The organism is Caballeronia sp. SL1002, from assembly GCF_057814995.1.
The window spans coordinates 805,097-862,767 of record NZ_JBYMUW010000003.1; the positions used below are offsets into that span (position 1 = coordinate 805,097).

Consider the following 57,671-nt stretch of genomic DNA (forward strand, 5'->3'; position numbering starts at 1 on the left):
TACATCAGATTGTCGATGCCGATCATGTCCTGCTCGATCACCTGTGTGACCGTGGTCGCGAGCGTATCGGCGGACGCGCCCGGATAGGTTGCGCTGATGCGGATAGACGGCGGCGCAACGCTCGGGTATTGCTCGACCGGCAGCGAGCGCAAGGCAATCGCACCGATCATCATGATGACGATGGCGATGACCCACGCGAGAACTGGCCGATGAATGAAGAAGCGGGAGAGCATGAGGTCAGTCTCCCTTCGCCAGTGCGGTCGTATTCGCCGCCGCGGGCTCGACGGGCGCGACCCGTATGCCAGCGCTGAGCGCTTGCAAATTGTCGATGGGAATGCGCTCGCCCGCGCGCAATCCGCCAGAGACGACCCAGTCGCTGCCGTAGGCGTCGCCGGTGGTGACCTTGCGGCTTTCGACCACGTTCTGCGCATTGACGACGAGCACCGTCGAAACGCCGCCCGAGCCGCGGCTGACGAGCGTTTGAGGGACGAGAACGGCATCGCGTTCGCCTTCGTTCAGGCGCGCGGTGACGTACATGCCGGGCAACAACTGGTGTTCCGGGTTGGGAATCAGGGCGCGCAGGGTGATCGAGCCGGTGGTCGGATCGACGGTTACGTCGGAAAAGAGCAGCTTGCCCGGATGCGGATACGGCGCGCCGTCCTCGGTCTGCACTTCGACTTCGCTGGTGCTGGTTTGCAGCGTGCCCGCCGCGACGGCCTTCGTGAGCCGCAGCGCGTCCGCGCTCGAACGCGTGACGTCGAGATACAGCGTGTCCATTGACTGGATCGTGGCAAGCGCCGTGGTCTGGTCCGACGTCACGAGCGCACCCGCCGTGACCGTCGACTTGCCGATTTTCCCGGCGATCGGCGCGACGATGCGCGTGCGCGCGAGGTTCACGCGCGCGGTTTCGAGCGCGCCACGATCCGTCACGATATCCGCGCGTGCTTCGTCGGCGGCGGCGAGGTAGTTCTCTACATCCTGCTCGCTCACGCCTTTGATCGTCAGCAGTTCCTTGTAGCGTTGCGCGGTGACGTCCGCGGCTTTCGACGTGGCGATCGCCTTCTGCAGCGTGCCGAGCGCGGTATCGTAGGCGGCCTGATAGCTGGCCGCATCGAGTTGATATAACGGCTGTCCTTGCTTGACCGTCGAGCCTTCGACAAAGAGCCGCTTCTGCACGATGCCATCCACTTGCGGGCGCACGTCGGCCATTTCGGTCGAGGAGAGGCGGCCGGATAGATCGTCCAACATCGGGATGCGCTGCGTGCGCAAGGTGTTCACCGTGACTTGTGGCGGCGGTGCGTTGGCGGATGGCGGCGCGGCGGACGCGGATTGATCGCGGCATCCACCTAGCGCGAACGTGAGGACGATGAAGGCGACGAGGCGGTTTATCTTTGGTTCTTGGCCAGGCATTGGGGAGCGGTTCGATGGCGGCGCGCATGATGTGCCGAAGGCTCCAACGATAAGGGTTTGCCCGTATAACATCAACTAAGTTGTTGATTCATATAGGCATTCACATATTGTGTCTAGATTGACACGAAGCGGCGGCAGGTTCTGTAAGAAAATCCGGGGAGGCGCCCGCACGCATCGCAACGAAGTGCGCGGGCCGGAACTCATCGTGACGGCAGACCGAATTGAACGACACCCATCTTCTTCTCGTCGAAGACGATCCCGACATCAGCGCCTCGCTCGCGGATTTTTTGCGCGGCAAGGGCTACGCCGTGCAGATAGCAGAAAGTGCGGAAACGGCGCATGAGACACTCGCGCGTGGGGCATTCGACCTGATCCTGCTCGATGTGATGCTGCCCGGCGAGGACGGATTGAGTTTCTGCCGGCACGTGCGCGCATCGGGCGGCCCGCCGATCATCATGCTCACCGCGCTATCCGAAGCCACCGACAAGGTGATCGGTCTCGAACTCGGCGCGGACGACTACGTCACCAAGCCCTTCGATTTGCGCGAACTGCTGGCGCGCATCCGCGTCGCGCTGAGACGCGGCCAATCGAATGAAGCCGGCGCGAAGCAAGAGAAGGACAAGACGCCGCCTACCGAACTCGTGATGAAGTTTTCCGGCTTCACGTTCTATCCGTACCGGCGTTTCTTGCGCTCGCCTGCCGGCTTGCGCGTGCCCTTGACGGGCGCGGAAACCGATCTGCTGCTGGTGTTATGTCAGCATGCGCGGCGCGTGTTGTCGCGCGAGGAACTCATCGGCCTGACGCGCGGCCAGAACTTTCCGATTGCCGCGCGCTCCGTCGATTTGCTCGTGAGCCGCCTGCGTCGCAAGCTCGCCGGCGACGATCCGCTCGACGACCCCATCCGCACCATGCGCGCGGATGGCTACGCGTTTCAGCCCGACGTGACGATCGTCTGATGCGGCACTTTTTCGCCACCACGCTCGGCCAGATTCTCGCCATCGTCGCGTGTTCCTCGGCCGCGACGTTCATGCTGTTCATCGCATTACTGTTTTATCCGGGCGCACCGCCGAGTCCACCATGGCCGTGGCAATCGACGTATCGCATCGAAGGGCTGGTCAACGTTCTCAGGGATCTGCCGCGCGCGGAACGCGCGAGCGCGCTCGCCGCCGTGCAGCGCCCGAACCTGGCCGTCCGGTTGATCGACCGGCCGGTGCTCTGTTACGCGAGCACCTTCGATACCCACGACCTCGAAGCCGCGCTGAAGGAGGAATTGTCCGGCGCGCAGGGACTGACGGTGCGTTCATGCGATCCGAAAAATCCCGCCCATGATATGCAGGTGATCGTTCCGCTCGGCGACGCGACGCTTGAAATACGCACGGATCGCGTCGGCTCCGAGCCGCCTCGCTTCACGTTTCCGTTCTTCGGCGCACTTTTGTTTCTGTGCGTGGGCGTGGCGGCATTGTCCGCGTGGGCGGTGTCGCGCGTCATTCGTCCGTTGCGGCGCCTGTCCGAGAAAGCCGATGCCTTCGGCCGCGACATTGCGATCGCGCCGATCGAAGAAGAGGGACCGCTCGAAATCCGGCGCGCGGCACACGCGTTCAATCTGATGCAGGAGCGCATTACGCGGTCAATGCAAAGCCGCACGCGGATGCTCGCCGCGATCAGCCACGATTTGCGTACGCCGTTGACCCGCATGCGGTTGCAAGCCGATAACGAGGGCAAGGAAATCGACCGCGCCAAGCTGTCGCGCGACATCGAGTTGATGCAAACAATGGTCGCGTCGGCGCTCACGTTTTTGACGAGCAACGCGAGTGCGGAGAAAAAAGACTGGCTCGACCTCGGCGCACTGCTCGACATGCTTTGCGATGAATACGCGGAATCGGGCGTCGCGATCTGCTATGAGGGGCCGGCCCAGATCCCGTTTCTATGCCGTCCGGAAGGCATCCAGCGCGTGTTTTCCAATCTGATGGAAAATGCCATTCATTTCGGCAAGGTGATCGTGGTGACGGCGACCGTCGGAGACGAAAGCATCTGCGTCGATGTCGCGGACGATGGTCCCGGAATACCGCCCGATCGTTTAGGCGACGTGATCGAGCCGTTTGTGCGGCTGGATCACGCCCGCACGAAGCGGCCGGGAAGCGTGGGGCTCGGGCTGTCGATCGTCGATGACATCGTGCGCGGGCATAACGGAACGTTAACCTTGTTCAATCGACGCGAAGCTGGACTGACTGCGCGAGTCACCCTGCCGGTGTCGGCGGATTAGGCAGTTCACGATACCTCCACAGCTCGCGAGCTTCCCGAGTGCATCCCATATCCGTGCGGGACGACTGGTGCCCGCTCTCATGCAGCATAAACATACGACAGGCGAAGGCGAGTTCAGCTAGCGGCCACTAATTGGCTTCCTCCGGCGTAGACATTCAGGCATCTCGACGATACGGCTCGCGAACGCGTCATTCGGTCCTGAAGTACGGCGTTGCTGCAATCGCAACCGTATCCCACGCTACGATCTTTAGTGTGCTCAAAGTCGACCTGAGCCGTGATCGGCGTGCGATGGCATTAACCATTTCCTCAACCGAAATGCGGCTATTCTCAACTTGCACATGGCATTGCGCTGGCAGAATTCGATCACTGCAGTGACAAATCAAAAAGCTCACGGGCGCACGGCGGCGATCTCTGCACCGCTTTCTCGGCTTAGTGAGCGCCATGACGGAGACAAGAGAAATGAAATACCGGACCGCGATGTGCGTCTGTGCTGCAGTTCTTGGCGCTTCGTCCGCCTGGGCGCAAGACATAGAAGAAGATGCGCCGCCCCCGAAGCCACTCGGCGTCAGTTCAGTGACCCTGTATGGCTTGATGGACCAAGGCGTCGAATTCGTCAACAATGTCGCCAACGGAAAGAACAAGACCACCAATGGATGGCGCACGGGCGACGGAACGGCTACCTCATACTTCGGCATCAGAGGAAGCGAGGACCTGGGAGATGGAGTCAAGGCGATTTTCGATCTGCAAGGCGGATTCAGTCCCACCACCGGCGCTTCAAGGCAGGGTGGCCGCATGTTTGGACGGCAATCTTACGTGGGTATCGACGGGAAATACGGTCGCTTGACGTTTGGCCGCCAGTACACGATGCGCTTCTACGGCGTCTCTTTCATCAATCCGTTTGGGACCGGCGCGCAAGGGCTCACAACACTCGATAATGGGATCGCCAATGCACGCGCCGACAACTCCGTCAGCTATCGCTATTTTTTGGGCGGCTTCGAAGGCGGTGTCAACTACAGCTTCGGCCGCGATGCCGTCGCGGGCAACAGCAGTGTCGCCACGAATTGTCCGGGTCAGACCTCACCTTCGAATCAGTGCCGGGAATATTCCGCGCTGCTCAAATACGAGGGACATACCTGGGGTCTGGCGACTTCGTATGAGCGCAACTATGGCGGGACGTCTGCGACGTGGGGCGGACTAACATCGCCGGATCTCACGGACAGCCGGTTCACGTTGGGCGGCTACTTCATGATCAGCAAGGCGAAGTTCGGCGTGGGCTGGATCCGGCGAGTGGACGAGGGTCTCGCCACGCCGCGAAGCAACCTGCTGTGGTTCACGGGCACCGTGCCGGTGACGCCGTTCTTCCACGTCGACGGAATGTTGGCGCAACTCAAATACGAGCATTCCTCAAACAAGGCGCTGATCGAGGTCTTGCGCGGCGAATACCTGCTTTCCAAGCGTACGTTGCTCTATGTGACCGGTGAGCACATCCACAATTCAGGCAATCTGGCGCTCGCGGCGACCACGCTTTCTCCAGTGCCGACGCCTCCCGCAGGTGGTTCGCAGATCTCCGTCATTGCAGGCATCCGCCACACGTTCTGAGCGGGGCCGCGAGTCACGGGGAAGCGCAGGCTTCTCCGTGCTCGCCTATGGAGCCAGTTTCGCGGCGGCGCTGGCCGCCGACATATCGGCCACTGCGCTGAACGCTTGTTTGCGTTTCAGGCTTCCCACGCCGAGATCCATGTCCTGCAGATATCCAATGTCTTCCTCGGTGAGCGACAGATCCCTCGAATACGGTCGATGCGTCTGATTGAAGTCCCAGATCGCCTGGGCGGATGCTAGGTCGAAGTTCTTTTGGGCGCGCTTGCGTGCGTCGAAGAAAGCGTCATGCGACGCGGGCGACATCAGGTAGTCGTAGAGCGCGCCGTAAGCGGCCATGACGGAAGTTAATCCTTCGTGCTTCGCGCCGAGCGCCGAATCCGAGGCGTACGCCGATTGAAACACGCAGTTCGGCAGCGCCTGCCAGAGATTCCCATCGCCGACGACCTTCGGACCCGCATCGTCGTTGAGATGGGAGATGCTGGCGCAGCAGGCGTCCGCCGCACCGTTGGCGACCGCGTCGAAGCACTGGTCGTTGCTTCCATGATCGACGAAGTCGATGGTCGAAGCGTCGATGTCCTTTTCCTTCATCAATTGCAGCATGAGGGTATGCAGCAAGCCCAGCTTCGGCCCGACCGCGACAGTCTTTCCTTTCAGATCGGCGAGTGTTTTCGCGCCTTCGGGCCTGGCGAAAATCGTGAGCGCGCACTTCTTCATGCCAGCACCGATGATCTTCACCGGCGCCCCCTGCTCAATGCGCGCAAGCACGAGGTTGTAGCCGGACACCATGCACACATCGGCTTCACCGCGCGCGATGGCATCGAACGGCCCGGTCGGGCCGGGTACCTGGATGATTCGCGCGTTGACGCCGAACGATCTGAAATAGCCGAGCTCATTCATTAAGGCGTTCAGCGTCGCGTTCTCCAGGCCTGGATTGCTGACGATGCGGAGTTCGGTCGAGGCGGCTTTGGCGATATGAGGCGCGGCGAGTCCGTTCATTGCCAAACCCATGCCGAAGGCTCCCGCTCTGCGCAGAAAGCTGCGGCGGGTCGAATCGTACGTCATCTGCATGTCTCCGAGTGCCGGTCGAGCGGGCATATAGTTGTGGGACTTCGCACAGAAAAATCGAAACGCGTGGCTTGCGGCCAGACTTGCGCGCGAGCGATGAGCCGAAGCCCACAATCGCGGATTTTGCCCGCGCGTCGGCAATCGGTCGATTGAGTAAAATAGCCGGTGACTTAACCATTCGCTCATACCGGAAAGAGGTGCGACGTGTCGGCGGAACTCGATTGGTACCTGCAGATCAACCTCAAGGCTCGGCACTTGCGGTTGCTCGTGACGGTCGACACGTATCGCAATCTGAGCCAGGTCGCGGAAGTTACGCACGTCACGTTGCCCGCTGTCTCGAAGGCGCTGGCCGAACTGGAACGCGGCCTCGGTCTGACGCTTTTCACGCGTACGGGGCAGGGCCTGGTGCCCACGCCCTACGGCGAATGTCTGACGCGCCATGCTCGAGCGATGTTGCACGTCCTGCATCAGGCACGCGATGAGTTGAAAGCGCTGAGCGCGGGCACCGAGGGCAAAGTTGAGATCGGCGTGCTGCCCGTTTCGGCGTCCATCCTCCTGACTCATGCGCTGAAGCTGCTCAAGCAGCGTTCGCCGGGCACCAACGTCAAGATCGTCGAGGGATCCACGGCGTCATTGTTGCCCGAGTTGTGGCAAGGGCATCTCGATCTCGTTGTCGGCCGTTTGCCGCCTCTGGACGCGCTCGGGAGCTTCGACGAGAAGGAACTGCTCGAAGAACCCGTCATGCTCGTGACCGGTCGGCAACATCCGTTGGCGCACAAGAAGTCCGTGGAATGGTCTGACTTGCTGCCCTATCCGTGGATACTTCCGCCTCCCGGTTCGATTCTGCGCGATCCGTTTGAACGCGCGCTAGAGGCGCACGGCGTGCCGCTGACGAACAACTACATCGAGACGCTGTCGCTGCACGTTATCCGCGCGCACCTGCAGGTGTCGGAATGTATCGCCGTCATGGCCGATACGTCCGCGCGCGAGACCAGTCATCCGCAGCCGCTCCATACGCTACCGCTGAATTTGCCCCGCCTGCTGAGGCCCGCGGGCGTACTGTGGAACCGCGTCCGCGCGCTCACGCCGAGCGCGCAGCTCATGATCTCCTGCCTCGAAGAGGCAGCGTTGCGCCTCGCGCAAGATGTGCCGCAGCGCCGCTGACATCCCCGGCTCCAAGCGCGCTAGTCGCTAATGCCCTCACCTTAACCATTTGCTCAACCCGGCTTCGGTTTTTCTCAATCCACCGGGTTCGACGCGCTGGCACAATCAGTTCGCGCTCACCAATCCAAGAATAGTGAGAGCGACGCGAATTGCCACCGGGAAGCTTGCCTTCGCGGGCGCTACATGGACAGTTCCGCGCATCTATACGGAGACAAGCAAGATGATCAATTTCAGGACCGCGATCTGCGCGTGTGCAGCGCTGTTCGGTTTCACCTCGACGGCGTTTGCGGCCTCTGCGTCCAGCCAATCCGTGGAAGACTTCTATCGCGGCAAGGCGTTGACGCTCGTGGTCAGCGCGGACGCGGGGACGGTGACCGACATCGTCGCGCGTCAGTTCTCGCGGTACTTCGTCAAGTACGTTCCGGGCCATCCGAAAGCAATCGTGATGAACGTGGTCGGCGCAGGCGGCATGGTCGCGGCGGCGTCGCTCCAGTCGCGGCAGCCGAGCGACGGAACCGTCATCGGGTTTCTTCAGCGAAACAACCTCTATATCCCGCTGCTCGACGAGAGACAAAACCGCTTCGATCCGCGCAAGGTCAGATGGATCGGCAGCCTGAACAAGGTCGAGTACTGCCTGGTTTCCATGACGCGATCCGGCGTGATCACGGCGGATGATCTGAGCAAGAAGAAGATGTATATCGGCGCGACCGGATTCGCCAACGAGGATCGCACCTTGCCCGCGCTGCTGGACGAATATATCGGCGCGAAGATGAGCATCGTGCCGGGCTACACGGGTCGCGGCGAAGTCTATCTCGCGATGCAACGCGGCGAAGTCGATGGCTGGGCGTCCACCATCGATGGCCTTCAACAAGGCGAACCGGTGCGGCTCTTGCAGAGCGGAAAAATGAAAGTGCTGTTGCACCTCGGGTGGACTAGTCCCGCAGGTTACACCGACGTCCCGAACCTCTCGTCCTACATCACGCAGCCTGATGTGAAAGCGCTCTTCAATCTGTTCATTCTGCCGTTTCAGGCGGGACGCCCCATTGCCGTGCCGAAGGACGTGCCGCAGGATCGTCTGAACGCGCTTCGCGATGCGTTCGCGAAGACCATCGCCGACCCGGACTTCATCGAGGCGATGAAGCAATCGGGCTATCCGCTGGATGCCATCGATGGAAACGCGGTGGAGCAGATCGTCGCCAAGCTATATGCCACGCCCGAACCGCAAGTCGCCGATGCGCGCAGGCTGATCTTCGGTTCGCATTAAGCAGCGCGGGAAAGAACACCATCACCAAACGGTAAAGCCCAAATGACGCCCGAAATTATCGACATTCATCCGCACATCATCTCGACGGACACAGACCGCTATCCGATCGCGCCTCAGCACGGACATCGTTCCAAGTGGTCGGCGACCCGGCCCGTCGCCTTCGAGCAACTGATTGCCGAGATGGATGAAGCCGGCGTATCCAAAGCCGCGATCGTGCACTCGTCGACCACCTACGGCACCAACAATTCATACGTTGCCGATAGCGTGGCGCAACATCCGGATCGCTTCACGGGCGTCTATTCGTTCGACCTGCTGGCGCCCGACGCGTTGACGACCTTCGACCATTGGCTCGCGCGCGGCATGGGCGGAATCCGGCTCTTCACCGGTGGCGCCACGCATCAGAACGATGGAAGCTGGCTCGTCAACCCGGCGACGTTCCCGATCTGGGAACGAAGCGCCGAGCTCGGTATGCCCATGGCGGTCCAGACGACGCCGGACGGTTTGTCGATGGTGGCGGAACTGGCCGAGCGTTTCCCCTCGGTGAAGATCGCACTCGATCACTGCGGCCGGCCGAATCTGGAAGGAGGGCCCCCATATGCGAGTTGCGCCGGGCTGTTCGCGCTCGCGAAATACGACAACGTCTACATGAAAATCACGCCCCGTACTTTCGATCTCGCTCAGGCAGCGCCGGGCGGCGCGGAGCCGTTCTTCGCCAGGCTCGTCGAAGTATTCGGCGCGGATCACCTCGCTTTCGGGTCGAACTATCCGGCGTCGGCGGGTCCGTTGAAGACGCTTGTCGAGCAAGGCCGTGCGTGCTTCGCGGGCTTGAGCGATGAGGAGCGCGCGTGGATCTGGGGACGAACGGCCAAAGCGCTGTATCCGATGCTGGCTGACTAAGTTTCCGCATTCAGCGGAAGGTTCGAGTCGGACCTAAAACAGGTGAGCCTGCGAAGCTCGCCATTCCATCAGGATGAGACATGGAGTTCTTCAACGACGCAACGCTGATGGCGGCCGGACACGCGCTGTCGACGCTCTTGCAGTTCAACCGGATCATCTTTCTCGTATCCGGCGTGGCGGTCGGACTGGCGATCGGCTTGCTGCCGGGAATCGGCGGTCTGACGGGTTTCGCGCTGCTGGTGCCGTTCACGTACACCATGGACCCGTATGCCGCGTTCGCCATGCTGCTCGGGATGGCTTCTGTCATCACGACATCGGACGTGATCCCGGCTGTGCTCTTTGGCGTGCCGGGTCATGCGGCATCTCAGGCGACGGTTCTCGACGGCCTGCCGATGACCAAACGCGGCGAGGCGTCGCGAGCGTTGAGCGCATGCTACATGTCGTCGCTGATGGGCGGACTGATTGGCGCGGTCATCCTGGCGGTGTCGCTGCCGCTCGTGCGCCCGTTCGTGCTGTCGATCGGCACGCCGGAGATGCTGTCGCTTACCGTGTTCGGTGTGTCGATGGTCTCGGCGCTGTCGGGCAATGCGCCGCTGCGTGGCGTCGTCGCGGCCTGCTTCGGCATTCTGGTAGGGATGATCGGTACGAACGTCGCGACCGGCCAGATGCGCTGGACAGGCGACATTCTCTACTTACAGGACGGTATCCCGCTGGTGCCGATCATCCTCGGTATCTTCGCGTTGCCCGAGTTGTGCGAGCTGGCAATCCGGCGCGCGGCTATCGCGGAGAATGCGCAGTTCACCTCGCGGCAAGGCATGGTTGAAGGCGTCAAGGACTGTTTTCGCAACTGGTTCCTCGTTTTGCGTTGCGGTGGCCTCGGCGCGATTCTCGGTGCGGTGCCGGGCATCACCGGCGCGGTGACGGATTGGATCGCATACGGCCACGCGTTGCAGACGTCCAAGGGCGCAAAGGAATCGTTCACCAAGGGCGACGTGCGAGGCGTGATCGCGCCGGAAGCGGCGAATAACGCGCGAGAGGGTGGCAGTCTCGTGCCGATGCTCGCGTTCGGCGTGCCCGGCGGCGCGGCACAAGCCATTCTGCTTGGCGCGATGATGGTCCACGGCTTCATCCCCGGCCCCGACATGCTGACCAAGCACCTGGACTTTACTTATTCGATGGTCTGGTCGATCGCGCTCGCCAACATCTTCGGCGCGGGGCTTTGCTTTCTCCTTAGCGGACAGTTCGCGAAGGTTTCGACGCTGCGCTACACGCTCATTCTGCCGGTGATCATGCCGATCATTTATGTCGGCGCGTTTCAGGGATCGCGGAGTTGGGGCGATCTCTTCGTGCTGCTGATCGCGGGCGTCATCGGATGGACAATGAAGCGGCTCAAATGGGCGCGCCCGCCGATGATTCTCGGTCTCGTGCTCGGCGTGCTGATGGAACGCTACATGTCGATTTCGTTCGTGCGCTACGGCACTGACTGGCTGACGCGCCCGGTAGTCATCGTCCTTTTGAGCCTCGCCGCACTGGTCTTTTTCAAGCCGCTCTTCTCAGCGTTGCGTAGTGGCGGAATCGCACAGTTCAAGCCGAGCGGATCTATTGCCATCAAACCCGCGGATCTCGTCCATGTCTTTTTTATCGGCGTCGGGCTTTATATGCTCGTGAGCTCGCAGAGCTGGCTTCTCATGGCGCGGATCGGGCCGACGGTCGTGGCGAGCATTCTTGTCTGCGCCGGAACGGTCAGTCTTGCGTACAAGGTCTTCGTGATTCCGGCTCACGGCGTGGCGCGTGCGAATAGCGGCGTGCATATGGATGTATCGAGCGAGCTCGACGAAAAATTGCCCAACAAGACCGTGCTGGTGCGCGCCGCTTGTTTCTTCGGCTGGTTCCTCGCGTTTCTGGCCTGTATGTCGCTGATCGGCATGTTGCCGACCGTGCCATTGATGATCGCCGCTTATATGCGCGTTGAAGGGCGCGAGTCATGGAAGCTCAGTCTGATTTTTGCCGGGTGTGTGACGGTATTTCTTTACGTCGTCTTCGATCGGATTCTTCACATTCCCTGGCCGGACAGCTTCCTTGGACAGTGGTTGCCCAGTCTCGGCGGAAACTGATTCTTTAACAAAAGGAAACGACGAATGACACAAGATAGACTGGCGCGCATCGACGCGAAGCAAGCAACCGAAGAACAGATGCGAGTCATTGCTCAACTGAGTGAAGGTCGCGGTCGAATTCCGACGCCGTTCAACATCTGGCTGCACAACCCGCGTCTGGCCGAGGGGATGGAAATCATCGGCACGCATGTCGATCATTCGCCTGTGCTTAGCGAGGCGGAAACCGAAGTCGCCATTCTTTCCACGGCGGTGTTCTGGCGCGCGTCGTACGTGATCGCGAACCATCGCCGGCACGCGTTGAAAGCAGGGGTTCCCGAGGCGGTCGTGATCGCAATTCTGGACAAGCGCAGACCCGAGGGTGAACATGGGCGCTTTGGCGCGGTGTGCGATGCGGTGAGCGACATTCTGGCAGGCGGGTCGATTGACGAGACGCGCTTTGCCAGATACGACGCGGAACTGGGCCGGGCGGTCATTGCCGAACTGCTTGTCACGATAGGCTACTTCACCGCGATCTCGCTGGGCATGACGCTGCACGCGCTGAAACCGAAAGACTGAAAGCAGGAGGAATATCGTGACAGGCCTCGACGGATATTTGCAGGTGAACCTCAAGGCGAGACATCTTCGCCTGCTCGTGACTATCGATACCTATCGCAATCTGACGCAGGTGGCGGAAGTCACCCATGTCACCATGCCGGCGGTATCGAAGTCGCTGGCCGAATTGGAGCGCGGACTCGGTCTCACGCTTTTTTCGCGCACGGCGCAAGGGCTCGTACCCACGCCGCATGGAGAATGCCTCATACGTCATGCGCGCGAGATGCTGACGATACTGCATCAGGCGCGTGATGAAATGAAAGCGCTGAGTTCCGGCACGGAGGGAAAGGTACACATCGGCATGCTGCCCGCCTCCGCTTCCGCGCTGTTGCCCCAGGCGTTGAGTCTGTTGAAGCTCAAGTCGCCGGGAACGAACGTGCGGGTAGTCGAAGGCACGCGCGGCGCGCTGCTGCCCGAGTTGTGGCAAGGGCGTCTCGACCTGATAGTCGGGCGCTTGCCCGCGCCGGACACGCTCGGAAGTTTCGAGGAAAAGGCACTGCTCGAAGAGCCCGTCACCTTGATGACCGGAAAGCAACATCCGCTGGCTCGGCGCAAGAATCTGACGTGGTCGGATCTTCACCAGTATCCCTGGATCCTGCCTCCGCAAGGCTCGATTTTGAGGGATTCGCTCGAACGCACGTTGAGAGCACATGATGTACCGCTGACGAACAACTACATCGAGACGCTTTCCGTTCACGTGACGCGTGCTCACCTGCAGATTTCGGATTCCATTGCGGTCATGGTCGGCACGCCCGCGACCGATGCGGCGCAACCTTTGCATGCTTTGCCGCTGACCTTGCCCCGGCTGTTGCGTCCGTCGGGCGTACTCTGGAACCGGAACCGCGGCCTCACGCCGAGCGCGCAACTGATGGTCGCCTGCCTGGAAGAGGCCGCGGAACAATTGCAGAACGGTCAATAGGGAGAATCAGGCATTACGGTGCTCCTCTGGATTTCCCTCGCGATAAATAGTTAGGAATACAAATGGAGAATAAGGCGCACCTTTACCAAATGGTTAAGCTTCCGGCGCGTTAATTCAATAGACGACACCGCTTGTATCGAAAGATCATGTCGTCAACAAAACGAACTCGTGTAGCCGCACGATCATTTCTCCAAGGAGACGCAAGTGACCAAGAAAGTTCATCTCAAGTTCGCGATCGCGGAGCATCCGCATACCTCGGCTATTCGTGACGGTTCGATCCCAATCGAGGGTGTCGACGCGGAGTTCATAACCGTTCAGCCGCAGATCGGCGCGTTTCGCCGCATGGTGCGCGATGTCGAATTCGACGTGTGCGAACTTGCGCCGACCACCTACATCATCGCCCGTGCTTATGGCGCGCCGTTCGTCGCGCTGCCGATTTTCGTCGTGCGCCGCTTTCACCATTCCGGTTTGCTGGTGCGGCCGGAGGCGGGCATCAAGACGCCCAAGGATCTCGAAGGCAAGAAAGTCGGCGTGCGTGCCTACTCGGTGACGACTGGCGCGTGGACGCGACAGGTTCTGATCGACGAATTCGGCCTCGATCCGTCGAAGGTGACCTGGGTGGTCGACGACGAAGAACACGTCACGCAACTCGAACTTCCGCCGAACGTGGTGCATGCACCGAAGGGCACGTCGCTCGCGGAGATGATGGCTAGCGGCGAACTGGTCGCGGGTTTCCACGGCAACGCGGGCATTGGCCGCACCGGCGATCCGACCGGCGGCTGGAAGGAAGTCGAAGCGGATTATCCGGACATGTTCCCGAACGCGGCGGAACTGGAAGCAGAGTACTACGCCCGCACCGGCGTGTATCCCATGCACGGGACCATCGTGGTGAAGGACTCGGTGCTCGCCGAGCATCCCTGGGTCGCGAAATCGATCTATGACGCTTTCGACAAGGCTAAGCAGGACTGGCTCGCTAAACTCAATGCAGGCGAACTGAACGACAAGAAGAACAAGAAGTACATCGAGTTGCAAAAGATCGTCGGTCGCGATCCGCTGCCCTACGGCATCGAGGAAAACCGCAAGACCATTGAAGCGCTCGAAGCAACCGCGTTTAAGCAGGGCCTCACGCCGCGGCGCATGCCCATGAATGAGCTGTTCATCGATCCCCGCGTTTGAAACTTGCACGGAAAGCATAGAACATGATCATCGATTGCCACGGTCACTTCACCACTGTCCCCGCTTCCTTCCGCGACTGGCGCGCAAAGCAGATCGCGTCCGCTGACGATCCCGCCAATGCGCCGGCGCTTTCCGGCGCGCACGTCTCGGACGATGAAATCCGCGAAGGCGTGGGCAACGGCCAACTACGCTTGCAACAAGAGCGTGGCGGCGACCTCACGTTGTTCTCGCCGATTGCCGGTCTCATGAGCCATCATCTCGGCAACGAGCGAACAAGCCTGGAATGGGCCGGGGTTTCGAACGATCTCGTGCGGCGCGTCTGCGATCTCTACCCGGACAACTTCGTACCGGTGTGCCAGTTGCCGCAATCGCCGCTGGCGCCCCCGAAAAACTCGGTTCCCGAGTTGCGCCGTTGCGTGGAAGAAATGGGCTTCGTCGGCTGCAATCTGAATCCGGATCCGAGCGGCGGTTACTGGACCGGCAAGCCCATGACGGACCGAGAATGGTATCCGGTGTACGAGGCGCTGTGCGATCTCGATGTGCCCGCCATGATCCACGTAGCGGCGTCGTGCAATCCGTGTCACCACGGCACGGGCGCTCATTATCTGAACGCGGATACGTCCGTGTTCATGCAGTTGCTGCAAGGTGATCTGTTCAAGGACTTCCCGACGCTTCGTCTCGTGATTCCGCATGGCGGCGGCGCAGTGCCGTATCACTGGGGACGCTATCGCGGCATGTCGCTTGAAATCGCCAAGCGTCCGCTCGAAGGCTTGCTGAACAACATCTTCTTCGATACCTGCGTCTATCACCATCCGGGCGTGGAACTGCTGACCAAGGTCGTGCCCACGAGCAACGTCATGTTCGGCTCCGAAATGATCGGCGCGGTACGTGGCCGCGACCCGGACACCGACCAGTATTTCGACGATACAAAGCGCTACATCGACGCATGCGAAGCGCTCAGCGATGCGGACCGGCAGGCCATTTTCGAGGGCAACGCGCGGCGCGTCTATCCGCGTCTGGACAAGCACCTCAAGGCGAAAGGACTGTAATGAACATCATCGACATTCATCCTCACATCATCTCGGACGACGAGAAGCGCTATCCGCCCGCGCCGTTGTTCGGCAAGCGTTCTGACTGGTCGCAGGAACGCCCGAATACCGTCGAAGCGCTGATCGGGGCAATGGACGAAGCGGGTGTCGCGAAGTCGGCTGTCGTGCATTCGTCGACGACCTATGGCTTCGATAACAGCTACGTAGTGGACGGCTGCAACCAGTACAAGGATCGGCTCATCGCCGTGGGTTCGGTGGACATGCTGGCCGACGACGTGGCCGCCGTCATCAAAGGGTGGGCCGACAAAGGGCTCGCGGGATTGCGGATCTTCACAGGCGGTTCCACCAAGGATTTCGATCCGAGCGAACTCGACAACCCCAGGTCGTTCAGGGCGTGGGAAATGCTCGCTGAACTGCGACTCCCGATGTGCATTCAGACCGGACCGGTCGGCCTGCCGCAGGTACGCATGCTCGCGGAAAGGTTTCCGGCCGTGAACATCATCCTCGATCACCTCGCGCGTCCGGACGTCCTCGACGGCCCGCCGTATGCGAACGCCGCCGAGCTCTTTGCGCTCCGCGATCTGCCGAACGTTTATATGAAGCTCACGCCGCGCATCTTCGGTGACGTGAAGAAGGAGAAGGCGAGTGCGGACACGTTCTTCCCGCGCGTGGTGGAGACATTCGGGGCGCAACGTCTGGCCTGGGGATCGAATTTCCCGACCTCGCCCGGCACCCTGAGCGAGATTCTTGTGACGGCTCAAGAGAGCCTTGCCTGCCTGAGCGCTGACGACCGTGAATGGATCTTCGGCAAGACCGCGCAGAAGCTTTATCCGGCATTGAGCCAGTAAGAGAGACCAATATGTCAAACACTCGCCTGAACAGCATGATCCGCGCCTTCGAATCGGGTAAGGTCGCCCACGCGGCGTTTGCGAAACTCGACAAGCAGACCGCGATCGAAATGAGCGATTCGCCTTATGACGCACTCGTCTTCGAAATGGAGCACAACCCATACGACGTGTCGGCCCTCGGCGATGCACTCCAGTACCTGTTGAGCCGCAAGCAGATCGCCGAATCGGGTTCGGTCGCGCCGAAAGTGACGCCGATCGCGCGCATTCCCGCGAACGGTGTGGAGATGAACCAGAGCTTCGCCAAGCAAGTGCTCGACCGCGGCGCCTACGGCGTGATCTGGCCGCACGTGGCGACGGTCGAGCAAGCCTACAACGCCGTCGCTTCATGCCGCTATGCGCGTCCCAAGAGCGCGCCGCTATACGAGCCGAAAGGCGTGCGAGGCGATGGTCCTGCCAATGCGGCGCGCTACTGGGGCCTGTCGATGCAGGAATACTACGAGAAGGCCGACGTCTGGCCGCTCGCGCCGCAAGGCGAGATCCTCGTCGGCCTGATGTGCGAAAGCACTCAGGCGATCGAGAACCTCGATGACATGCTCGCCAATGTGCCGGGCATCGGCTTCATCCTGATCGGCGAGGGCGATCTGAGTCAGGAACTGGGATTTCCGCGTCAGTATGACCATCCGGAAGTGGTTGCCGCGATGCGTCAGATAGTCGAAACCTGCAAGAAACACAATGTGGTGGTCGGCAATCCGCATGTGACCGCGAAGAATCATCGGCGGCTGCAGGAAGAGGGTTATCGTTTTCTGATGTCGGCGCCGGCACGCAGCTATGGCGTAGTCGGTCTCGCGCGCGAACTGGCAGGTTACTGATGAATGGCGCCGAGAGTCTCGTGGCGACCCTGGTTGAGCAGGGCGTCGATATCTGCTTCGCCAATCCGGGCACCTCGGAGATGCATTTCCTCGCCGCGCTCGGCAATAATCCGAAGATGCGCAGCGTGCTCTGTCTGTTCGAAGGCGTGGCCACCGGCGCGGCCGACGGCTGGTATCGCATGAAGGACACGCCGGCGTCCACGCTGCTGCACCTCGGTCCCGGACTTGCAAACGGTCTCGCGAATATCCATAACGCCAAGCGCGCGTCGTCGGGGATGGTCAACGTTGTTGGCGAGCATTCGGTGTCGCATCTGAAGTACGATCCGCCGCTGACGTCGGACATCGAAGGTCTTGCGCGCCCACTGAGTCATTGGGTGCGGCGCGCGGAATCGTCGAGCACGATAGCGTGGGATACGGCTCAGGCAGTTGCCAAGGCGAGCGAGCATCCGGGTCAGATCGCCACGCTAATTCTTCCAGGCGATACGTCGTGGCAGCAAGTCGATGCGTCGTCTGTTTCGTTACCGGCTCGGGTGGAAACACGCAGAGAACCAAGCGCCGAACGCATCGAGCACATCGCGCGTGTGCTTCGCTCGGGCGAGCCGGCGCTCATCGTTCTGGCGAACCGCGCGACGCGCGGCGCAGCGCTGGAGAAGGCCGGCCGGATTGCAGCCGCAACCGGCGCGTTGCTGGGCTCGCAGTTCTTCACTGCGCGGATCGAGCGCGGCGCCGGCCGCGTGCCGCTTGCGCGCATTCCGTACGCGGTCGCGCAGGCCACGGCGTTCCTCAAGGAATTCAAGCACATCATCACCGTCGAGACGCGAGAACCTGTCGCGTTCTTCGCATATCCGGACAAGCCGAGTCTGCTCAAGGCAGAAGGCACGCTCGTGCATCCGCTCGTCGAGGCCGACGAAGACAGCGAACTCGCATTTGACATGCTGCTGCAGGCGCTCGGCGCGTCGGACACGGCCCCGGTTCTGCAACGGCGCATCGTGACGCCGGTTCCGACGGGCGCGCTCAATCCTGTGAGCATCGCGCATGCGCTTGCCGCGGCGTTGCCGGAGCACTGCATCGTCGTCGATGAATCGCTGACGACAGGGCGCGAGTCGATGAGCCTCACGATGGGCGCGCGTCCGCACGATCTCATCAACAACATGGGCGGCTCGATCGGCTATGCAACACCCGTGGCGAGCGGCGCGGCGCTCGCTTGCCCGGACCGTCGCGTGTTCTGCATGGTTGGCGACGGCAGCGCGATGTACACCATTCAGTCGCTCTGGACGCAGGCGCGCGAAGGACTGAACGTCACCACGATCATCTTTGCCAACAACAGTTACGCGATTCTCAAGGCCGAGTACGCCAACATGGGCGCGGGTGCGCCGGGAGAACGGGCGTTGTCGATGATCGACATCGACAAGCCACGTATCGACTGGCTCGCGATGGGGCAGAGCATGGGCGTGCCGGCGGTGGCGGTCGAGACTGCCGAAGCGTTCCACAAGGCGCTGACCGACTCGGCGCGCGAGGCCGGTCCTTGCCTGATCGAAGTGCGGCTTTGACATCCAACGATAGCAACAAGGAGCACATCATGACAACGACGCAGACCGAAGCGCCGACGCTGCGCATTAATCTTGCCGAATATCCCGTTACGAAGGCGATGCGCGACGGGCGCGTGAACTCGGACCTCGTGAACCTCGACTTCTGCGGGCCGACGCCTGCGCATAACGGCTTCAAGGCGATGGTGCGCGAGAGCAAGTTCGACGCCGGTGAACTGGCGATCGTCACTTTCCTTCAGGCGAAGGCCTACGGCAAGCCCTATGTCTTGCTGCCCGCGCCGATCTCGGGCCGCTTTCAGCATCACTGCGCTGGCTACAACATCGACTTCGGTCCTCTTGAGCCCAAGGATATCGAAGGAAAGAAGGTCGGCGTGCGGACGTACACACAGACAACCGCGCTATGGATTCGCGGCATCCTGCGCCACGAATACGGCGTCGATCTCGACAAGGTCACGTGGATGACGCTGGGCGACGGCCACCTGGCCGAATACAGCGATCCCTCGAATTGCCAGCGCCTGCCGGCGGGTTCATCGATTCCGCAAATGATGCTCGAGGGAGAACTGACCGCCGCCCTGCTCGGCGAGGACATGCCCAAGGACGAGCGCGTTCGCACTCTTGTGCCCAACGCGCAATCCGCCGCGAAAGACTGGTTCGCTCGGTCGGGCGTCGTGCCGATCAACCACATGTTCGTGGTGCATGAAAGGCTGTCGAAGGAGCGGCCGGATATCGTGCGCGAGCTGTATCGGATGGTGGTCGAAAGCCGCGACGCTGCGCAGACCGTACCGCCGGTGTTTCCGCCGATCGGGCTGGAGGCGAACCGAAAGGGTCTGCAACTCGCAGTCGATTGGGCACTCGATCAGAAGATCATTCCGCGACGCCTGTCTGTCGATGAACTGTTCGACGATGTGACCGGCAGCCTGGGTTAAAGCGCGGCGGAAGACGAATACCGGAGACCCGATCATCTTGGCGATAACCCGACATAAATGTGGCAACCGCTGGGCGGTGCTTGTGTTGCTTGCGCTCGGGCTGATGATCTCGCACGTGGATCGCACGAGCATGTCCGCCGCGTTCGCGGATCGTCACTTCGTGCAGGAATTCGCGTTGACGCATGTGCAGCGTGGCTGGCTCGGCTCAGCGATGTTCTGGCCATACGGCTTGCTCCAGATGCCGATGGGTTGGCTCGTCGATCGCTACGGCGTGAAGTGGCCTTATGCGATCTGCTTTCTGCTGTGGTGTCTCGCGGCCGCTGCGACGGGTTTGGTGACGACGCTTGTCGCTTTGATCGTGATTCGGCTCCTGATCGGCGTCGCGGAATCCGTGGTCGTTCCGGCAACGTATCGCTATCTTGCCGATCATTTCGATGAAACTCAAAAAGGCACGGCCCTCGGGATCTACTCCATCGGCGGAAAAATGGGACCTGCGCTCGGCGCGCCGATTGCGGCGTGGCTCATTTCGGTGAGTTCATGGAAGGCAATGTTCATCGTCACGGGTCTGGCCGGAGTGCTCTGGCTGATGCCGTGGCTCGCGATGGTGAAAAACGACTTTCCGTCGAAAGCGGAACTGGCGGCTTCGAAGAGAAGGGCGGGTTCGGTGCCGTTGACGAACCTGATCTCCAGTCCGGTGGTGTGGGGCGGCTTGATCACCAACTTCTGCTACAGCTATTTTGCGTTTTACTGCATGACGTGGATGCCGGCTTATCTCGTCGAGCAGCGCGGATTGACGCTCGGAGAATCGGGGCTCTACACATTTGTTAGCTTCGCGGGCATCGCGATCGTGGCGGCACTCGCCGGCTGGGCTGCCGACCGTTTGATCGCACGTGGGCGCGACGCGGTGGTGGTGCGCAAATCTTTCATGGTGGTCGGGTTTGTAGGCGGCACAACGGTATTGCTCGGGGCTTACGCTCGTTCGCCGCAGATGGCCTTGTTCTGGAACGTCGCCTCGCTTTCGTTGCTTGGCCTCGTTACCGCGAACAATCTTGCGCTGGTCAAACTGACGCTTATTCCCAAGCAGGCGGTCGGATTGAACACGGGTTTGCAGCAGGTCGCCACCTGTCTTGCGGGGGGCGTTTCCGCAAGCTTGTCAGGGTGGCTGCTTCATGTCGGGCACAGCTACGCGCTCCCCATGATTGCGATCTTCATATTCCTGCTGCTCGGCGCCACCAGCACCATCGTGCTGCTGCGACGAAAGTGGGCGCCCAAAGTCAACGCCAGCGTGCACGACGCCGATGCGGCAGAAGCGCCGTCGACCATCTCGTCATGACGACTCCACGCGATGCCGCAGCGCCCGTCATGCAGACGGGCGCCACCGACGCAAGTTCCCTGCTGCGACACGCGCCGCTCACGCGATTTCTGATCGCGCGTATCGGTTCCATTACCGCTCAGCAGATGTTGATGCTCGCCATTAGCTGGCATATGTACGATCTGACATCGAGCGCGTGGGATCTCGGGCTTGTGGGACTTTTCCAGTTCATACCGGGCCTCGCGACCACGCTCGTCGCGGGTCATTGCGCCGACCGGATGCATCGCGGGCGAATGGTCGCGGCATGCCTTGCGCTGCAGGCCATAGCCGCGACATTGCTGTCGATCTCTGCCGCCACGCACAGCGTCACGCGAGATGCGCTGCTTATGCTTTCCCTCGCGCTCGGCGCGATCAGGCCGTTTCAAATGGCGGGCCAGCAAGCGCTCTTACCCATGCTTGTTCCGCCGAAGCTTCTGGCACGTTCGATGGCACTGAGCACGGTGGTTCAGCAGATCTCTGTCATCGCCGGACCCGCCTTTGGCGGAATCTTGTTTGCTGTCAGCGTAGTCACGGTGTATTTGAGCAGCGCGGCGCTGTTCTGCATAAGCGCTGTGATGTACGCATTCGTCCGCTACGACTACACGCCGCCGCCGCGCGAGCCCGTCACCGCCGATTCGATACTTGCGGGCTTGCGGTTCATCTGGTGCAATCCCCTGTTGCTCGGCGCCATCTCGCTCGATCTCTTCGCTGTCCTGTTCGGGGGCGCGACCGCGCTCCTGCCCGTTTATGCAAGGCAAGTGCTGCATGTCGGACCGCAAGGGCTGGGACTGCTACGCTCCGCGCCCGCAGTTGGTGCTTTGTGCGTAGGGTTGTTCCTCGCGCGCCGGGCCATCAGCAGTCGTGTAGGGAAAAAGCTTTTGATCGCGGTGGCGATCTATGGCGTATCGATCGTCGGCTTTGGCCTATCGCGGTGGTTCTCCGTGTCGCTTCTTCTGCTGGCGATTTCGGGCGGCGCGGACACGATTAGCGTAATCGTGCGTCAGACCTTGATTCAGCTCGAAACGCCCGATCGCATGCGAGGACGCGTTGCGGCAGTAAATACGCTGTTTATCGGTGCGAGCAATCAACTTGGTGAATTCGAATCCGGCGTCGCCGCGACAGGGCTGGGCGTCGTCGGCTCGGTCGTTGTCGGTGGCGTGGCGACTGTCCTGGTGAGTTTTGCGTGGAGTCGCTTGTTCAAGCCGCTCGCAAGGCGCGATGCGTTGCATTGAGTGCGTCGCAGACGGGAACCGTTACTGAACCGTTTTCTTAAAGATCCGACACGAATAGTTTTCCGGTGACTCTGCCCCTATTGCTGCATTGCATCCAGCGCGCCCTTGATAGATTGGTAAATTCCCCAGCTATCGGGTACTGCTAGACTCTGAGCTGAACTACGCGCATGCCAGCGTCGTAGTGCAATCACGCAATGCTGCGGGAGGTGTCGCCATGAAATCGCTCGTCGGATTATTCGTCGCGATAGCGCTTGCTGCGCCGGCGATCTCGCCCGCGCAGGGAAGCCAGCCATCAGTCACCCGGGCGCAGGTTCGCGCGGAGCTTGAGCGGGCTGAAAATGCTGGCTACAGTCCGACTGCCTGGGCGGACTTTCCATATGGCGAAGTTCAGGCTGCGGAGTTTCGAGTCGCGACGCGTAGAGCGGCCGCTGACCCGATTGGTTATGGTGCAAGCTGGAACGGTAACGCCTCGTCTGGCGATATTGCCAGGTAATGCGTGACAGGGCCTGCTCTACCTCGCGCATGGCGCTATTGACCGCGGGGCGCCGCCTTACTGGCGATCAGAGTCGGTGGTTCGGCGCCGTTTGATCGTTTGCCCGGCTGTGCGGTGCCATCGAAGGTCCGGCCGTAAGCGGCACTTGCGTTGTTTTCTCGCGCTGGGGCAAAGTGGCTTCGGCGCGTCGCAGGCTGCCTGGGCAATCGCCCGCGCAATTGCTGAGTGGGTTGTAGCCCGCGTTTTCGAGCTGGACGAGTTCCGCGCGAACCTGCTCGCGTGTGAGAGGCTCAGTTGTTTGGGAGAAAGCGATTGCCGGAACTAGGGCGGAGGAGGCGACTAAGGCGGCTTTGGCGAAGAAATGCATGTTGACCCTTCTGGCAAGATGTGAGCCGCGAGATTTTCGTGGCAGTGATTCAATTTCACACTAGGGTAATTACTTAGTCTATTGAATTTAATGGCGATTGGGTTGAGGGTTTGGTTAAGCGAAACTGGGATTAGAACTGATCCCATTTAGCTTGACCAAAAGTGGCTTTACTGGTCATTGCAGGTGCGCGGTCATCGATCTGCCGCGTGAAAAGCAAACCCGCAGTCGACGTTGCGATTCACCATCGACACACGAGGCTGGGCGAACCGTGTGCAAAAAGTCTTCCGCTGGCGAGACAGACCGTCCAATGGTTATTCCAGCCGCGACAGAGGCGTGCGATGGCGGCGAACTCTTTCGGCGCAGTCTCCCGCCAATCGCTTTAATCAAAGCTATTCTCGGGGCGAGGCAGATAGGAACACTCCAGATGCCATAATTGGATCATCGGCTTCCTTTTATCGCGAGATGAAGATGTAGCTATTACTGCGACATTTATCATTTCGAGGATTGATAGACCGGATTCAAACGTATATGTGAAAATAGTTGGGGCTAGCATCCCCTTCATTTAAGCACCGGCCCTAATTAAACCTTTGTGGGCCTCTCAACGGCCGCGAGCGCGGAACTAGACACGGGTCACCCATTGGGCGACTGGGGTTCCGTTCCTTTAATGGAAGCGTCGGCGGGCTTCTATATAAGAACGGCCTCGTCCCGCCGCCTGGAGCGCTAAAACCGCGGGCGTTCGCCGCTCGCTCTTTTTCAGCGCGCGCGCTCTACCCGCGGCCGCCGTCGAACGACGCGCATTGTTCGACGCATGAGCCAGTTGGTCTTCAACGGCCACTTTGCCGAACGAACGCGCTTTCTCTGAATCAAGATGACAACAGCAACTTTCACGGAATCGGTTGTTGCGGAAGACGGCAACGCCGTCATGTTCACGATCGAGGCATCCGGACGGCCGGTTACGGCAACGATCTCGAGAGCCGCGCTCGAGCAGCACTTCTGGCTGCGATCTGATGCGGACGCGAACCGCATGTTGCGAACGTTCGCCGACGGACGACATCGGATCGTCGCCGTGGCCGAGCGCCTTGCGTTGAGGAGCGGGGCAGTAGAGGTGCAGCTCGACTCGGCTGATTTCGGGCGGTGAGCGTTTTGTCGTTGAGTCCGCCGACTTTTTTGTCCGACCCGCCGGCGGCAGCAATGCAATGCGATCTGGCGGGTCTACCCGGGCGCCTGCGGCCCCGTGTACGACAGTCATCGACTTGAACGACACACAACTGAAGCTGAAAGGGCCGGTCGGCAACCTTCATCGTTCGACGGCAAACGAGGAACATAAACTTGGGGCTAACTCTAGGGGTCAAGCGTATGAACGCGCCGATTCGCGCGGCAAAAACTCGCATCCGCCACGTCCGCCTCGGCAACCGGGCGGCGCCGCTGCGCCAAAGAAGCATTATCCGAAGCCTGCATCATCAAAAGTCCCTGCACACACAGCGTCGATTGTGATGACGCGGGCTTTCAGGGTGTTGATAGAGGCTGCCGGCGCAGAGAACCTTGCGCTCGCTCTCGACTTGAACCTGAGCCGAATTGCGGAGTTGGATGACCGGGAGTGCTTCACAGCGGAGACAGCTTTCCATACGGAAACCGCGCTCGGACTGCCGGACGAGTATTTTTATCAGCCGAACGCCGTCCTCACATCGGCGACGATCGCACGCTTGCGCGCGATGACCGATCTGACGGGTCTGAATGAAACTTCCCCTATAGCGGAGGGCGTTGCTCAAGTCCTTGGCTGGAAAGCTCGGACTGGGCGGCTAAACGAGCCGTAAGCATCCTGCTTCTGCAGCAGGTAGTGCTGCTGCAGGCTGAGTCAAGCTGGGCTAACGAAAGGCGAACACGCCGCGGATTGCCTTCGCGTGGCGTTCTTCTCTGTCTCCCCAACTTTAGGCTTAAGCATAGATCGACGCGGGGCGGAACGCGCTTGCGCGCGTTCCGACATGGTCCCGCGGCTCAATCGTTGAATTTCACTTCTCGCGTCAGCTTCGCAATATCACCGAGCACTTTCTTGCCGGCGCTCGCTTCTCGCTGCCAAATATTGCGCCCGACGATGACACCACGTGCGCCCGCTCGAATGGTCTGGGCGACTGCGTCTATCGTATCTGAAGGCTCGCCCGCCAGCGGACCGCCGGCAATGACCAACGGCACTTTCAGCTCGTCCACCAGGCGACGTGTGCGCTCTTCGCCGGGAAACGCAATTTTGATGATGTGCGCTCCGAGATCGTAGGCGATTCGCGCGACCTTTTCTTCCTGCGCAATGACTTCCTCGCTACGCGGGGCGCCAATGATGACCGGTTCGAGGATGAGCGGGATTTCCCATCGGTTGCATTCATTCACCACCTGTCCTACGCGCGTGCACATTGCGACCTGTTCCGCACGGGACATATTCCATGGGAATAACATCTTCACTGCGTCTACACCCATGCGAACAGCTTCTTCCACGCTCGTAATGAGACCGTGTGAGCCACCACCATCTTGCTGACGGTAGTCATAGTACGTGTCGATGGTCAGCACGCGCGTTAGATGGGGGTGCGCGGCGAAGTACCGGGCCGACTGACGAACCTGTCCAGGGGTCATCATGAAACCGGTGACATCGCTTTCGCCCCACGTCGGGAACGGCGCTGAGGGCGTTTCCAAGCCTTCAATGCGATCAAAAATCAGCCCGTGATCGACCGGCATGATAATGGCGACGCGATCACTGGGCAGCGTACGGCGGAGGCGATAATCCATAGACATGAGTGCGTCCCTTGCGAAAGCGGGTGCAGCTTCGGTCGCAAGCACCCAGTTGAGAAAGCTCTGTACGTGTTGTACGTACAATACGTACCGTATGATACACACGGACAGCCCATACAAAAGTAGGGGTGTTCCCTCTCTTTTTATTGTGCAAGACGCCGCCTATACTCGGTTCGTCTTGTACGTACAACACCTACATCGCCCAATGCCATGAACGGAGAATTAACACTCGCAGCCGGAATCGATCGCTCGTCTCCCGTTCCTTACTACTTGCAGCTCGCGCAGTTGATGGAACAGGCGATCGATCGAGGCGATTACGCGCCGGGCGACCGGCTTCCATCGGAAAGCGACTTGTGTCGCGATTTCGAACTGGCTCGGTCGACTGTGCGCGAGACGCTTCGGCATCTCGCCGACCAGGGCAAGATAAAGATGGTGCCGCGGCGCGGTGCATTTGTCGCACAAGAAACGCAGTCGGGCTGGTTTCTGCAAGTGGCCCAAGGGTTTTTCGAAGCGGAAGTCGAGCAACATCGTTCGGTCGAAACGAAGGTTTTGGAAGCCCAGCGTTGCAATCTGCCGGATGTAGCCGCAAACGCTTTGGAGCTCGAGATTGGATCGAGCGGCTTCAAGGTAGCGCGTGTGCGTCGGCTTGACGGGGAGTTGGCACTTTATTCCGTCAACTATTTGTTGCCAGAAACCGAAAAGGTGTTGCGGGCAAGTGAAGTCATCACTACGGGCGCCTCGCTGAACCGCGCCCTCAAAGCCGCCGGGTATGAAGTGTTCCGCGCCCGGCGAGGGGTGGAAGCGGTTGCCGCAAGCGTTACGTTGTCAAAACTGCTGGAGGTCCCGGTCGGCTCGCCGCTGCTGCTGGTGACCTCAGTGTCATGGGACCGAGACGGCAAGCCGTTCGATTTCTACACGTCATGGCTGCGCAGTGACGTTGTGAAGGTGACAGTGGATGCGCAGACAGCAATGAATAGCGACTGAAGTCCAGCATGGTGCGTCGAACATAACGACGGACCACGAGAATAACTTAGGAGACTTAAATGTATTCTTGCATCAGATTGCGCACGCTGACACTACGTGGCTGTCTCATCGCCTCGGCTGGTTTCTGCTTCTCGACTTTCGCCCATAGCGAAACGACTTTGACCGTTGCGTTGGCCGCGAACCCGCAGATGCAGACCGCAGCGAAACTCATCGGCAACTTCGAGCAGAAGTATCCAGACATCAAGGTCAAGTTCCAGACGTTGCCGGAAAACCAGCTACGCCCCGCCGTGCTTAAAGACGTGGCGACGAAGTCGGGGCAGTATGACGTGGTGATGATCGGAGCCTACGAAGTGCCGTTGTGGGCGCAGAAAGGCTGGATAGTTGACCTTGATTCGTATGCGAAGTCTGACGCGGCCTGGAATCAGGGTGACTTGCTCAAGCCAATACGCAATCTGGTTTCCTATAAGGATCATCTCTTTGCGACGCCATTCTACGGGTCGTCCTCGTTTATGTTTTACCGCAAAGACTTGTTCGCCAAAGCTGGGTTGACGATGCCGGCAACGCCCACGTGGGATCAGATTTCGCAATTTGCAGCGAAGCTGGACGACAAGAGTGCTGGCATGTCGGGAATTTGTCTGCGCGGCGTACCTGGCTGGGGACAAAATCTTGCGTCGCTTACGACTGTGATCAATACGTTCGGTGGCCGTTGGTTCGACCAGAAATGGCAACCGGCGCTGTCCGAGCCAGAGTCGAAAGCAGCAATCAACTTCTACGTGAACCTGCTGCGCCAACACGGCCAGCCCGACGCCGCGAAGGACGGTTGGCAGGAATGCTTGCAACTGTTCTCGCAAGGCCATGCAGCAATGTGGTACGACGACACGGTCTTCGCCGGCCCCGTGCTTGATCAAGCCGCAGCGGGCCTGCGCGACAACATCGGCTTTGCCATGGCACCGGTAAAAGCGACCAAGGCATCCGGATGGCTCTGGGCCTGGGGCTTGTCGATTCCGACGACCAGCCGCAACCGCGACGCAGCGTGGAAGCTGATTGCGTGGCTCACGAGTTCCGAGTACATCAAGCTCGCTGGTCAGAAGGGCGGTTGGGGTCAAGTCCCGCCGGGGTCGCGCACGTCGACCTATCAGATTCCCGAGTACAAGAAAGCGGTCGCGGCATTCGGCGACCTGACGCTCGCCTCCATCAACGCCGCCGATCCGCTTCATGCCACTGTAAAGCCTGTGCCCTACACCGGTGTGCAGTACGTCGATATTCCGGAGTTTGAGCAGATCGGCGACTTCACCTCTCAACAGATTGCAGGGGCAATCAGCGGCCAGATGACCGTTGACCAGGCGATTGCAGCGTCCGAGAAAAAGATGAAGGACGTGATGGAAGATGCAGGCTACACCAAATAGCCAGGCGCATCGACAGGCTCGAAGAGGCCGGCGGCGATGGCTGCCGGTCGCATCAACCCGAGAAGGACACTCATGGCTTACTCGACTGCAAGCGCCGCTCCGACTCACGACGCGCAAACCGCGATCCGCGCAGCGCGCAATCATCGCAAGGTCTGGCTGCTGAGGGCTCCGCTGCTGCCAGCCCTGCTCGTCGTCATTGCCGGGACGCAAGCGCCCTTTTTTATCACGGCGTTCTATAGCCTGTTTCGTTGGAACCTTGTCTCGACCAGCGCGAGACGGTTCGTCGGTGTAAAGAACTACCTCGATGCGATCAGTGACCCGGTGTTCTTGAAAGCCATCGGCAACACAGCGTTCATGACCGTGAGCATTGTGGTGGGAGCGCTTTTTGCCGGGACACTGCTGGCGCTCGGCCTTCAACGGGCGTTTCATGGGCGCGCTATTGCCCGCACGCTTGCGATCACTCCGTTCTTCGTGATGCCGGTAGCAGCGGCGTTGTTCTGGAAAGCGGGATTGTTCGACCCGACCTTCGGCCTTCTCGGATGGTCCACCGCAGCCCTGGGACTCGGACGCGTCAACTGGGTCAGCGAGTATCCGCGTCTGTCGATCATCATTTTGACTGCGTGGCAGTGGTCGTCATTCGCGCTGCTCATTTTGCTGGCTGGAATGCAGTCTTTCCCCGTGGAAGTGACCGAAGCTGCGTCCATTGACGGCGCCGGGCGGTGGATCACTTTCAGAAGACTCATGCTTCCGCATCTGCGTCCGTTTTTTGAACTGACAGCGCTGCTCGCGTCGATGTATGTGCTGGAAAACTTTGCCGCCATCGCGACCCTCACGTCAGGCGGTCCGGCTTATGCGACCACTAACCTATCGTATTACGTTTATCTCGAAGCGTTCAGCGCATTCGATCTCGGCCAGGCGTCCGCATATGGCGTGATTACGCTCGTCATTGCGATTGCACTCGTGATGCCGATGTTGAAGGTAGTCGCAGGCATTTTCAAGACGGGAGGCCGAGCATGAACCGCCGCAATCGAAACGGAGCCTTCAATGCGTTGCTAAGCGCGTTGACCTGGCTGGGCGCGCTGGCAATGTTCGCGCCGATCGCGTGGATGGTGCTGACCAGTTTCAAAACCGAACAGGACGCCGTCAGTTCGCCACCAAAGGTCTTTTTCACGCCAACGCTGGATCACTATCGGCGCATCTTCGATAACGACTTTGGTGCCTTTGCTCTCCATTCGGTGTTGGCGACTGGCGTCTCGACGGCAATCGTGATTTGCCTGGCCGTGCCCGCTGCGTATGCGCTGTGTGTGCGGCCGGTCGAGAAGTGGCGCGATGTGCTGTTCTTCTTCATCTCGACCAAAATGATGCCGGTTGCGGCAGGCATCGTACCGATCTATCTCGTTGCCCAAAGTCTCGGCTTGCTCAACTCGGCGAGCCTGTTGATTGTCGTCTACACGTCGATGAACCTGCCGCTTGCGATCTGGATGATCCGTTCATTCATGATCGAGATTCCTGTGGAGGTTTTCGACGCGGTGCGGGTCGACGGCGCTGGCTTCTTCCGCGAACTGCTGCTGGTTGTCGTACCGCTGATCATGCCAGGACTCGCATCGACCGCGTTGCTTTGCGCAATCTTCGCGTGGAACGAGTTCTTCCTCGCGGTCAATCTGACGACGACATCAAGCACGCTGCCTGTGTTCCTGCAGAAGTTCTTGAGCTTTGGGGAGCTATACACGGCGCAGGTCGCGGCGGTGGCGACCCTGCTGAATATTCCGGTCGTGGTTGCTGGCTGGCTCACTCAAAAGAGCCTTACTCGCGGTCTCACCTTCGGCGCGGTTCGGTAAAACACATCCATCGAGGTCACGAAATGCGTGCAGTGCGTATCGAAAGCAATCACGAGATCGGCATCGTCGAAGTACCGGAGCCGGTCGCAAAGCATGACGAGATCGTGGTTCGTCCGCTTGCCTGCGGAATCTGCGGGACCGATCTGCATATTTGCGAACACGGCTTTCCTGGAACCAACTATCCCGTGACGCCGGGCCATGAGTTCGCGGGACATGTGCTTGCGGTGGGTCGCGAGGTCAAAGGCGTACGAGAAGGTGATTTTGTCGCGGTAAATCCGAACGTGACGTGTGGCATTTGTGAATGGTGCCGCGAAGGAAAGCCCCACCTGTGCGATGCGCTTACTCCGATCGGCGTCGGACGCGCGGGTGCGGCAGCGGAACAGGTGGCGGTGCCGGGCAAGAATGCCTATGTGGTACGAGAAGACATCGGGCACGGCGTGGCGGCGCTGATCGAACCGCTTGCATGCGCGCTGCACGCGGTCGAATCGTCGCAAGGCGTGAAAGATCGCCGGGTGCTCGTGATCGGCGCAGGCACGATGGGTCTTCTGATCGCAATCATCGCGCGGCAGTTTGGCGCGGCGGAAGTGACCGTCGTCGATCCAAACGCCGCCAAGCATCAGATCGCGCGCGATGTCGGCGCGCACAAGGTCGCCACGCCGGAGCAGATCGAGGGTGAGCGCTATGAAGTGGTGTTCGAAGCGGCAGGCGCCATGCCGGCGCTACGCCAGGCGCTCAAACACATACGCAAGACGGGCGTGCTAGTACAGGTAGGCGTGCATCACGTGGAGGCCACGGTGGATATCAATCCGTTCACGGTGTACGAGCACGAGTTGCGGATTATCGGTTCCAATTCACTCGCGAACCAGTTCCCCGCAGCAGTTGATCTGATGGTCGATATTGCACAGCAGGCCCGCAAGCTGATCGGCGATACGTTCTCGGTGTGGGACTTCGCCACTGCGGTGCAAAAGATGGCATCGGGCCATTCGGTGAAAACTCAACTTCGCTTCGACTGAACATGACGCATGCGACAGCCATCCGTGCAGCGTTGGTATGCGGCATCGACCTCGGGTCGACCAATATCAAGGTCACGCTCGTCGATGACGAAGCACGCACGATCTGGACGAAAACCGTCGCGGTGCCCCGTGTCGCCGACGAGGGACGGCCGGCAACGGAAGCGTTGGCGCTCGTTAGCCAACTTGAACGCATGATTGAGGAGGGCTGGCGCGCAGCGGGCGCGGCACAGGCGCTCGCAGCGATTGCAGTGACGGGAACGGGCGAGGATGGCGTGCCGGTTGCGGCTGATCTGCGCCCGCTCGACGTGGCGATTCCGTGGTTCGACCGCCGGGCGGCAAAGGAAGCCGAACAATTGCGAGCACTCGTAGGTGAGACCGTGCGAGCGGGGGTGGCGTTTGACTTTTCACGTTCAGCCGCGAAATGGAAGTGGCTGCGCGGTCACCGGCCGGAGGTGGCGCGCGACGCCCGTTATTGGCTCGCGCTGACCGATTTCCCCACGGCGTGGTGGAGTCAGACGCCGTTCATGACTCAGACGCTTGCTGCGCGCACCGGCTGCTACGACGTGTTTGATCGCACGTGGATTGCCCCTCTCCTCGATGCAAGCGGCGCACTGCCGTTACCGCCGGTCGTAACAGCCGGAACGATCATCGGCACTGTCGTGACCGGGCCGCTGCTCGACTGCGGCGCCGCCAACCGCGACACGCTGCTAGTGGCGGGCGGCCACGACCATCCGGTCGCGGCGTCCGCAGTGCGTCGCCTTGAACGCCATGCACTTGTCGATTCGCTCGGCACCGCGAACCTTATGTATGACGAGGTCGCGGCGCTTATCCCACGCGCCGATCCGTTCGTGGCGTTTTCTGTTCCGGCTTTAGGTCAACCGGGCGTGGCCTGTCTCGGCGTGTTTGAGTTCGCGGCATCCCTCGAAATCTATCGTGACGCGGGCCTGAGCGCCTTCCTCACGGGCGACCAGGAGGCGGGTGAACCCGCGCCAGTTGCGGAAGTCCTCGCGGCGATTGCAAATGCACTGCGTCCAGGCGAACCGTCGGCGAGCGTGTCGTTGCGAGCAGCACTCGACGCGGCCTCCCTTTACGCCCGCTGCATGCGCGACGCGATTCGTGCCGCAGGTGCGCCTGCGAGCCCGATCTATTCAATCGGCGGGTGGGCGCGCTCCGATGTGCTGCTGCGCCTGCGCGCGAGCGTCCTGGGCGAGCCTGTCTTTGCCGTCGAGGAAGACGAACTGACGGCGCTTGGCGTCGCGCTCATCGCTCGGGACGCGCTGCGACGAGACGAAACGCATCACCCCCTGCAACGTATTACCAGACGAATCGAACCCGACGTGCAATGGCAGGCTGCTTACGACCGCATTTTCGACGAGTTCAGGGGATTTGTTGGAACCCTTTAGCACAATCGGCCCGCATCGCGCCGGCCGGACATCAGGAGACAACCGTGGCAGTCGTCGAATTACGAAATCTGAAGAAGTCCTTCGGCGGTATCGATGCCGTCGATGCACTCAATCTGAAAACCGGGGACGGTGAGTTCATCGTGATCGTAGGGCCGTCGGGCTGCGGCAAGTCCACCACGATGCGCATGATTGCCGGACTGGAAGACGTGTCGTCCGGCTCGATTCTCATCGATGGGGCCGACGTCACGGATCAGACGCCGACCGAGCGCGATGTCGCAATGGTGTTTCAGAACTACGCACTGTATCCACATCTGACGGTCTACGACAACATCGCCTTTTGCCTGCAAGTGCGCAAATGGCCGAAGGTGCGTATCGACGAGCGCGTACGGCAAGTGGCAGAGTCTCTGGCGCTGACACCCTATCTAGAACGTAAGCCCGCTGCGCTCTCGGGCGGCCAGCGCCAGCGGGTGGCGCTGGGTCGCGCGATCGTGCGCGAGCCGCGCATCTTCATCATGGACGAGCCATTGTCCAATCTTGACGCGAAACTGCGCGTCGATATGCGCGGCGAAATCATCAAGCTTTGCCGGCGCCTCAAAGTCACCACGTTTTATGTTACGCACGATCAGCTCGAGGCGCTAACCATGGGGCATCGAGTGATCGTGATGAAGAATGGCGTCGCTCAGCAAATCGACACACCGCAGCATGTCTACGATGAACCGGTGAACAAGTTCGTTGCCAGCTTCATCGGTAGTCCAGCTATGAACTTTCTCGAGGCGAATGTGCAAGAAGCCGGGCAGGTGCTCGAAGGCATTGGTTTCCGCTTGCATACGTCAGAGCGCTTGAGCCGAGCGCTAGCCCAATCAGCGCAGACCAAGGTTATCGCCGGAATTCGTCCGGAGCATCTCTTTCCTATCGACGCGAGCGATCGAAGCGACGATGCGGGCTCGGTACATGGCCGCATCGAGCTGATCGAGCCGCTTGGATCGCAGGTAATGGTGCAGGTGTCGACGGGCAACGCTGTCGTCGTGGCGCAGTTCGAACGCCGCGAGGGGCTCGAAGTGGGTCAACCAATCACACTTGGGCATAAGGCGAATACGCCTCATGCCTTCGACGTTCAAAGCGAGCGCTCGGTGCTCGCCGAGAACGCGGAGGAAAATCGCGCCGCGCTGGTCCGGGCCGCGTGACTCGCTTGCCGCTCGATCGCCCTTGATGCTGAGAGATTTCTATGAAAAAACTGATCAACGATCCTACCCGTGTCGTCCGCGAGATGCTCGAAGGTACCGCGCGGCAAGCCCCGCATCTCGCGATTCTCGGCGACGAGAACGTGCTGGTGCGGCGGGAATCCAACGGGGAAAAGGGGGGCCGCGCAGTAGCCGTGATTTCCGGTGGCGGTAGCGGCCACGAACCTGCGCACGGCGGCTACGTGGGCGACGGCATGTTGAGCGCGGCGGTCTGCGGTGAAGTGTTCACGTCTCCGTCCACGGATGCCGTACTCGCTGCGATCCGCCAGACGGCGGGGCCGCGCGGCGCGGTGCTGATCGTAAAGAACTACACCGGCGATCGGCTTAACTTCGGTCTTGCGGCGGAATTGGCCCGCGCGGAGGGCATCCCGGTAGAAGTTGTCATCGTCGCCGATGACGTGTCGCTGCGCAATCAGACCGCGCGAGATCGCCGCCGCGGTATTGCGGGCACGGTGCTCGTCCACAAGATCACTGGCGCAGCGGCCGCTCGTGGATTGCCATTGCAAGAGGTCGCCTCGATCGCGCGTGGCGCAGCGGCGAATCTCGGGACGATGGGTGTTGCGCTCGACGGATGCACGATACCAGGAGCAGGGAAGTCTGGTTTCACGCTTGCCGACGACGAAATCGAACTCGGGCTAGGGATTCATGGCGAGAAAGGCGTCGAACGAACTTCGCTGAAGTCAGCCGACCGGCTCGTCGAGGCCTTGATCTCCAACATTGTCGACGATCTGGCGCTCAAGAGTAGTGAGCGCGTAGCGCTTCTTGTGAACGGACTTGGCGCCACGCCGCAGATGGAACTCGATGTTGTGCTCCGCGCCGCTTACGAAAACCTCACGCGTCGTGATCTGAGCATCGAGCGTGCGTGGGCTGGGACGCTGCTGTCAGCGCTTAACATGCCGGGGTGTTCCATTTCGTTGCTGCGCGTCGACGATTCGACGCTCGATCTGCTCGATGCGCCAACAGAAGCGCGTGCGTGGCCGGGTAACGGGGCCGTCAATCGCGAGATTCACATCGATATTCCTGCAGCACCGGTTGAGCTTCACGCGGCGGTTGAAAGTGAACCTGCACGCCACCGAATGCAAGCCACGAAGCGTGCGTTGCGAGCGATCGCGGATACCCTGATTGAAAACGAACCGAAGCTCACAGAACTCGATACGCTAGCCGGCGACGGCGACCTCGGCGCAAGTATGGTACGCGCGGCGCATGCGATCGGCGATGTGCCGGAGGTCGATCTCGGAACGCCGGACGGTGCACTCGCCACATTGGGCGCGGCTTTACGTCGTGCGATCGCAGGTAGTTCAGGGCCGTTCTATGCAACCGCGCTTATGCGCGCGTCGCGACGCCTGTCCGGGATTGGTGAGCCATCGTCGCTTGAATGGGCGCAGGCCTTTAAAGACGCGGTGCACGCGATCGCCGAACTGGGCGGTGCCAAGGCTGGGGATCGCACCATGCTCGATGCGCTGATTCCGGCGGCGTCGGCTTTCGAAATGGCGCTCGAGTCAGGAAAGACAACACGCGACGCGTGGGCAAGTGCCGTCTTCGCCGCCGAAGAAGGCGCTCAGGCTACGGCCACCATGAAGCCGGGCGCAGGTCGTGCGAGCTATCTCGGCGAACGGGCTGTCGGTTCGCCCGATGGCGGTGCGGTCGCGGTCGCACTTTGGCTCGCAGCGCTCACGCCGCACATTGCCGGGGGTGAATATCGAGCGTCCTCCGTGTCCCGCGAAGAGTAAAAATGATATGCCAATACATCGAAAGTGCCAATAATCGACAGCGAAAAACTTACACGTCCGATTAGCAAAACCGGTGTTGACGACTTTACTTCGCTCTACGGCAGACGCAAGCCTAGTTTCGTTTCGAGAGAACAAATGGTATGGCTCAACGCCGATTGCGATACGCCGGTGCGCGGCCGCGCGCTTGAAGCTGCGTTCCAGCACAACAGTGAGAAACACGCGGGTTCGTGACGCTCAACCGCTCACGGGCGCCCGCCGCCGGCACGCGATTTGTTTCGCCGGCAAGGCGGAGAACACAAATGGTACGTCCGCAATCTCGCAAGACTGCGAACGGATTTGGTACCGGTCGGTCCTCTTCGATCACGTCGGCTGCGCACAGAAAGAACCGCTTTAAAACGGCTGAGCACCATGCCCGGTCTGCCGGGCTCATTCCGGTTGTACTGCAAACATCAACGTAAGCCGTCGGTCACCCTTACTGGGAGAGCATCAGGTTTAGGTTCTGAACCGCAGCGCCCGCTGCGCCTTTGCCGAGGTTATCGAAAACAGCAGACAGCAGAACGTGTCCGTGTTCCATGTTAAGAAACACGCTTAAGCGCATATCGTCGGTACCGTTCATTTCTTGCGGATCTAGATGCTTTAGAACGCGCGATTCGTGCGGCGGCAGGACATGAACGTGGGCCGCCTCGGCATAGTAGCGCGCGAGGCACGCGTGTATCGTAGCGCCGTCAGCGCCGTGCGCCAGCAGATGAACATCCAGAGGCATCGTCAGCACAATGCCCTGGCGGAACGCACCATACGCAGGAACGAAGATCGGACGTCGTGCGAGTCCGGCGTATTGCTGAATCTCCGGGGCGTGCTTGTGCGCGAGCTCCAGACCATACACCTGGTAGGACGGTGCGCTGGCAGCATCTGGCCCCTCGTGTTCCTCCACACCGACGCGCCCGCGTCCGGAGTAACCGGACACCGCGTAAATGCTGAGCGGATGGTCCTCCGAAATAAAGCCGGCGCGCAGCAGCGGGCGCAGCAGGCTAATTGCACCGGTCGGATAGCAACCTGGATTGGTGACGCGACGTGCGGTCGCAATCCGCTCAGCCTGTCCCGCAGTCATTTCCGGGAAGCCGTATGTCCAGTCCGGTTGCGTGCGATGGGCGGAGCTTGCGTCGATCACCCTGACGGCAGGGTTGACGATGGCGTCCACCGCCTCGCGCGCGGCCGCATCGGGCAGGCAGAGGATGGCGATATCGCAGGCGTTGATGGCTTCGGCACGCCGCCTCGAATCCTTGCGTTCCGATGTAGGAAGCGTGACGAGTTTCAGATCGGTGCGATCGCGAAGCCGTTCGTGAATTTGCAACCCGGTGGTGCCCTGGTCGCCGTCGATGAAAACAAGGGGAGAACTCATGCGCGGATACTCCGATGACTGAACACGTAGAACGAGCCTGTTATCTTCCGCGCAGCGCTAGAATAACGAAAGTTGAATATCACAACCTGAAAATTCAGGTTTTCTGAATCTGGACGCCGACATGCGAGAGATCAGCCTGGACCGTTTGCGCACTCTGGTTGCTATTGCCGACCGTGGCTCGTTCGCCGACGCCGCGCGTGCTTTGCACCTTGCGCCGCCAACGGTCAGCCTTCACATCGCCGAACTGGAAGACCGCATCGGGGCTCCGCTCCTGTCGCGCAAGCGTGGGCATGTTCGGCCGTCGGCAACGGGCGAGTTGCTGGTCGAGCGCGCGCGTCGGCTGCTGGCTGACGCGGAACAGGCGTTAGACGATGTACACCGCCAGGTTCAAGGGCTGGTCGGACGCGTTCGGCTCGGCGCATCGACCGGCGCGATTGCACACCTGTTGCCGCAAGCGCTCGGAGCGCTGCGTCAGCACCATCCCGCAATCGATATTCAGATCGCGGTACTGACCTCGTATGAAACGCTCACCCAATTGGCGGACGGGACACTGGATATTGGTCTGGTCGCATTGCCTCAGCCTCCGGTGGCAGGACTCGCGATAAAGCCTTGGCGCCGCGACCCCGTAATGGCCTTTGTGCCGGCGCATTGGCGGTGTCCTGCTCGCATAACGCCTGAATGGCTCGCCGCTCGACCGCTCATTCTCAACGATGCGACGACGCGTCTCTCGCGTCTGACTGCGGAGTGGTTTGCGATCGCGGGGCACCATCCTGCGCCACGCATTCAGCTCAACTACAACGATGCGATCAAGAGTCTGGTTGCGGCGGGGTATGGCGCGGCGCTGTTGCCTCACGAGGCCACTACGCCATTACCCGACGGGCGTATTGTCATGCGTCCGCTGCGCCCGGCGTTGTGGCGTCGGCTCGGCATTGCGCATCGTGTGGGACACGTCGAACGTTCCACGCAACATGTACTCGATGCGCTGTGGGATCTGCGATTGACGTAGGCGTTTCGTCTTGGCTGGGTAAGGTGCAATCGCGATGGGACAGTTGTGCATTGCTCGCGAGGTGAAAATTTACGCAAATCCAGAGGCGAGAAATCGTGGCTTCTTGCATGCTGGTCGCCTCGCTCGCCCGAATGCGGCGGTGAGGCACGCAGCAAGGCGAGACCAACCCCGGCCGCTGCTAAATTGCCTGTCTCTGTAGGCCGCGTGCGGGCAGGATAGCGATCGCCGCGCAACTACGTTACAACGCACTGAGATTGAGTGGCCCGAGTTGACCCACCACCAAAATATGGAATTTAGAAAAGACATAAATGGTCTGCGTGCGGTTGCGGTTATAGCAGTCGTTCTGTTCCACTACGGCGTCAGGTATTTCGACGGAGGGTATGTCGGTGTCGAAGTGTTTTTTGTTATCGATTTAGTAACAGTTAAAGTGGGAGAAGGCACTTGTCAAACTATTTTCGAACAATAGCTCGACTCTTCGCAGTGGATTACGTATCTGCGAACCGCTGCGACGTGAGCGCGGAAGCGGTAGAGGACCTGAGGAACTGTGCAGGGGACGAGATCGACCGTCGAGCTTGTCATCTGCGAGCTCGCACGCGCGTTGCTGCGACATTGTCCTGAGCTCATCAAGAACCTCTCTTAGATGCCTCGTTTAGACTCTATATGGATCAGCCTCTGGGAGACAATGACTGAAGCCGAAAGGGCTGCGCGGCCCTCCGCCGCGGAAGGTATCGCCGCAAACCGGCGCTTTGAGAGGCTAGTTGATCCGAGTGCGCCAACAGAGCACCGACCTGGCGTTCATTTGTCGAGGTTAGCTTTCGATGTCGAGGGGCGTGGTCACGATCCTGATCGAAGCATTTGGGCGCATTCGCGCCGCAAGTGCGACCGCATCCGGTTTGCTAGCCACCACGACGACGAACACGCCGAGAGGATCATCGTGTTTCGGCAGTTCTACGCGCCAGCCCGCACCTAAGCGCGGGCGGATGACGACCTCCCGCTTGTTTGTTTCACTAGCTGACATTCGGTTCCGACGGGTTGAATTGCGTTAAACCGCGTTCTCAACGCAAATCATTGGCGTCGGTAGATTTGAAAAACTCCGGGGCTCGTGCAGTGCGCGAGCGACGAGAAGGGATTCATGTTACAGCGCGGGCGGTGGTAAACGGGATTTTCGTCGGAAAATAGCTTCTCCGCCCGGGTAGTGTAACGTTCCGATATGCCAAAATTCACGGCAATCCCGAGTTAGCCCCCCATTCAATGAGTCAGAGCATCTCGTCATGAGCGTTCAGTTTCGCAACAATGTCCAATTATCCGGAAATGGTCCGACCACCATGATGTTCGCGCACGGCTTTGGCTGTGATTTGAGCATGTGGCGGCACTTTGCGCCGAGTTTCGCGAGCCGCTATAAAACTGTCCTCTTCGATCTCGTTGGCGGGGGGCGGTCTGACCTCGATGCTTATGATCGGACGAAATACGGCACGCTGTCCGGATATGCAGATGACGTAATTGACATCATTGCAGAGTTCGCAGACGGTCCCGTGGTCTATGTAGGCCACTCCGTCAGTACGATGATCGGGATGCTAGCCGCGATCAAGCGCCCGGATCTGTTTCTCGCTAACGTCATGATCGGACCGTCGCCATCTTTCATCGACGATGGCGACTACGTCGGCGGCTTCTCACGCGAGGACATCGAGGAACTTCTAGGTGCGTTGGACAGCAATTATCTCGGATGGTCGAGCACGATGGCACCGGTAATCATGGGTTCGCCCGAACAGCCAGAGCTTGCGAACGAGCTGACGAACAGCTTCTGTCGAACGGACCCGGAGATTGCACGGCATTTCGCCCGGGTGACGTTCCTCGCCGACCACCGGGCGGACCTTCCAAACGTCACAACTCCCACGCTCATCGTGCAGTCAAGCGACGACCTGCTTGCGCCGCTTGCTGTCGGTGACTACCTTCATCGGAACATCCCCGGAAGCCGCCTGGCCGTCGTAGCCAACGTCGGACATTGCCCACATCTAAGTGCGCCGGGCCCGAGCAAGGAGGCAACCGAGGCGTTTCTTACCACGCTGAGATGCTGATGGATAGTCCAAGATCAAGCCTAACTTCGATCGCTACGGCCTATGCAAACGCGGCCTGCGGCCTGCTGACTACGACAACGGACGGGACTATCGTCCGGGTAAATGCGACTTTTTGCAGGTGGTCCGGTTACGGCGCGGAGGAATTGCTCGATCGTCGTCGGGTACAAGACCTCCTCACCATCGGCGGAAAGGTCTTCCATCAGACGCATTGGGCACCGTTGTTGCAGATTCAGCGATCGGTGGCGGAAGTCAAATTGGACGTGCGGCACCACGATGGGCGCAAGATCCCTATGTTGATCAACGCCGCTCGCTACGAGCACGACGGAGTCGACTATGACGACTTCGCGTTCGTGGTCATGACCGACCGTCACAAGTACGAACAAGAACTCCTACTGGCCCGGCAGAAAGCCGAAGCCGCTCTTGCGGCGCAAAAAGCGGCCGAGGACGCGCTACGCGCCGCGGACCGCAGGAAAGACGAATTTCTCGCGACACTCGCCCACGAAATTCGCAATCCGTTGGCTCCGCTGCGGACGGTCATCGAGCTATTCAGGCGCAAGCAGTTCACTGATCCCCAGGTAATTTGGTCACGCGGCGTGCTGGAGCGGCAGGTCGGACAGATCGCACGTCTCGTGGACGATCTGCTTGAAGTTTCGCGTATCGCTGAAGGCAAGCTGGAAATTCGGGCGACGGCCGTGGATCTGCCAACCATCGTTCGAGACGCCGTCGAGACGTCGCGCCCGATCATGGATGCATCGTCTCACAAGCTGACGATTAGTCTGCCCGATGAAGCGCTTGTCGTGAACGCCGATCCCATGCGTCTCTCGCAGGTTATCCAGAACCTGTTGAACAACGCGGCGAAATACACGCCGGCGCGCGGTTCCATCTGGCTCGATGTGTTCAGGGAAGAAAGTGAGGCTGTGATCCGGGTGCGAGACACGGGTATCGGTATCGCATCCGATCACTTGTCTTCGGTCTTTGAGATGTATTCACAGATATCGGCTGGTCTGGTTCGCTCCCAAGGTGGTCTCGGCATCGGTCTTTCGCTTGTAAAAGCCTTAGTAGAACGACACGGAGGTAGCGTCGACGTTCAGAGTGCCGGAACTGGACAAGGCAGCGAATTCACCGTTCGGATTCCAGCGGTCGATTCCTCAGCAATAAATGAGAGCGCCTTGCCTTCCTCAGATGCCGAACAGCAGCGCGCTCAGCGGATCGCGATAATTGATGACAATGAGGATACGGTGACGAGTCTCGCCATGTTGCTCGAGATGGACGGTCATGAGACGAAGACCGCCCTTGACGGTGTGACGGGACTAGCCTTAGTGGAGGCGTTCGCCCCGCAAACGGTCATTCTCGATATCGGCCTACCGGGACTGAATGGCTTTGAAGTGGCCGCCCGCATCCGTGAATCAGTCCCGTCCGGGATCACCGTAATTGCGTTGACTGGTTGGGCCCAACAGAGCGACGTGGATAAAGCCCTGTCGGCAGGATTTGATTTTCACCTGACTAAGCCCGTGGACTACGGAAAGCTTGCAGAAATTTTGGCAAGCTTGTCTACGTGACGATAATCGAGGCGATGGTCGGGCGATTTGTGAGCGTCCGCATTGGGGAGTGAGACTGTCCGCTCACCATGCGCGAACGACCGATACTTTGGGATCCCGTAGCAGACGTAGATTTTCCATGCCCTCGGCTTCAATTTAAGGTCAGTGCCAGCAGAGATCTTAGCGTCGTCATGCGTTTCTCGGAACTGAACCTTGGAACAGAGGCCCGAAAGCCGGACTTGGCGCTGCGTTTTTCCGGGCGATTGGACTGCGATGGACGCCGGAGTTTGGCTTCCTGCCATTTGAATGCCGGTCCGACCGACAGCGGCCTGTCAACGGGGCTGCAGCCACGATGGGCCTCCACGTCGGTGAGACCGAGATGTTTGTCCGAACCGGCCACGCGGTGGAGAGCGGCGCGTCGGTGTCGACGTCACGGCGCGCCACGCAACCACCAGGGCCGTGCCGAAAGACGCACGGGTATGAGGCGCGCGACTGCGCTGGAAGTGAAGGTGTTCATGGCGATCCTCACGCTGCGGCGGCCGGCACACGCGTATTCGCCGCTGCGACAGGCGTCTGCTGGATGCCTTCCACATACGACGTTTTGCGGATCGGTCCAATCAAGTTGCTGCAACGCCGAATCGTCCATGATCAGCGGATCGGTCATCAGGTAGTTCATTTCGACCACTTCGCGCATGAACGGGTTGAACAGGCCGAGCAGACGCAGCATCATCTTGCCTGCCACGCGCAACTTGAGCTTGTTGCCAGTCCGGCGTTCCATCTCCGACACCAGTTCGCGCTGCGAAAAGTTCGGGAAATAGACGATGTCAGCCGGGTCGCAATCACCGGATTGCACGTCGATACAAGGTCGTTTCCTTGGTCACAGCGGTGAGCTTTATCGAGAGTTGCGGTAGGGCGCGGGGAACCGCTCGAAAAAAGCGCATCTTTCAACGAGGAGACAATGGTGTCGCTGGCTCGGGTCTCAGCAGACCGATTGCAGTCTCGCGGCACACGTCTGCAAGACTTGATCGGGTGGCAGTGTCCACCAATTGTCGCGCGAAAAAATCTCGACTTCGACCATGCCGGCATATCCGGCGCTCTCGACGCTCTGCCGGACGCCCTTCAGGTCGATCACGCCGTCTCCCATCATGCCCCGGTCGAGCAGCATGTCGGACGTCGGTACAAGCCAATCGGAGACGTGGTACGCGAGAATGCGATTGTCCTTGCCGACCGATGCAACAGCAGCCTCCAAGCGCGGATCCCACCAGCAGTGGTAGACGTCGACCGCGACGCCCAGAAAGCCATCGTTATGCGGATCGAGCTCGCGCGCGATGTCGTTTGCCTGATCGATCGTGTTGACCGCCGATCTTTCGCCCGCGTACATCGGATGCAGTGGCTCAATGGCAAGCCGGACATTGACCTTGCGCGCTTCTTCGAGCAACGCCCCGATGCCGTCCTTTACTTGCGAGCGCGCGCCTGACAGATCACGGCTACCTTCAGGCAGGCCACCCACAACCATCACGAAGCACTCGGCACCCAGTTCAGCCGCGTCGTTCAGAGCCCGAACGTTCGACCGGATATTTGCCAGACGTTGCTCGAGCGTCGAGGCAGGGAAGTAGGTCGACCGACAATACCCGGTGACCGTGAGATCGAGCGCGCGAATCTGCTTAGCGATCTTGCTTACGTTGGCCGCTTCAATTTCATGACGCCAGGGGGCGAGTCCGCCGAAGCCGGCCTTCGCAATTCGGTCGATGGTGACGTCGATTGGTTCGCGGTGGCCGAGTGTTGCGGTGTTGATGGAGCAACGAGTGAGGTGCAGTGATTCCATGTTGACGATCCAACCTTTCTTGAGCGCCGCTGATCCCAGGAGACGGCCACCAAAGAGTGGCGTCTGCGTTTATTCCGCGCATCCAAGCGTCGTCATGATCGCTCGCATTCGGCTGACGGCCAACTCTGGATCTTTGAGCAGGTTCGCCTGATCGGCGAGTCGGAAGACCTCTGCCAGATAAGCAGGCGGCCTCATGCCATGATGTCCGCCCAACATGAAAAAGTGCGGCTGGAACCCGTTCAGGTAGGCGAGGAACACAACCCCGGTCTTGTAGTACTGCGTCGGCGCGCGGAAGATGTGTCGCGAAAGCGGCACTGTCGGCGCGAGCAGTTGCTCATAGCGAGCCAGGTCGTTCGCGGCGAGCGCAGTCAGCGCCTGCGATGCTGCAGGCGCAATCGCATCGAAGATGCCAAGCAGCGCGTGCGAGTAACCGAACTCGTCGCCGGCGATGAGACTCGGGTAGTTGAAGTCGTCGCCTGTGTACATCTTCACGGACTCAGGAAGGCGACGGCGGAAGGCGATTTCCTTCGCATCGTCCAGCAGCGAAATCTTGATACCGTCGATCTTTGCTTCATTCGCAGCGATGACTTCGAGGCAGACCCTGGCCGCGTTTTCGAAGTCGCCGTGGCCCCAGTATCCGCTCAGTTCGGGATCGAACGCCTCGCCGAGCCAGTGGAGAATGACGGGCTCGTCGCACGCCGACAGCACTTCCCGGTAGACACGAACGTAGTCGTTCGCATGTTTGGCGACTCGCGCAAGGGCACGGCTCGCCATCAGGATGATCTGGCCGCCCGCGTGCTGGACGCTTTCGATTTGCGTCAGGTAGGCCTTGATCACATCGTCGCATGAGCGCGCGTCGTTCGCCTGCAAGTGATCCGTCCCGCAGCCCGATGCGATCAATGCGCCGGGAATGTCGCGAGTTTCATTCAGCGTGCGGACAATAAGCTCTTTCGCCGAGTCCCACGAGAGGCCCATACCGCGTTGCGCCGTATCCATCGCCTCGGCGATCCCCAAACCTTGCTCAAGGAGGTAGCGGCGATATTCGATGGTGCGGTCCCAGTCGATTGCACAAGCGTGTCCCAGTTCGCCGCTATGCAGTGGATCGGCAACCACGTGCGCAGCCGAATAGGCGATACGGTTGAACGGTGCCGCAGGCTTGACGATTTGCAGCGGAGTGCCGGTCAGACGGTAGTCAACGAGTGCGCCGTCCAGAGTGGGGAGCTTGATTTGCATGGCTTAAATCTCGAAATCAGTATTTAGAAACAAGAAGACCGCCATCGACGCGGATCGCTTGACCAACGCTGAACGGCAAGCCGCCCGTTGCCAGCGTGCGCACGGTACGTGCGACTTCATTGGGCGTTCCCCATCGCTTGATGGCGGTCAGCCCGTTCTCCATGAGCGCGTCGTAGCGCGCCTTCGATGGCGCAGTCATTTCTGTTTCGATAAGGCCCGGCTGCACTTCGAATACGCCGACTCCCAATTCAGCAAGTCGCAAACTGAACAGGGTGGTCGCCATCGAAAGACCCGCCTTCGAAACGCAGTATTCGCTGCGCTGAGGCGATGCCGCTACAGCGTTGGACGAGGTGATGGTGATGATGGAGCGACTGACGGCCGACTGCGGTGCTTTGGCGGCCCGCCGGCTGAATGCTTGCATCAGGAAGAAGGTGCCTCGCGTGTTGACGTTCAGGCAGCGGTCGTAGCTTTCGGGCGTGACATCCAGAAGATCGCCGCGCGACGCGACGGACACACCGGCGTTGTTGACCAGACAGGTGGCGGCGCCTAGCGCGTCCTCGACTGCCTGAAAGAGTGCGTCATGGTGCGCAATGTCCGCGAGGTTCGACGTCAGCGCCACGCATTTCACACCGGTCCGTTCAATGTCGGCGCGCGTGGCGACCAACTCCTCCGACGCCTCCACGTCCGTGATTGCGACGTCGAACCCGGCAGCGGCCAGTTCAAGCGCGATCGCTCGACCAATGCCCCGGCGAGCGCCTGTGACCAATGCGATTTGACGTTGTTCCATGAGTCATCTCCGAGATGGCTTTTCTGACATTCTTCTCACGATTTCGCTGAACCGAAACTTAAGTAACGATCCAGTTCGGTATTTAACATCTTGTGCGAAGACATGTCAAAAAAGGGTTTTCCCTATAAGCGGAAAACCCTGTGCGATCAATCGACGGAAAAGGCCAGAAAAGGGCGTGCGCGCCGCGTTCAGCTCGGGCGCAGAAGACTGAAGACCGTCTGAAGGTTGAAGTCGAGACGCTTTTGCAGGGCTTCTTTCGAGACGAAATCGAACCCGAAGATGACTTCGCCGGTGAAGCGATTGGTCAGGTAGTAATAACCCAGCGCGGCGATGGTCAGGTGCAACTGGCTCGCGTCGACGCCGGTTTTGAAATCGCCGGATGCCACGCCTCGATCAAGAATCTGCTGCAGCATGGTCGCGAAACCGTGGTGCAAATCGCTGAACCGTTTCGACTTCTTGACATGCCGGGCCCGGTGCAGATTTTCGCTATTCACGAGCGACATGAATTCCGGGTTCTTCAGATAATAGTTCCACGTAAAGGTCACGTAAGCCCGAATTGCCTCTACCGGGTCGAGTTTATCGAGGCCAAGTGCTCGTTCCTCAGTTCGGATCTCCGTCCACATTTCCTCAAGCACGGTCTGGAAAAGTTCCTCCTTGCCCTTGAAGTACTCGTAGATCATCCGCTTGTTGACGCCGGCCTTTTCGGCGATCGTCTCGATGCGAGCGCCGCCAAGCCCCACCTTCGCGAACTCTGCCTTGGCTGCTGCCAGGATCCTGGTTTGCGTCTGAATGGGATCGCGCAATCGCTTGGCGCGCGCCGGCTTTTCGACAGCGCGCGCTTCGCTATCCGGTTCAACTGTGGTCTGCATAAGTGTGGGTCACATCTAAAGTTAAACGGTAACTGACAACACCTTCGCATTGTAATCGCGGTGTGTGAGCGGTTCGTTCGCGTTCGTTATCGTAAACCCGCTTTCTCGTCTTTCACACTTGAATGTCCCTTTTCGCTGTGACACCATCCGCTTCAAGTAACGATATGGTTCGGTACTAAAGAGTTTGTGGAATTGCAAAGGAGGCGTTGTGAACAAGTGGACCAATGCAGAAACAGTTGCAGCTTCGATCTTTGACGGGGCGGCGATCGCCATCACCGGCTCAGGGGGCGGCCTGCTTGAGCCGGACGCCATCCTCGCGGCGATCGAAGCGCGGTTTCTCGAAACCGGTCATCCGCGCAATTTGACGGTCGTTCATGCGCTGGGCGTGGGCGACGGTCAGGGGAGCGGCCTCGGGCGATTCGCTCACGCCGGCATGGTCAAGCGCGTGATCGGCGGGCACTGGGTCTGGTCTTCTGCGATGCAAAGGCTGGCCGAAAACGGCGAGATCGAGGCCTACAGCTTTCCGGGCGGCGTGATTGCAACCCTGTTCCGCGAAATCGGCGCGGGTCGCCCGGGCGTGATCACGCGGGTCGGTCTGAGAACCTTCGTCGATCCGCGGCTCGGTGGCGGCAAATTGAACGATGCGACCACGGACGATCTTGTCGAATTGCTAGAGATCGACGGCAAGGAGTTTCTGCGCTACAAGCCCCTCAAGATCGACTTCTCGATCGTTATGGCTTCATCTGCAGACGACAGGGGCAATCTTTCGACCCGCCACGAACCGGCAGACCTCGACATTTACGCCGTCGCGCTGGCCGCGCACAACTGCGGCGGCAAAGTCATCGCCCAGGTCAAATCGCGACCACATTCCCACGTGCCTGCTCGTCTCGTTCGCGTACCTGGTGTGATGGTCGATTTCACCGTCGAGACACCGTCGCAACGCCAATGCCAGATCAGCGAATACGACGCCACGTTGAGCGGCGAACGGATCGGCCCGACGCCTGACATCGAGATGCCCGACGGTATGCGTCTCATCGTGGCCGAGCGCGCAGCGCAGGAACTTGGTTCCAATCAGTCCGTGAACTTCGGCTTCGGCTTTCCCGGCGCGATCCCGGCCGTTCTGGCCGCCCAAGGTCGGGGCGACGAGTACTGGGGGTCTGTTGAACAGGGTATCCACCGTGGCTCGATGCTCGACGGTTCGATGTTCGGCACGGCGCGCAACGCCGACGCCATCATGCCGAGCGTCGATCAGTTCGACTGGTATAGCGGCGGCGGTATCGACGTGACCTTCCTTGGAATGGGCGAATTCGATGAAGAAGGCAACGTGAACGTATCGAAGCTCGGTTCCACCGTCGTCGGCCCAGGCGGGTTCATGGACATTGCACAGGGCGCGAAAAAGCTCGTGTTCTGTGGCGCATTCGAGGCCAAGGGCTTGCGCGTGGAACACAAAGGCGACGCGCTCGAAATTCTCTCGCCGGGGTCGGTCCCGAAGGCCGTGAAGAAGGTGCGGCACGTGACCTTTAGTGGCGTGCAGGCGCGCCTCGACGGGAAAGAAGTCTTCTACATCACCGAGCGCGCGGTGTTCCGGCTCGATGCGCTCGGCGTGTGTCTCGTCGAAGTGTCGAAGGGCGTCGACATGCACCGCGACGTTCTCGCGCGCATGGAGTTCAAGCCGCTTATTGACGAGCGTCTTCTCGAAAGCGCTTCGGTTCATTAAGGCTAACGCTAACCAGCATTCCATCGTTCTCAGGAAGAAGGAGTTCCTCATGTCTGATACGGACATTCTCTACGAAGCCAAAGGCCGCATCGCCACCATTACGCTCAACCGCGTGTCGCGTCATAACGCGCTGACCCTACGGATGCTGGATGACATCGAACGCGCCGTGGCAGACGTCGAACGCAACGATGAGATCCGCGTGCTGAAGATCGAAACCGCCAGTCCGCGCTTCTTTTGCAGCGGCGCGGATATCAACGAGTGGGGCGATATCGATGCTCAAAAGATGGGCACTCGCTTCATTCGTGAAGGCAACCGTGTGTTCCGTCGAATTGCCGAACTCGACAAACCGACGATCGCCGTCCTTTCTGCCAGCGCGCTGGGTGGCGGATTCGAGCTCGCGCTGACGTGCGACCTCCGCTACGCAAGCACACAGGCCAAGGTCGGCTTTCCCGAAGCGTCGGTGGGCGCGATCCCCGGATGGATGGGCTGCTCGCGGCTTTCCGAACTTGTCGGCGCAACACGCACGCGTGAGCTGATCCTTCTCGGCGAACCGATCTCCGCCGATACCGCGGCCGCGTGGGGCGTGATCAACGAAGCCGTCGAGCCCGATCAGTTGTGCAGCCGTGTGGACGCGGTCTGCGAGACGCTCATCAAGCGATCGAGGACTTCCTTGTCAGTTGGCAAGCGGCTTCTTCGCATGATGGAGACAGGGCAACACGAATACGCTCACGAACTCGCTGCATCGGTGTGCAAGGCGTCGCCCGATGCAATCGAAGGCGTCGCGGCATTCCGCGAGAAACGCCACGCATCGTTCGGGTAAATCGCCAACCCGCTAAGCAGTCACGTAAGCCGCGTTTGCGGATCAAGAACCTCAGGAGACAGGAGTCGCTCATGGACCGTACAGCCATTCGGTGGCGCATTTGCGCGCTGCTTTTCTTCGCAACCACGATCAATTACCTGGACCGTCAGGTGCTGGGTCTGCTCAAGCCCGAGCTTGCGGTCACCTTCGACTGGACCGAAACACAATACAGCTACATCGTCATGGTGTTCACGGCCTGCTACGCTTTTGGCATGGTGGCGTCCGGGAAGTTGGTCGATAAGTTCGGTGTCAAGATCGGCTACGGCGTGTGCGTTCTGCTGTGGAGCATCGCCGCGTGCGGCCATGCGCTCGTGCGCAGCACGCTAGGCTTTGGCGCCATGCGTGCGCTTCTTGGCATCTCTGAATCGGGCAGCTTCCCTTGCGCGGTGAAAAGCGTATCGGAGTGGTTCCCGCGTAAAGAGCAGGCGCTTGCGGTGGGTATTCTGACCTCCGGTACCAGTATTGGCGCAGTGGCCGCGCCCGCGACAGTTCCTTGGCTGGCCGCAACGTATGGCTGGGAGGCCGCGTTCTTCGTCACTGGCCTGACAGGATTTATCTGGCTGGGCTTCTGGTACTTCATGTACCAGGTGCCGGCCAAGCACGCGAAGGTCAACGAAGCAGAACTTGCTTACATCAGCGAGGGTTCGGCTTCCGCCCCCACACCTCAAAGGGTGAGTTGGTTCACTCTGCTCAAACTGCGACCGACATGGGCATTCTTCGCGGGCAAGCTTTTGACCGACCCAATCTGGTGGTTCATGCTCTTCTGGCTCCCGTCGTACTTCAATTCGCGCTTCCACCTCGACCTGAAGAACCTCGGCCTTCCGCTGGTGATAGTGTACGTCGCAACTTCCATCGGTAGCATCGGCGGCGGGTTTATCTCGTCCAGGCTGATCCAGCGCGGCTGGTCCGTGACGAAGGCGCGACAAACCACGATGCTGGTCTTTGCGTTTCTGGTGATGCCTATCGCGTTCTCGCCGTTCATCGAAAACATGTGGGCGATGGTCGGCCTTTTGAGTCTTGCGGCCGCTTCGCACCAGGGATGGTCGGCAAACCTCTTCACCACGGCTTCTGACATGTTCCCGAAGGCAGCGGTCGGGTCGGTTGTCGGGATCGGCGGCTTAGCCGGTGCGTTGGGCGCGACGCTGTTCCCACTGGTCGTCGGTGCAGTGCTCGACCATTTCAAGATGCTCGGTCACATCAGCGCCGGCTACAACCTACTGTTCGTTGTTTGCGGTTCGGCCTATCTTCTCGCATGGGTTGTGATGCGCGTCATCCGCTCATCGAGCAAGCCCGTCGATATCGCGCAACTCGCGCCGATCGTCCACGGTTGAAATTAGTCTCTATGACAAAGGCATTTCATTTCATTCGTAGCGGGTAACAGTCAACCGCAGTCCAGTTTGAACTGCTGCAAAGAACTTCACTTGGCCAACGCCGACGTCCCGGATGTTGCGCCTAGCCACAAAAAAATTTACACGATTTTCGAAAGACGTAAAGGCGGCCGTGCGAACTGAGGAGACTGCAACTGCTATGAACGCGACCGAGCGGATGTTTCTCGATTGGACGGAGTGCTCGCGCGGGCGCCGACCGCACTGGCGAAAGTGATGCTCGGTGGCGCGCCATACGGCGCCACGACGATCGCGGGCGGCGACGGTGCACGTCAGCCGAGTGCGATCGAACTCGAAGGAGCCCGTCATCAGGGCAAGCTCGTTGCGGATACCGCGGCCAAACTGTTTGCCTGATGGCGAATCACGCATTGCATTTTCGGCAGGTGGTAGCGATGGAGAGTGCGTTGGACTCCGCCTTCGCCCGCGAAGTGTCGGGTCCGGAGGAGTTTCCCGGGCAGGCCCTTCCTCGACGCGTCTTCCTGTCACCGGCATCGATCACGTACCGATCAATGTTCCCGACATCGACGCAGCAGCATCAAAATGACGCGTCTATCACTGGGCTCGGGCGCGGTTCGATCTATTGTTGTACTTTCCCTTAGGTGCTCGATACGCCTCCATCAACGCTCTAAACCGCGACTTGCACACTCCGCAGTAACGCCTCCAAGTCGTCTATGTTGAACGGTTTGGACAGAATGGTGACGCCGGCCCTTTTCGCTCTTTCGAATTCGTCCGCGTAGCCGGTCATGAGGGCGATCGCTTGCTTCGGCCATCTCCGGCGTACTCTTTCCGCGACGTCGATGCCATTATTGAGGCCCGGCATCTGGATGTCGGAAAGGATGAGGTCGAACGTCCTTCCGTCGTCCAGCAGCCTCAACGCGGCGTCGCCCGTCACCTCATGGTGTGCTTTCCAGCCGAATACCTCCAGCACGGCAGCAAGACCCGCGGCCACTTCATCATTGTCTTCGACGAGCAAAATCGAGCCTTTTCCCGGCGCCTCGGTGAGCACCGCCGCCGAACTATCCGAACGCAGTTCAATCTCGGACTGCTCTGTCCATCTCGGAAGGTAGAGTCGAATGGTCGTGCCGTCGCCAACGACACTTTCGATTCGTGCGGTGCCACCTGCCTGTTCGCACATCGCGATGACCTGCGCGAGGCCCAGACCGGTACCTGCACTCGCAGACTTCGTCGTGAAGAGCGGCTCGAATGCGCGCCGAACGATAGAATCCGGCATGCCGACGCCGGTATCCGAGCAGCTAATGACAACGTAGTCGCCCGACTTCAAGCCGCTCGATGCTTTGGATACCTCTAAATTCTCTCCGCGAATGATGAACTCGCCACCATTGGGCATTGCGTCCTTGGCATTGACCGCGAGGTTTATCAAAGCTGACTGCAACTCGCCAGTATCAACATGGATCGGCCAGATCGTATCGAATGAAAAAAAGCTCAGCTTGACCCTGTCTCCCAAGGACGTTCGAATCAGCGCGGCGTCTTCCTCAAGCCATCGTTGCAAATGGACTTCTTCCTGGCGTAAGGGCTGTTTGCGAGCCACGCTGAGCAGCCTGCGGGCCAATACTTCCGCGCCTGCGGAAGCTCGCTCGACCGCCATCACTTCCTTTTCCAATCCGTTGAAGTTCTTGCGTCTCGCAAGTTCCATATTTGCTTTCACGACCATCAGCAGATTATTGAAGTCGTGTGCGACGTTCGCAACTAAATTGCCGAGTGCGCTCGCTCGCTTCATCTGTCGGCCTGTCGACTCCGCCGATACGCGCCTACCGAACTCCGCCCTCCATCTTTCCCAGGCTATTCGCTCTTCTTCGAGCCGGCGCAAGCTGAATAACACAAGCATCCAGATTCCGACACAAGGAAGCAACGTGGCGATTGCAATGAGACCGTCGTGCCTTATCCATCGATATGTCACGGTGGCGACTGGAATGCCGGCGGTCACGTAGAGCGGGTAGGGGCCGACTTTACGATAGACCAGAAGCTTTTCCTCGTCGTCCAGCGTTGAGTTAATCCTTATGCGGCCGTCTCGATTTTTGGCGCGAGTGGCGTCGAGCAAAGGCAAGTTGGTCGTCGGTGCACGTCGGGCCTTTGGAGAGGGCGAGCGTGCCAGAACCGACGCATCGTCCCTGAATAAACCCAGCGTAAGCGTTCGGTCATGCGATGTTAGTTGATGGTAAAAAGACAGAAATGTGTCGCGGCGCAAAGAGATGTACAGGACGCCAAGAAAATGTCCGTGCGCGTCATAGCGCGGCGTACTCGTACTGAACACGTCGAGGCCTGTTTCCGGATTGCGCTCCGGCGGCGACACGGTGATGGCAACTCGATCGCCCACTTGGGCAGAGCGAAACTCGGGTTGGTCGCCTAAGGACAAAACCCCGGCGGGATAGCTACTGCTGCTGACAAGCAGATCACCGTTCTTGCCGAATATCGCAATGGCGGCAATCGGAGGCAGGCGATGCACCGTTTCCTGCAAAAGGCGATGGAGTTTCTCTTGCCGCGCCCGAATCTGGCTGTCCCCGTCATCGCCTAGAACGGACATCAAGTGCAGCGCCAGTTCCTGATTGACGTCCAGGACTTTGACTGCCTGCTCTTCTGCAACCCGTGCGAGCCGGTCGATTGCTTCCGATGAGTCGGAAAGGCGATTTTGATACCCGAAGTAGCCGTAGGCGATCAGAAAGAGCAAGGGCGTCACAATCGACGCGACCAATGCAGCCCTAAGCATACGACGCGACGCGCCGAAATCTCGCGGAGGTAGCGGGATTTCCGTTGCCGACATGTCAAGCGCGGACGGTTCTGGTCCTGTTCTCATGAGCAAGCAAGTCGACGAAATGCGAAGCATATTCAGTTCATGCCCATGCGTCAAATGGACGCCACGCATTTCTGCGCTACATGCCTAATGAAACCAATGGCGTACGGAGACCGGAGTCCAGGCTGGTAAGGGCATGCTATTCGGGGGCACGATCACCCTCAACAACAGGCTAATATCGGTGTCGGATGTCCTCGGTTTTTTCGCCACCGAGGAGGAAGCGCAAGTCGCTGGGCTCGAAAAGGCCCGCGCGGGGGTCGACTGTCATGGATAGCCGGTACTTCTGCACTCAGCGCGGCGGTCGGCTGCGATGGCAATGGTGTCGCATATCAATCTGAAACTCAGAGGGGCTTGATCGGTGTTCGAGACCGCGCACGAGAAGCGTATTGAGCCGACATCGTTTATCGGCGACCTTGGGCTTTGGGCGCTGTGTCTAAGCTACGTAATGAGCCAGTTCTTTCGCAGCTACGTGGCAGTCATCGCAACTCAATTGATCGGCGATTTTCGATTTTCCTGCCACGCATCGGTGGATCGCCATCGGCGCTCAGGCGGACATCGGATTAGGCTGCGCGCCCGTATTCATGGGTCTTCTCAACGACGTGTTGAGTAGCGGGGCCGGCCCGCGCCAGAGAAGAGCGGTGACGAGCGCCAGCGCGATCGGTATGGCTGGCGCGCTGCTGGCCGCATGGCCGCTCAGTTGCGCGACACAATGGGTTGATGGCGGCACGCGATGATGGCCGCAACGGTGATGATGCTCTGCGCGACGATCGGCGTAGCCTGGTTCGTGAGGCGCCGGGATGCCTCGCCTCACGCGTCGCACAGCACCGTTCATCACCCGGCGCCGTGGAACGGTCGTTTCTGGACCCTCGCGCCCGCGTGCGAACGAGTGGTGATCAGCGGCTGACTGCAGGCGGATCGCGCGCTTACGCGACCGATCATCGCGCAATCGGCGAATGCGTATGCGAAGGAAAAGGGCGCCAAACCGCGCGATTGTGCCAAGGAGCTCTGAGCATGAGCATGAGCATGAGCACGCTTGCGATACTCGAAGTCGAATCGATCGCGCTTTCTTACGGCGGAATCATTCCGGCGTTGCGCGACGTCTCGCTCGTGGTCCCGCAGGGCGCGATCGTCGCCCTGCTGGGCGCGAACGGGGCGGGTAAGAGCACGACGCTCAAGGCGATCTCTGCCTTGAGCCATGCCGATCGGGGAGCGTTGACGCAGGGCGAATCGCGCGAAGGTGGTCCGAGTCATGGCGCAGGAATCAGCTAGCGCCTCAAGGCGCCGACTGCGCGCCGGTTCGCCGTGCGGCGAGTGCTTTCTCGCTACTGCATGGGACAGTATGTGGATGGCCGATGTCGCAAGGGTGCTCAATTTCACGAGCGATCGGCGAGACGCCGCAGCGTTTTCTGCGTAATCGAAGTGGGCTGGATACAAGCGTGGTGTAGCAAGCATTCGCAGGTTTGTCCGGCCCGGAAGATGCCGCTAGGATCGCAAATTCTCCGCGCTAGGCGCGATCGCCGTGACGCCGATGATCAACATGCCATAGACGATGGCGCGTAATCCCGCGCCCGCGCCGCTCGCGTTGAGCAGCGCGTTGATCAGGAACAGGAAGCACGCAGCGGTCCAGATCCCGGTGGGACTTGGTTTTCCGCCCGACACCTGCGTCCCGCCGATCACGACGACGGCAACGGACAGCAGCATGTAGTCAGCCCCCATATCGAGTGTCGCGCCGCCAGAAAACGCCGCGAGCAGCAGTGCGGCGAGCGCTGCCAGCACCGAGCAAGTCACGTAGGTCAGGCAGTGAACCAGCGTCACCCTCACGCCCGCCAGATTCGCCGCGCGCGTGTTCTGCCCGAGCGCCGACAAGCTGCGTCCCTGCACCATCCGGAACAGCACCACGGCAACGAGAGACGTCACGAGGAGGGCGACGAACGCGAGCCCCGAGATGCCACCGATGCGGGACAGTGCAAAATTTTCGAGTATCGGCGGGGGCGCTGCGCCGCCGCGTCCCAGACTGATTGCGAGCGACTGAAGCACGAAACTGGACGACAGCGTCGCGATGATCGGCGGGATGCGCAGCGAGCGGATCAGCAAATAGTTGAAGAGTCCGATGAGCGCGCCCGTCGCAATGACGGCGAGGACGCCGGTCACAATCGCGTGATCGTTCGTCGCCATGACCTGCATTCCGATACTGCCGCTCAGGGCGATCGTCGCGGGTATCGACAAATCGATATTGCCGGGACCGCTCGTGATGACGAGCATCTGGCCGAGCCCGACGAGAACCGAAAACACGACGAATGCCGAGGCCGTCGACAACATGCTGCCGGCAGTATCGAGGCCGAAGGTAAAGCCGGCCGCGACGCCCACCAAGACGGCGCCGAGGAACGACCAGAGCCAGACCGCGCGCCGCAGTGAGAAGAATGTGTTCATCGACGCTTCCCCTTGTTTCGGAACAGCAGGCGCAGTGACAATACCGCGATCAGGATGGCGCCCTGCAATCCGATCTGCCATTGCGGCGCGATCTGCAGGAAGGACAGAAACGACGACGCGAGCGTCAAGGTAATCGCACCCAGCACCGCGCCGACCGGCGATACACGTCCGCCCACGAACTCGCCGCCGCCCAGGATGACGCCCGCGACCGACAGCAACGTGTAGCGCAAGGCGATGTTGGCATCGGCCGAACTCGTCAGGCCGAGAAGCGTGAGGCCCGAGCACACGCCGAACAGGCCTGAGCATCCGAACAGGATGGCTTTTGCGCGTATCACTGACCATCCGAACCGGCGCATCGCGGGGGCGTTGCCGCCCACGCCGCGCAGCGCCACCCCGAACGAAGACCGCATCAAGAAGAGGTGCATGCACACGGCGATCGCCGCGGTCCAGAGAAGCGGCGCCGGGATGATGGGCGACTGGAATCCCATTAGCGCCGAGAGCCAATCCGGGCTTTTACCGCCGGGCGCGGGCAACAGGAGGACCGCGATCCCGTTCCACACGAACGACAGACCGAGCGTGACCACGACCGACGATACGCGCCGGAACTCGATCAGCGCGCCCACGAGCGCGTAGAGCACGACGCATCCCGCGAGCGCCAATATGCCTAGCCACGGCGAGCTTTGCAGAAGCGTCGCGCCGATACAGGAAACGAGGCTGACGAATGAGCCGATCGAGAGATCGAGTTCGTTCGCGGTGATGACGGCAAGCTGCGCGAGCGTCGCGAATACGATCGGCACGCCGAGGTTCAGCAGCATTACGCCGCCGAAGTAACTCAGCGTGTTGGGCTGAATGATTGCCATCGGCACGAGGATCGCGATCAGCGATGCAAGCGGAAGCAGCGAACGCAAGTCGCGCGGGCGCTGCACGGTTGCAGTGGCGGTCTTCACTCTGTCACCTCCTCGAAGCTGGCCGCAAGCAACGCTTCTTCCGTGCATTCCTTCGCACCGAGTTCGCGCGTCACGCGTCCCGAACGAAAAACATAGGTCTTGTCGCAGTACGCGAGTTCATCGTTTTCAGTCGTGTACCAGATGAACGTGCGGCCCTTAGCTGCTTCGTCGAGAAGGAGCCGGTAGATTTCGAGCTTCGTGCCGATGTCCACGCCTCGCATCGGATCGTCCATCAGAACAAGCTCGGCGTCGGAGGCGAGCGCGCGTCCGAACAGCACCTTTTGCTGATTGCCGCCGCTTAACGCGAGAATGTTCGCGTCAGGCGCAGCGCCACGAATGTCGAGCCGTTTCGACCACACGCGAAAGCGTTCCTCAAGCTGCCGGGTGTCGATCCATGAGCGCGAGGCGCGGTCGAAAAGCGAACGAATGTCGAAGTTCTGCGCAATCGTCCAGTCTTGAAACACACCGTCTGCCCGGCGATCGCCCGCAACATAAGCGACGCGCTGATGCGAACCGCGCCGCCGCGCCTTGAGATAGATTTCGTTCAACGCGTCTGTCTGGCCTTGTCCGGCGAGTCCCGCAAAGCCGACGATACTGCCGCGCGGCACTTCAACCGTCGTGCGCTCGTCGGGACCGAGATTCCATCGAAACACCGACGACGAGAACGCTTCCGCGCGGACTTCACGGCGCGGCGCCAGATTACCTTCGACGAACTGCCCCATCGCGCGGATGATGGCCTCCTTGCTCAGGCCGCCGGCGTCCAGGGTGGACACGACGCTGCCGTCCCGCATGACCATGATGCGATCCGCGCAGCGCAACATCTCACCCAGCATGTGCGTGATGAGGACGCTTGTCACGCCGCTCGCGGCCGCTTTACGCACGAAGTCCAGCAACTGTTCGGCGGTATATTTGTCGAGACTCGACGTCGGTTCGTCGAGAATGACAACTTTGACGGCGTCGTCGACGCACGAGAACGCGCGCGCGATTTCGACCATCTGCTGTTGTGTCAGCGACAGATCGCCGACGATGTCGCGGCCGCGTAGCGCGTGGCCCGGAAAGATGGCATCGAGTTGCGCTTCGATGATCCGCCTTGCGCGCTTGCGCCAGCCGAAGCCCGCGAGTTGCGGATGCATCGCGCGCATGTTCTCTTCGATCGTCAGGTTCGGGCACAGCGACAGTTCCTGAAAGACGCATCGAATGCCGAGTTCACGCGCGACGTCGGCGCCGTATCCGCGCTCGTGGCGCGTTCCTTCCGTCTC

General features: G+C 60.2%; 50 protein-coding genes and 3 pseudogenes (2 of these 53 running past the window's edge). 36 read left to right on the forward strand and 17 right to left on the reverse strand.

Annotation, left to right across the window (positions count from 1 at the left end):
• On the reverse strand, positions 1–233 hold the 5' end (the start) of the coding sequence (locus AC3D25_RS21040) for an efflux RND transporter permease subunit (RefSeq protein WP_488890358.1). The gene continues 2,953 nt to the left of window position 1, outside the view; only the first 233 of its 3,186 coding nucleotides appear in the window; its start codon is at positions 231–233; its stop codon lies off the left edge, out of view.
• Between the two features lie 4 nt (positions 234–237).
• Positions 238–1,410, reverse strand: a complete 1,173-nt coding sequence (locus AC3D25_RS21045; RefSeq protein WP_488890359.1) for an efflux RND transporter periplasmic adaptor subunit — start codon at positions 1,408–1,410, stop codon at positions 238–240.
• A gap of 221 nt (positions 1,411–1,631) precedes the next feature.
• On the opposite strand from AC3D25_RS21045, the gene AC3D25_RS21050 reads away from it, so the two are divergent.
• The 3 genes from AC3D25_RS21050 (at position 1,632) to AC3D25_RS21060 (ending at position 5,271) form a co-directional block, all read left to right on the forward strand.
• Entirely contained in the window at positions 1,632–2,366 is a 735-nt protein-coding gene (locus AC3D25_RS21050; RefSeq protein ID WP_488890360.1) for a response regulator transcription factor, read from the forward strand.
• A complete protein-coding gene (locus AC3D25_RS21055) occupies positions 2,366–3,673 on the forward strand; it encodes an ATP-binding protein (protein ID WP_488890361.1) in 1,308 nt (435 codons plus the stop codon). The genes AC3D25_RS21050 and AC3D25_RS21055 overlap by 1 nt, the downstream gene beginning before the upstream one ends.
• A 458-nt stretch (positions 3,674–4,131) precedes the next feature.
• Complete coding sequence (locus AC3D25_RS21060) at positions 4,132–5,271, forward strand: porin (protein ID WP_488890362.1); 1,140 nt, start codon at positions 4,132–4,134, stop codon at positions 5,269–5,271.
• Between the two features lie 45 nt (positions 5,272–5,316).
• Here the strand turns inward: AC3D25_RS21060 and AC3D25_RS21065 are convergent, their stop codons facing one another.
• Positions 5,317–6,591 (reverse strand): ABC transporter substrate-binding protein, encoded by a 1,275-nt coding sequence (locus AC3D25_RS21065; protein WP_488890363.1) that lies wholly within the window; start codon positions 6,589–6,591, stop codon positions 5,317–5,319.
• Between AC3D25_RS21065 and AC3D25_RS21070 the strand changes: the two genes are divergently transcribed.
• The 15 genes from AC3D25_RS21070 to AC3D25_RS21140 all read left to right on the forward strand — a co-directional run bounded on the left by AC3D25_RS21070 (position 6,541) and on the right by AC3D25_RS21140 (position 22,776).
• On the forward strand, positions 6,541–7,500 hold the full coding sequence (locus tag AC3D25_RS21070; RefSeq protein ID WP_488890364.1) for a LysR substrate-binding domain-containing protein: 960 nt from the start codon (positions 6,541–6,543) through the stop codon (positions 7,498–7,500). The genes AC3D25_RS21065 and AC3D25_RS21070 overlap by 51 nt on opposite strands.
• Before the next feature lie 220 nt (positions 7,501–7,720).
• On the forward strand, positions 7,721–8,764 hold the full coding sequence (locus tag AC3D25_RS21075; RefSeq protein ID WP_488890365.1) for a Bug family tripartite tricarboxylate transporter substrate binding protein: 1,044 nt from the start codon (positions 7,721–7,723) through the stop codon (positions 8,762–8,764).
• A 42-nt stretch (positions 8,765–8,806) separates the two neighbouring features.
• Entirely contained in the window at positions 8,807–9,661 is an 855-nt protein-coding gene (locus AC3D25_RS21080; protein ID WP_488890366.1) for an amidohydrolase family protein, read from the forward strand.
• A gap of 80 nt (positions 9,662–9,741) precedes the next feature.
• The gene (locus AC3D25_RS21085) at positions 9,742–11,775 is read left to right on the forward strand and encodes a tripartite tricarboxylate transporter permease (protein WP_488890367.1); all 2,034 of its coding nucleotides are present in this window, start codon (positions 9,742–9,744) and stop codon (positions 11,773–11,775) included.
• A 24-nt stretch (positions 11,776–11,799) separates the two neighbouring features.
• Entirely contained in the window at positions 11,800–12,330 is a 531-nt protein-coding gene (locus tag AC3D25_RS21090) for a carboxymuconolactone decarboxylase family protein (protein WP_488890368.1), read from the forward strand.
• A 16-nt stretch (positions 12,331–12,346) separates the two neighbouring features.
• Positions 12,347–13,285 (forward strand): LysR substrate-binding domain-containing protein, encoded by a 939-nt coding sequence (locus AC3D25_RS21095; protein WP_488890369.1) that lies wholly within the window; start codon positions 12,347–12,349, stop codon positions 13,283–13,285.
• A gap of 204 nt (positions 13,286–13,489) precedes the next feature.
• The gene (locus tag AC3D25_RS21100; RefSeq protein WP_488890370.1) at positions 13,490–14,461 is read left to right on the forward strand and encodes an ABC transporter substrate-binding protein; all 972 of its coding nucleotides are present in this window, start codon (positions 13,490–13,492) and stop codon (positions 14,459–14,461) included.
• 23 nt (positions 14,462–14,484) lie between these two features.
• Positions 14,485–15,510, forward strand: coding sequence for an amidohydrolase family protein (locus AC3D25_RS21105; RefSeq protein WP_488890371.1), 1,026 nt, complete (start codon positions 14,485–14,487; stop codon positions 15,508–15,510).
• A complete protein-coding gene (locus tag AC3D25_RS21110) occupies positions 15,510–16,358 on the forward strand; it encodes an amidohydrolase family protein (protein ID WP_488890372.1) in 849 nt (282 codons plus the stop codon). The genes AC3D25_RS21105 and AC3D25_RS21110 overlap by 1 nt, the downstream gene beginning before the upstream one ends.
• A gap of 11 nt (positions 16,359–16,369) precedes the next feature.
• Entirely contained in the window at positions 16,370–17,227 is an 858-nt protein-coding gene (locus AC3D25_RS21115; protein ID WP_488890373.1) for an HpcH/HpaI aldolase family protein, read from the forward strand.
• On the forward strand, positions 17,227–18,777 hold the full coding sequence (locus AC3D25_RS21120) for an acetolactate synthase large subunit (RefSeq protein WP_488890374.1): 1,551 nt from the start codon (positions 17,227–17,229) through the stop codon (positions 18,775–18,777). The genes AC3D25_RS21115 and AC3D25_RS21120 overlap by 1 nt, the downstream gene beginning before the upstream one ends.
• Positions 18,778–18,806: 29 nt before the next feature.
• Positions 18,807–19,700: a substrate-binding domain-containing protein gene (locus AC3D25_RS21125; RefSeq protein WP_488890375.1), complete on the forward strand. Its 894-nt coding sequence runs from the start codon at positions 18,807–18,809 to the stop codon at positions 19,698–19,700.
• Positions 19,701–19,737: 37 nt separating this feature from the next.
• Complete coding sequence (locus AC3D25_RS21130) at positions 19,738–21,033, forward strand: MFS transporter (RefSeq protein ID WP_488890376.1); 1,296 nt, start codon at positions 19,738–19,740, stop codon at positions 21,031–21,033.
• A gap of 29 nt (positions 21,034–21,062) precedes the next feature.
• The gene (locus AC3D25_RS21135) at positions 21,063–22,283 is read left to right on the forward strand and encodes an MFS transporter (RefSeq protein ID WP_488890503.1); all 1,221 of its coding nucleotides are present in this window, start codon (positions 21,063–21,065) and stop codon (positions 22,281–22,283) included.
• A 214-nt stretch (positions 22,284–22,497) separates the two neighbouring features.
• Positions 22,498–22,776, forward strand: a complete 279-nt coding sequence (locus AC3D25_RS21140) for a DUF4148 domain-containing protein (protein ID WP_488890377.1) — start codon at positions 22,498–22,500, stop codon at positions 22,774–22,776.
• Positions 22,777–22,843: 67 nt separating this feature from the next.
• On the opposite strand, the gene AC3D25_RS21145 is transcribed toward AC3D25_RS21140, so the two are convergent.
• Positions 22,844–23,143, reverse strand: coding sequence for a DUF4148 domain-containing protein (locus AC3D25_RS21145; RefSeq protein ID WP_488890378.1), 300 nt, complete (start codon positions 23,141–23,143; stop codon positions 22,844–22,846).
• An 868-nt stretch (positions 23,144–24,011) separates the two neighbouring features.
• Between AC3D25_RS21145 and AC3D25_RS21150 the strand changes: the two genes are divergently transcribed.
• Entirely contained in the window at positions 24,012–24,281 is a 270-nt protein-coding gene (locus AC3D25_RS21150) for a DUF1488 family protein (RefSeq protein WP_488890379.1), read from the forward strand.
• A 115-nt stretch (positions 24,282–24,396) separates the two neighbouring features.
• Positions 24,397–24,957 carry a hypothetical protein gene (locus tag AC3D25_RS21155; protein WP_488890380.1) on the forward strand — a complete coding sequence of 187 codons (561 nt, stop codon included), beginning with the start codon at positions 24,397–24,399 and terminating at the stop codon, positions 24,955–24,957.
• 181 nt (positions 24,958–25,138) lie between these two features.
• On the opposite strand, the gene AC3D25_RS21160 is transcribed toward AC3D25_RS21155, so the two are convergent.
• Positions 25,139–25,921: a class I fructose-bisphosphate aldolase gene (locus AC3D25_RS21160; RefSeq protein WP_488890381.1), complete on the reverse strand. Its 783-nt coding sequence runs from the start codon at positions 25,919–25,921 to the stop codon at positions 25,139–25,141.
• 207 nt (positions 25,922–26,128) lie between these two features.
• On the opposite strand from AC3D25_RS21160, the gene AC3D25_RS21165 reads away from it, so the two are divergent.
• The 8 genes from AC3D25_RS21165 (at position 26,129) to AC3D25_RS21200 (ending at position 35,533) form a co-directional block, all read left to right on the forward strand.
• Complete coding sequence (locus AC3D25_RS21165) at positions 26,129–26,902, forward strand: GntR family transcriptional regulator (protein ID WP_488890382.1); 774 nt, start codon at positions 26,129–26,131, stop codon at positions 26,900–26,902.
• 59 nt (positions 26,903–26,961) lie between these two features.
• Complete coding sequence (locus AC3D25_RS21170) at positions 26,962–28,308, forward strand: ABC transporter substrate-binding protein (protein WP_488890383.1); 1,347 nt, start codon at positions 26,962–26,964, stop codon at positions 28,306–28,308.
• Positions 28,309–28,380: 72 nt separating this feature from the next.
• On the forward strand, positions 28,381–29,325 hold the full coding sequence (locus AC3D25_RS21175) for a carbohydrate ABC transporter permease (protein ID WP_488890384.1): 945 nt from the start codon (positions 28,381–28,383) through the stop codon (positions 29,323–29,325).
• Entirely contained in the window at positions 29,322–30,146 is an 825-nt protein-coding gene (locus AC3D25_RS21180) for a carbohydrate ABC transporter permease (protein WP_488890385.1), read from the forward strand. The genes AC3D25_RS21175 and AC3D25_RS21180 overlap by 4 nt, the downstream gene beginning before the upstream one ends.
• Before the next feature lie 23 nt (positions 30,147–30,169).
• A complete protein-coding gene (locus AC3D25_RS21185; protein ID WP_488890386.1) occupies positions 30,170–31,159 on the forward strand; it encodes an alcohol dehydrogenase catalytic domain-containing protein in 990 nt (329 codons plus the stop codon).
• Positions 31,160–31,161: 2 nt separating this feature from the next.
• On the forward strand, positions 31,162–32,562 hold the full coding sequence (locus AC3D25_RS21190; RefSeq protein WP_488890387.1) for an FGGY-family carbohydrate kinase: 1,401 nt from the start codon (positions 31,162–31,164) through the stop codon (positions 32,560–32,562).
• Between the two features lie 44 nt (positions 32,563–32,606).
• On the forward strand, positions 32,607–33,746 hold the full coding sequence (locus AC3D25_RS21195; protein WP_488890388.1) for an ABC transporter ATP-binding protein: 1,140 nt from the start codon (positions 32,607–32,609) through the stop codon (positions 33,744–33,746).
• 41 nt (positions 33,747–33,787) lie between these two features.
• The gene (locus AC3D25_RS21200; protein ID WP_488890389.1) at positions 33,788–35,533 is read left to right on the forward strand and encodes a dihydroxyacetone kinase family protein; all 1,746 of its coding nucleotides are present in this window, start codon (positions 33,788–33,790) and stop codon (positions 35,531–35,533) included.
• 101 nt (positions 35,534–35,634) lie between these two features.
• On the opposite strand, the pseudogene AC3D25_RS21205 reads toward AC3D25_RS21200, so the two are convergent.
• Positions 35,635–35,752, reverse strand: a pseudogene (locus tag AC3D25_RS21205) (LysR family transcriptional regulator); the annotation flags it as partial.
• A gap of 253 nt (positions 35,753–36,005) precedes the next feature.
• Positions 36,006–36,932, reverse strand: coding sequence for an N-acetyl-gamma-glutamyl-phosphate reductase (gene argC / locus AC3D25_RS21210; RefSeq protein WP_488890390.1), 927 nt, complete (start codon positions 36,930–36,932; stop codon positions 36,006–36,008).
• A 121-nt stretch (positions 36,933–37,053) separates the two neighbouring features.
• Here argC and AC3D25_RS21215 point away from each other — a divergent pair, with 121 nt between their 5' ends.
• Complete coding sequence (locus AC3D25_RS21215) at positions 37,054–37,938, forward strand: LysR family transcriptional regulator (RefSeq protein WP_488890391.1); 885 nt, start codon at positions 37,054–37,056, stop codon at positions 37,936–37,938.
• Between the two features lie 808 nt (positions 37,939–38,746).
• Here AC3D25_RS21215 and AC3D25_RS21220 read toward each other — a convergent pair.
• Positions 38,747–38,956, reverse strand: coding sequence for a hypothetical protein (locus tag AC3D25_RS21220; RefSeq protein ID WP_488890392.1), 210 nt, complete (start codon positions 38,954–38,956; stop codon positions 38,747–38,749).
• 253 nt (positions 38,957–39,209) lie between these two features.
• Here AC3D25_RS21220 and AC3D25_RS21225 point away from each other — a divergent pair, with 253 nt between their 5' ends.
• On the forward strand, positions 39,210–40,013 hold the full coding sequence (locus tag AC3D25_RS21225) for an alpha/beta fold hydrolase (protein WP_488890393.1): 804 nt from the start codon (positions 39,210–39,212) through the stop codon (positions 40,011–40,013).
• A complete protein-coding gene (locus AC3D25_RS21230; RefSeq protein WP_488890394.1) occupies positions 40,013–41,572 on the forward strand; it encodes a hybrid sensor histidine kinase/response regulator in 1,560 nt (519 codons plus the stop codon). Before AC3D25_RS21225 ends, AC3D25_RS21230 begins: the two co-directional genes overlap by 1 nt.
• A 504-nt stretch (positions 41,573–42,076) precedes the next feature.
• Here the strand turns inward: AC3D25_RS21230 and AC3D25_RS21235 are convergent.
• From AC3D25_RS21235 to AC3D25_RS21255, 5 genes and pseudogenes are all read right to left on the reverse strand, one after another.
• A pseudogene (locus tag AC3D25_RS21235) lies at positions 42,077–42,353 on the reverse strand (epimerase); the annotation flags it as partial.
• A gap of 177 nt (positions 42,354–42,530) precedes the next feature.
• Positions 42,531–43,376, reverse strand: a complete 846-nt coding sequence (locus tag AC3D25_RS21240) for a sugar phosphate isomerase/epimerase family protein (RefSeq protein ID WP_488890395.1) — start codon at positions 43,374–43,376, stop codon at positions 42,531–42,533.
• A 69-nt stretch (positions 43,377–43,445) separates the two neighbouring features.
• Complete coding sequence (locus tag AC3D25_RS21245) at positions 43,446–44,609, reverse strand: dihydrodipicolinate synthase family protein (protein ID WP_488890396.1); 1,164 nt, start codon at positions 44,607–44,609, stop codon at positions 43,446–43,448.
• A 16-nt stretch (positions 44,610–44,625) separates the two neighbouring features.
• On the reverse strand, positions 44,626–45,396 hold the full coding sequence (locus AC3D25_RS21250; protein ID WP_488890397.1) for a 3-ketoacyl-ACP reductase: 771 nt from the start codon (positions 45,394–45,396) through the stop codon (positions 44,626–44,628).
• Positions 45,397–45,584: 188 nt separating this feature from the next.
• Complete coding sequence (locus AC3D25_RS21255; RefSeq protein WP_488890398.1) at positions 45,585–46,265, reverse strand: TetR/AcrR family transcriptional regulator; 681 nt, start codon at positions 46,263–46,265, stop codon at positions 45,585–45,587.
• Between the two features lie 208 nt (positions 46,266–46,473).
• Here AC3D25_RS21255 and AC3D25_RS21260 point away from each other — a divergent pair, with 208 nt between their 5' ends.
• The 4 genes and pseudogenes from AC3D25_RS21260 to AC3D25_RS21275 form a co-directional block, all read left to right on the forward strand.
• Positions 46,474–47,982, forward strand: coding sequence for an acyl CoA:acetate/3-ketoacid CoA transferase (locus AC3D25_RS21260; RefSeq protein ID WP_488890399.1), 1,509 nt, complete (start codon positions 46,474–46,476; stop codon positions 47,980–47,982).
• Positions 47,983–48,031: 49 nt separating this feature from the next.
• Entirely contained in the window at positions 48,032–48,802 is a 771-nt protein-coding gene (locus AC3D25_RS21265; RefSeq protein ID WP_488890400.1) for an enoyl-CoA hydratase/isomerase family protein, read from the forward strand.
• A gap of 71 nt (positions 48,803–48,873) precedes the next feature.
• Positions 48,874–50,172 (forward strand): MFS transporter, encoded by a 1,299-nt coding sequence (locus AC3D25_RS21270; RefSeq protein ID WP_488890401.1) that lies wholly within the window; start codon positions 48,874–48,876, stop codon positions 50,170–50,172.
• 270 nt (positions 50,173–50,442) lie between these two features.
• Positions 50,443–50,580: pseudogene (locus tag AC3D25_RS21275) on the forward strand (NAD(P)H:quinone oxidoreductase); the annotation flags it as partial.
• Positions 50,581–50,851: 271 nt separating this feature from the next.
• On the opposite strand, the gene AC3D25_RS21280 reads toward AC3D25_RS21275, so the two are convergent.
• On the reverse strand, positions 50,852–53,005 hold the full coding sequence (locus AC3D25_RS21280) for a hybrid sensor histidine kinase/response regulator (protein ID WP_488890402.1): 2,154 nt from the start codon (positions 53,003–53,005) through the stop codon (positions 50,852–50,854).
• A gap of 1,041 nt (positions 53,006–54,046) precedes the next feature.
• On the opposite strand from AC3D25_RS21280, the gene AC3D25_RS21285 reads away from it, so the two are divergent.
• Complete coding sequence (locus AC3D25_RS21285) at positions 54,047–54,304, forward strand: ATP-binding cassette domain-containing protein (protein WP_488890403.1); 258 nt, start codon at positions 54,047–54,049, stop codon at positions 54,302–54,304.
• Positions 54,305–54,517: 213 nt separating this feature from the next.
• Here the strand turns inward: AC3D25_RS21285 and AC3D25_RS21290 are convergent, their stop codons facing one another.
• From AC3D25_RS21290 to AC3D25_RS21300, 3 genes are all read right to left on the reverse strand, one after another.
• Positions 54,518–55,465: an ABC transporter permease gene (locus tag AC3D25_RS21290; RefSeq protein WP_488890404.1), complete on the reverse strand. Its 948-nt coding sequence runs from the start codon at positions 55,463–55,465 to the stop codon at positions 54,518–54,520.
• Complete coding sequence (locus AC3D25_RS21295) at positions 55,462–56,325, reverse strand: ABC transporter permease (protein WP_488890504.1); 864 nt, start codon at positions 56,323–56,325, stop codon at positions 55,462–55,464. The genes AC3D25_RS21290 and AC3D25_RS21295 overlap by 4 nt, the downstream gene beginning before the upstream one ends.
• An 83-nt stretch (positions 56,326–56,408) precedes the next feature.
• Positions 56,409–57,671: the 3' portion of an ATP-binding cassette domain-containing protein gene (locus AC3D25_RS21300; protein WP_488890405.1), read on the reverse strand. Its footprint extends 234 nt past the window's final position; the window shows 1,263 of its 1,497 coding nt (coding positions 235–1,497); its start codon lies off the right edge, out of view — the gene reads right to left on this strand; the stop codon is at positions 56,409–56,411.

Bases quoted from the DNA above. Each gene is read 5' to 3' on its own strand.
- AC3D25_RS21045 (WP_488890359.1), bottom strand. From the start codon at position 1,410: ATGCCTGGCCAAGAACCAAAGATAAACCGCCTCGTCGCCTTCATCGTC.
- AC3D25_RS21240 (WP_488890395.1), bottom strand. From the start codon at position 43,376: ATGGAATCACTGCACCTCACTCGTTGCTCCATCAACACCGCAACACTC.
- AC3D25_RS21290 (WP_488890404.1), bottom strand. From the start codon at position 55,465: ATGAACACATTCTTCTCACTGCGGCGCGCGGTCTGGCTCTGGTCGTTC.
- AC3D25_RS21230 (WP_488890394.1), top strand. From the start codon at position 40,013: ATGGATAGTCCAAGATCAAGCCTAACTTCGATCGCTACGGCCTATGCA.
- AC3D25_RS21055 (WP_488890361.1), top strand. From the start codon at position 2,366: ATGCGGCACTTTTTCGCCACCACGCTCGGCCAGATTCTCGCCATCGTC.
- AC3D25_RS21090 (WP_488890368.1), top strand. From the start codon at position 11,800: ATGACACAAGATAGACTGGCGCGCATCGACGCGAAGCAAGCAACCGAA.
- AC3D25_RS21280 (WP_488890402.1), bottom strand. From the start codon at position 53,005: ATGTCGGCAACGGAAATCCCGCTACCTCCGCGAGATTTCGGCGCGTCG.
- argC (WP_488890390.1), bottom strand. From the start codon at position 36,932: ATGAGTTCTCCCCTTGTTTTCATCGACGGCGACCAGGGCACCACCGGG.
- AC3D25_RS21135 (WP_488890503.1), top strand. From the start codon at position 21,063: ATGCAGACGGGCGCCACCGACGCAAGTTCCCTGCTGCGACACGCGCCG.
- AC3D25_RS21190 (WP_488890387.1), top strand. From the start codon at position 31,162: ATGACGCATGCGACAGCCATCCGTGCAGCGTTGGTATGCGGCATCGAC.
- AC3D25_RS21105 (WP_488890371.1), top strand. From the start codon at position 14,485: ATGATCATCGATTGCCACGGTCACTTCACCACTGTCCCCGCTTCCTTC.
- AC3D25_RS21110 (WP_488890372.1), top strand. From the start codon at position 15,510: ATGAACATCATCGACATTCATCCTCACATCATCTCGGACGACGAGAAG.
- AC3D25_RS21115 (WP_488890373.1), top strand. From the start codon at position 16,370: ATGTCAAACACTCGCCTGAACAGCATGATCCGCGCCTTCGAATCGGGT.
- AC3D25_RS21295 (WP_488890504.1), bottom strand. From the start codon at position 56,325: ATGGCAATCATTCAGCCCAACACGCTGAGTTACTTCGGCGGCGTAATG.
- AC3D25_RS21265 (WP_488890400.1), top strand. From the start codon at position 48,032: ATGTCTGATACGGACATTCTCTACGAAGCCAAAGGCCGCATCGCCACC.
- AC3D25_RS21085 (WP_488890367.1), top strand. From the start codon at position 9,742: ATGGAGTTCTTCAACGACGCAACGCTGATGGCGGCCGGACACGCGCTG.
- AC3D25_RS21225 (WP_488890393.1), top strand. From the start codon at position 39,210: ATGAGCGTTCAGTTTCGCAACAATGTCCAATTATCCGGAAATGGTCCG.
- AC3D25_RS21270 (WP_488890401.1), top strand. From the start codon at position 48,874: ATGGACCGTACAGCCATTCGGTGGCGCATTTGCGCGCTGCTTTTCTTC.
- AC3D25_RS21125 (WP_488890375.1), top strand. From the start codon at position 18,807: ATGACAACGACGCAGACCGAAGCGCCGACGCTGCGCATTAATCTTGCC.
- AC3D25_RS21080 (WP_488890366.1), top strand. From the start codon at position 8,807: ATGACGCCCGAAATTATCGACATTCATCCGCACATCATCTCGACGGAC.
- AC3D25_RS21245 (WP_488890396.1), bottom strand. From the start codon at position 44,609: ATGCAAATCAAGCTCCCCACTCTGGACGGCGCACTCGTTGACTACCGT.
- AC3D25_RS21060 (WP_488890362.1), top strand. From the start codon at position 4,132: ATGAAATACCGGACCGCGATGTGCGTCTGTGCTGCAGTTCTTGGCGCT.
- AC3D25_RS21215 (WP_488890391.1), top strand. From the start codon at position 37,054: ATGCGAGAGATCAGCCTGGACCGTTTGCGCACTCTGGTTGCTATTGCC.
- AC3D25_RS21285 (WP_488890403.1), top strand. From the start codon at position 54,047: ATGAGCATGAGCATGAGCACGCTTGCGATACTCGAAGTCGAATCGATC.
- AC3D25_RS21075 (WP_488890365.1), top strand. From the start codon at position 7,721: ATGATCAATTTCAGGACCGCGATCTGCGCGTGTGCAGCGCTGTTCGGT.
- AC3D25_RS21180 (WP_488890385.1), top strand. From the start codon at position 29,322: ATGAACCGCCGCAATCGAAACGGAGCCTTCAATGCGTTGCTAAGCGCG.
- AC3D25_RS21165 (WP_488890382.1), top strand. From the start codon at position 26,129: ATGAACGGAGAATTAACACTCGCAGCCGGAATCGATCGCTCGTCTCCC.
- AC3D25_RS21200 (WP_488890389.1), top strand. From the start codon at position 33,788: ATGAAAAAACTGATCAACGATCCTACCCGTGTCGTCCGCGAGATGCTC.
- AC3D25_RS21145 (WP_488890378.1), bottom strand. From the start codon at position 23,143: ATGCATTTCTTCGCCAAAGCCGCCTTAGTCGCCTCCTCCGCCCTAGTT.
- AC3D25_RS21150 (WP_488890379.1), top strand. From the start codon at position 24,012: ATGACAACAGCAACTTTCACGGAATCGGTTGTTGCGGAAGACGGCAAC.
- AC3D25_RS21220 (WP_488890392.1), bottom strand. From the start codon at position 38,956: ATGTCAGCTAGTGAAACAAACAAGCGGGAGGTCGTCATCCGCCCGCGC.
- AC3D25_RS21170 (WP_488890383.1), top strand. From the start codon at position 26,962: ATGTATTCTTGCATCAGATTGCGCACGCTGACACTACGTGGCTGTCTC.
- AC3D25_RS21255 (WP_488890398.1), bottom strand. From the start codon at position 46,265: ATGCAGACCACAGTTGAACCGGATAGCGAAGCGCGCGCTGTCGAAAAG.
- AC3D25_RS21120 (WP_488890374.1), top strand. From the start codon at position 17,227: ATGAATGGCGCCGAGAGTCTCGTGGCGACCCTGGTTGAGCAGGGCGTC.
- AC3D25_RS21175 (WP_488890384.1), top strand. From the start codon at position 28,381: ATGGCTTACTCGACTGCAAGCGCCGCTCCGACTCACGACGCGCAAACC.
- AC3D25_RS21250 (WP_488890397.1), bottom strand. From the start codon at position 45,396: ATGGAACAACGTCAAATCGCATTGGTCACAGGCGCTCGCCGGGGCATT.
- AC3D25_RS21160 (WP_488890381.1), bottom strand. From the start codon at position 25,921: ATGTCTATGGATTATCGCCTCCGCCGTACGCTGCCCAGTGATCGCGTC.
- AC3D25_RS21140 (WP_488890377.1), top strand. From the start codon at position 22,498: ATGAAATCGCTCGTCGGATTATTCGTCGCGATAGCGCTTGCTGCGCCG.
- AC3D25_RS21185 (WP_488890386.1), top strand. From the start codon at position 30,170: ATGCGTGCAGTGCGTATCGAAAGCAATCACGAGATCGGCATCGTCGAA.